At 38.5% G+C, this 57,671-nt stretch carries 50 protein-coding genes and 2 tRNA genes (1 of these 52 cut by a window edge); 20 read left to right on the forward strand and 32 right to left on the reverse strand.

Translation table 11 applies throughout. From position 1 onward, the window contains the following. Position 1: 1 nt before the first annotated feature. The 12 genes from I6F54_RS11825 to I6F54_RS11880 form a co-directional block, all read right to left on the reverse strand. Positions 2-74 (reverse strand) — tRNA-Lys (locus tag I6F54_RS11825). A gap of 226 nt (positions 75-300) precedes the next feature. Next, on the reverse strand, positions 301-1,050 hold the full coding sequence (gene ybgF, locus I6F54_RS11830) for a tol-pal system protein YbgF (RefSeq protein ID WP_024590479.1): 750 nt from the start codon (positions 1,048-1,050) through the stop codon (positions 301-303). 13 nt (positions 1,051-1,063) lie between these two features. Continuing rightward, complete coding sequence (pal, locus tag I6F54_RS11835) at positions 1,064-1,606, reverse strand: peptidoglycan-associated lipoprotein Pal (protein WP_007580392.1); 543 nt, start codon at positions 1,604-1,606, stop codon at positions 1,064-1,066. 34 nt (positions 1,607-1,640) lie between these two features. Then, positions 1,641-2,999, reverse strand: a complete 1,359-nt coding sequence (gene tolB / locus I6F54_RS11840) for a Tol-Pal system beta propeller repeat protein TolB (RefSeq protein WP_101163332.1) — start codon at positions 2,997-2,999, stop codon at positions 1,641-1,643. A gap of 9 nt (positions 3,000-3,008) precedes the next feature. Then, positions 3,009-3,935, reverse strand: coding sequence for a cell envelope integrity protein TolA (gene tolA, locus I6F54_RS11845; RefSeq protein WP_007580388.1), 927 nt, complete (start codon positions 3,933-3,935; stop codon positions 3,009-3,011). Positions 3,936-3,939: 4 nt separating this feature from the next. Next, the gene (tolR, locus tag I6F54_RS11850; protein WP_007580386.1) at positions 3,940-4,368 is read right to left on the reverse strand and encodes a protein TolR; all 429 of its coding nucleotides are present in this window, start codon (positions 4,366-4,368) and stop codon (positions 3,940-3,942) included. Beyond that, a complete protein-coding gene (tolQ, locus tag I6F54_RS11855) occupies positions 4,355-5,059 on the reverse strand; it encodes a protein TolQ (RefSeq protein ID WP_007580384.1) in 705 nt (234 codons plus the stop codon). Before tolQ ends, tolR begins: the two co-directional genes overlap by 14 nt. Before the next feature lie 1,142 nt (positions 5,060-6,201). After that, on the reverse strand, positions 6,202-7,209 hold the full coding sequence (ruvB, locus tag I6F54_RS11860) for a Holliday junction branch migration DNA helicase RuvB (RefSeq protein ID WP_007580382.1): 1,008 nt from the start codon (positions 7,207-7,209) through the stop codon (positions 6,202-6,204). 7 nt (positions 7,210-7,216) lie between these two features. Then, the gene (gene ruvA / locus I6F54_RS11865) at positions 7,217-7,834 is read right to left on the reverse strand and encodes a Holliday junction branch migration protein RuvA (RefSeq protein WP_002960647.1); all 618 of its coding nucleotides are present in this window, start codon (positions 7,832-7,834) and stop codon (positions 7,217-7,219) included. A gap of 2 nt (positions 7,835-7,836) precedes the next feature. Beyond that, positions 7,837-8,361: a crossover junction endodeoxyribonuclease RuvC gene (ruvC, locus tag I6F54_RS11870; protein ID WP_024612128.1), complete on the reverse strand. Its 525-nt coding sequence runs from the start codon at positions 8,359-8,361 to the stop codon at positions 7,837-7,839. Positions 8,362-8,491: 130 nt separating this feature from the next. Further along, on the reverse strand, positions 8,492-10,993 hold the full coding sequence (locus I6F54_RS11875) for an ABC transporter permease (RefSeq protein ID WP_197141498.1): 2,502 nt from the start codon (positions 10,991-10,993) through the stop codon (positions 8,492-8,494). Further along, positions 10,983-11,696 carry an ABC transporter ATP-binding protein gene (locus I6F54_RS11880; RefSeq protein ID WP_165728877.1) on the reverse strand — a complete coding sequence of 238 codons (714 nt, stop codon included), beginning with the start codon at positions 11,694-11,696 and terminating at the stop codon, positions 10,983-10,985. The genes I6F54_RS11875 and I6F54_RS11880 overlap by 11 nt, the downstream gene beginning before the upstream one ends. On the opposite strand from I6F54_RS11880, the gene I6F54_RS11885 reads away from it, so the two are divergent. From I6F54_RS11885 to I6F54_RS11895, 3 genes are all read left to right on the forward strand, one after another. Next, positions 11,697-12,320 (forward strand): arylesterase, encoded by a 624-nt coding sequence (locus tag I6F54_RS11885; RefSeq protein ID WP_197141500.1) that lies wholly within the window; start codon positions 11,697-11,699, stop codon positions 12,318-12,320. A gap of 111 nt (positions 12,321-12,431) precedes the next feature. Further along, a tRNA-Pro gene (locus I6F54_RS11890) sits at positions 12,432-12,508 on the forward strand. A 157-nt stretch (positions 12,509-12,665) separates the two neighbouring features. After that, positions 12,666-14,042 (forward strand): tyrosine-type recombinase/integrase, encoded by a 1,377-nt coding sequence (locus tag I6F54_RS11895; protein ID WP_197141502.1) that lies wholly within the window; start codon positions 12,666-12,668, stop codon positions 14,040-14,042. A gap of 78 nt (positions 14,043-14,120) precedes the next feature. Here the strand turns inward: I6F54_RS11895 and I6F54_RS11900 are convergent, their stop codons facing one another. Next, positions 14,121-14,810: a hypothetical protein gene (locus tag I6F54_RS11900; RefSeq protein ID WP_197141504.1), complete on the reverse strand. Its 690-nt coding sequence runs from the start codon at positions 14,808-14,810 to the stop codon at positions 14,121-14,123. A 409-nt stretch (positions 14,811-15,219) separates the two neighbouring features. Here I6F54_RS11900 and I6F54_RS11905 point away from each other — a divergent pair, with 409 nt between their 5' ends. The 10 genes from I6F54_RS11905 to I6F54_RS11950 all read left to right on the forward strand — a co-directional run bounded on the left by I6F54_RS11905 (position 15,220) and on the right by I6F54_RS11950 (position 25,932). Next, positions 15,220-15,789 carry a recombinase family protein gene (locus I6F54_RS11905; RefSeq protein ID WP_197141506.1) on the forward strand — a complete coding sequence of 190 codons (570 nt, stop codon included), beginning with the start codon at positions 15,220-15,222 and terminating at the stop codon, positions 15,787-15,789. 979 nt (positions 15,790-16,768) lie between these two features. After that, positions 16,769-16,954 carry a hypothetical protein gene (locus tag I6F54_RS11910; RefSeq protein WP_197141508.1) on the forward strand — a complete coding sequence of 62 codons (186 nt, stop codon included), beginning with the start codon at positions 16,769-16,771 and terminating at the stop codon, positions 16,952-16,954. A 4-nt stretch (positions 16,955-16,958) separates the two neighbouring features. Further along, complete coding sequence (locus I6F54_RS11915; RefSeq protein WP_197141510.1) at positions 16,959-17,732, forward strand: hypothetical protein; 774 nt, start codon at positions 16,959-16,961, stop codon at positions 17,730-17,732. 26 nt (positions 17,733-17,758) lie between these two features. Then, positions 17,759-18,520: a hypothetical protein gene (locus I6F54_RS11920; RefSeq protein ID WP_197141512.1), complete on the forward strand. Its 762-nt coding sequence runs from the start codon at positions 17,759-17,761 to the stop codon at positions 18,518-18,520. Between the two features lie 143 nt (positions 18,521-18,663). After that, a complete protein-coding gene (locus I6F54_RS11925; protein ID WP_231617022.1) occupies positions 18,664-19,128 on the forward strand; it encodes an RNase H family protein in 465 nt (154 codons plus the stop codon). A gap of 127 nt (positions 19,129-19,255) precedes the next feature. Next, on the forward strand, positions 19,256-19,780 hold the full coding sequence (locus I6F54_RS11930; protein WP_197141514.1) for a hypothetical protein: 525 nt from the start codon (positions 19,256-19,258) through the stop codon (positions 19,778-19,780). Positions 19,781-20,037: 257 nt separating this feature from the next. Next, the gene (locus I6F54_RS11935) at positions 20,038-20,769 is read left to right on the forward strand and encodes a hypothetical protein (protein WP_197141516.1); all 732 of its coding nucleotides are present in this window, start codon (positions 20,038-20,040) and stop codon (positions 20,767-20,769) included. A 565-nt stretch (positions 20,770-21,334) separates the two neighbouring features. Continuing rightward, a complete protein-coding gene (locus tag I6F54_RS11940; RefSeq protein ID WP_197141518.1) occupies positions 21,335-22,993 on the forward strand; it encodes an Hsp70 family protein in 1,659 nt (552 codons plus the stop codon). Between the two features lie 88 nt (positions 22,994-23,081). Then, positions 23,082-25,184, forward strand: coding sequence for a CDC27 family protein (locus I6F54_RS11945; RefSeq protein WP_197141520.1), 2,103 nt, complete (start codon positions 23,082-23,084; stop codon positions 25,182-25,184). Beyond that, entirely contained in the window at positions 25,177-25,932 is a 756-nt protein-coding gene (locus I6F54_RS11950; protein WP_024593049.1) for a DUF1266 domain-containing protein, read from the forward strand. Before I6F54_RS11945 ends, I6F54_RS11950 begins: the two co-directional genes overlap by 8 nt. A 91-nt stretch (positions 25,933-26,023) precedes the next feature. On the opposite strand, the gene I6F54_RS11955 is transcribed toward I6F54_RS11950, so the two are convergent. Next, positions 26,024-26,272 (reverse strand): hypothetical protein, encoded by a 249-nt coding sequence (locus I6F54_RS11955; protein ID WP_007580368.1) that lies wholly within the window; start codon positions 26,270-26,272, stop codon positions 26,024-26,026. Between the two features lie 103 nt (positions 26,273-26,375). Next, the gene (locus tag I6F54_RS11960; protein WP_197119437.1) at positions 26,376-28,013 is read right to left on the reverse strand and encodes a cyanophycinase; all 1,638 of its coding nucleotides are present in this window, start codon (positions 28,011-28,013) and stop codon (positions 26,376-26,378) included. 260 nt (positions 28,014-28,273) lie between these two features. Here I6F54_RS11960 and I6F54_RS11965 point away from each other — a divergent pair, with 260 nt between their 5' ends. The 4 genes from I6F54_RS11965 to I6F54_RS20335 all read left to right on the forward strand — a co-directional run bounded on the left by I6F54_RS11965 (position 28,274) and on the right by I6F54_RS20335 (position 30,273). Then, entirely contained in the window at positions 28,274-28,861 is a 588-nt protein-coding gene (locus I6F54_RS11965; protein ID WP_165728861.1) for a hypothetical protein, read from the forward strand. A gap of 97 nt (positions 28,862-28,958) precedes the next feature. Then, the gene (locus I6F54_RS11970; RefSeq protein ID WP_165728862.1) at positions 28,959-29,873 is read left to right on the forward strand and encodes a zinc dependent phospholipase C family protein; all 915 of its coding nucleotides are present in this window, start codon (positions 28,959-28,961) and stop codon (positions 29,871-29,873) included. A gap of 1 nt (position 29,874) precedes the next feature. After that, the gene (locus I6F54_RS20330; protein WP_231617023.1) at positions 29,875-30,099 is read left to right on the forward strand and encodes a hypothetical protein; all 225 of its coding nucleotides are present in this window, start codon (positions 29,875-29,877) and stop codon (positions 30,097-30,099) included. Between the two features lie 12 nt (positions 30,100-30,111). Further along, positions 30,112-30,273, forward strand: a complete 162-nt coding sequence (locus tag I6F54_RS20335; RefSeq protein ID WP_231617024.1) for a hypothetical protein — start codon at positions 30,112-30,114, stop codon at positions 30,271-30,273. A 79-nt stretch (positions 30,274-30,352) separates the two neighbouring features. On the opposite strand, the gene I6F54_RS11980 is transcribed toward I6F54_RS20335, so the two are convergent. Beyond that, on the reverse strand, positions 30,353-32,623 hold the full coding sequence (locus I6F54_RS11980; protein ID WP_197141522.1) for a sensor domain-containing protein: 2,271 nt from the start codon (positions 32,621-32,623) through the stop codon (positions 30,353-30,355). Positions 32,624-32,749: 126 nt separating this feature from the next. Beyond that, entirely contained in the window at positions 32,750-35,599 is a 2,850-nt protein-coding gene (locus I6F54_RS11985) for a UvrD-helicase domain-containing protein (protein WP_197141523.1), read from the reverse strand. Between the two features lie 282 nt (positions 35,600-35,881). On the opposite strand from I6F54_RS11985, the gene I6F54_RS11990 reads away from it, so the two are divergent. After that, positions 35,882-36,619, forward strand: coding sequence for a hypothetical protein (locus I6F54_RS11990; RefSeq protein WP_024593058.1), 738 nt, complete (start codon positions 35,882-35,884; stop codon positions 36,617-36,619). Positions 36,620-36,733: 114 nt separating this feature from the next. Continuing rightward, the gene (locus tag I6F54_RS11995) at positions 36,734-37,654 is read left to right on the forward strand and encodes a M14 family metallopeptidase (RefSeq protein WP_197119434.1); all 921 of its coding nucleotides are present in this window, start codon (positions 36,734-36,736) and stop codon (positions 37,652-37,654) included. A 67-nt stretch (positions 37,655-37,721) separates the two neighbouring features. On the opposite strand, the gene ccoG is transcribed toward I6F54_RS11995, so the two are convergent. The 10 genes from ccoG to I6F54_RS12045 form a co-directional block, all read right to left on the reverse strand. Beyond that, on the reverse strand, positions 37,722-39,104 hold the full coding sequence (gene ccoG / locus I6F54_RS12000; protein ID WP_197141526.1) for a cytochrome c oxidase accessory protein CcoG: 1,383 nt from the start codon (positions 39,102-39,104) through the stop codon (positions 37,722-37,724). A 157-nt stretch (positions 39,105-39,261) separates the two neighbouring features. Next, positions 39,262-40,677, reverse strand: coding sequence for a sigma-54 interaction domain-containing protein (locus I6F54_RS12005; RefSeq protein ID WP_197141528.1), 1,416 nt, complete (start codon positions 40,675-40,677; stop codon positions 39,262-39,264). Positions 40,678-40,770: 93 nt separating this feature from the next. Further along, positions 40,771-42,075: an ABC1 kinase family protein gene (locus I6F54_RS12010; protein ID WP_197141530.1), complete on the reverse strand. Its 1,305-nt coding sequence runs from the start codon at positions 42,073-42,075 to the stop codon at positions 40,771-40,773. A 68-nt stretch (positions 42,076-42,143) separates the two neighbouring features. Further along, positions 42,144-42,698, reverse strand: a complete 555-nt coding sequence (locus tag I6F54_RS12015; protein WP_197141532.1) for a DUF1439 domain-containing protein — start codon at positions 42,696-42,698, stop codon at positions 42,144-42,146. Positions 42,699-43,069: 371 nt separating this feature from the next. After that, positions 43,070-45,751 (reverse strand): DUF349 domain-containing protein, encoded by a 2,682-nt coding sequence (locus tag I6F54_RS12020; RefSeq protein WP_197141534.1) that lies wholly within the window; start codon positions 45,749-45,751, stop codon positions 43,070-43,072. Continuing rightward, positions 45,741-46,022: a YeaC family protein gene (locus I6F54_RS12025; protein ID WP_007378333.1), complete on the reverse strand. Its 282-nt coding sequence runs from the start codon at positions 46,020-46,022 to the stop codon at positions 45,741-45,743. The genes I6F54_RS12020 and I6F54_RS12025 overlap by 11 nt, the downstream gene beginning before the upstream one ends. Position 46,023: 1 nt before the next feature. Further along, positions 46,024-46,350, reverse strand: a complete 327-nt coding sequence (locus tag I6F54_RS12030; protein WP_024593065.1) for a hypothetical protein — start codon at positions 46,348-46,350, stop codon at positions 46,024-46,026. A gap of 139 nt (positions 46,351-46,489) precedes the next feature. Then, positions 46,490-47,992 carry an alanine/glycine:cation symporter family protein gene (locus I6F54_RS12035; protein ID WP_197119429.1) on the reverse strand — a complete coding sequence of 501 codons (1,503 nt, stop codon included), beginning with the start codon at positions 47,990-47,992 and terminating at the stop codon, positions 46,490-46,492. Between the two features lie 376 nt (positions 47,993-48,368). Next, a complete protein-coding gene (locus tag I6F54_RS12040) occupies positions 48,369-49,496 on the reverse strand; it encodes a M14 family metallopeptidase (RefSeq protein ID WP_197141536.1) in 1,128 nt (375 codons plus the stop codon). Between the two features lie 183 nt (positions 49,497-49,679). Further along, the gene (locus I6F54_RS12045) at positions 49,680-51,122 is read right to left on the reverse strand and encodes a glyceraldehyde-3-phosphate dehydrogenase (RefSeq protein ID WP_007580346.1); all 1,443 of its coding nucleotides are present in this window, start codon (positions 51,120-51,122) and stop codon (positions 49,680-49,682) included. 174 nt (positions 51,123-51,296) lie between these two features. Here I6F54_RS12045 and I6F54_RS12050 point away from each other — a divergent pair, with 174 nt between their 5' ends. After that, positions 51,297-52,097, forward strand: coding sequence for a DUF2989 domain-containing protein (locus I6F54_RS12050; RefSeq protein WP_024593069.1), 801 nt, complete (start codon positions 51,297-51,299; stop codon positions 52,095-52,097). Between the two features lie 239 nt (positions 52,098-52,336). Here I6F54_RS12050 and ihfA read toward each other — a convergent pair whose 3' ends face one another. From ihfA to I6F54_RS12075, 5 genes are all read right to left on the reverse strand, one after another. Further along, on the reverse strand, positions 52,337-52,636 hold the full coding sequence (gene ihfA / locus I6F54_RS12055) for an integration host factor subunit alpha (RefSeq protein ID WP_002960690.1): 300 nt from the start codon (positions 52,634-52,636) through the stop codon (positions 52,337-52,339). Positions 52,637-52,638: 2 nt separating this feature from the next. Beyond that, positions 52,639-55,026: a phenylalanine--tRNA ligase subunit beta gene (gene pheT / locus I6F54_RS12060; RefSeq protein ID WP_024593070.1), complete on the reverse strand. Its 2,388-nt coding sequence runs from the start codon at positions 55,024-55,026 to the stop codon at positions 52,639-52,641. Positions 55,027-55,041: 15 nt separating this feature from the next. Continuing rightward, entirely contained in the window at positions 55,042-56,022 is a 981-nt protein-coding gene (gene pheS / locus I6F54_RS12065) for a phenylalanine--tRNA ligase subunit alpha (RefSeq protein WP_002960692.1), read from the reverse strand. Positions 56,023-56,367: 345 nt separating this feature from the next. Next, positions 56,368-57,078, reverse strand: coding sequence for a DnaA regulatory inactivator Hda (gene hda, locus I6F54_RS12070; RefSeq protein WP_007580342.1), 711 nt, complete (start codon positions 57,076-57,078; stop codon positions 56,368-56,370). Next, positions 57,078-57,671 carry the 3' portion of a DUF2066 domain-containing protein gene (locus tag I6F54_RS12075; RefSeq protein ID WP_024593071.1) on the reverse strand. Its footprint extends 462 nt past the window's final position, so the window shows 594 of its 1,056 coding nt (coding positions 463-1,056); the start codon falls outside the window, past its right edge; its stop codon occupies positions 57,078-57,080. The genes hda and I6F54_RS12075 overlap by 1 nt, the downstream gene beginning before the upstream one ends.

Below are 57,671 nucleotides of genomic sequence, written 5' to 3' on the forward strand. Positions count from 1 at the left end.
GTGGGTTATGATGGATTTGAACCATCGACCAATTGATTAAAAGTCAACTGCTCTACCAACTGAGCTAATAACCCGCTCTTTTTGTCGCATTTCGAGTGGGGTAACCATTCGTTTGCTGCGGGCGCTTATAATACTTATTTATAAAATGAGTGCAACCGAAATTGTCTCTTTTTTTAAGTTTTTATGTCTAGATGCACAAAATTAAACCGTTTGTGCTCAAACTACATGCAAATCCAAGATTCTTCGAGAGTTTCCATGTAGTTTGCTCGCCCTAACTAGAAATTTAATCGCTAGTGAACTTTAGTTTCCTAAACGATCAGTTGCTAGTTTTGCAGCGGTTGTACTTGGGTATTGATTGATAAGATCGCTCAATATTTTTTGCGCTTGCGCCGCTGAACCTTGATCTTGTAAAAGTGTGCCTAACTTTAGCATCGCATCTGGGCGTTTATTAGAATTTGGAAATTCGTTCACAACGACTTTAAAGTGCTCTACTGCTTTTACACCATCATTTTTAATAGTAAGCAACTGCCCTAACCAATAATGCGCATTAGACGCATATACAGAATTTGGATAAGTAGTTAAAAACGTTTGAAATTCAGGAATCGCTTGGTCATAGCGTTTATCTTTCATTATTAACGCAACAGCGCGCTCATAGGCTTCGTTTTCAGATAAGTCACTGCTATAGGTCTGTGCATTGCTTTGTTGTGTGTAATCAGTTGCGGGAGCTGCTGCTGGCTGTGTATAAGCCTGGCTCACGCGGTTTTCAATTTCTTGATACAACTCACGCTGACGCTGCAGTACTTTTTCAAGCTTGTAGCTTTGCTCTTCGGTTACACCTCGAATTTGGCTTACTTCGTCTTGTAACAAGTTAAGCTGTTGCTGTAACTCAACTTGCAAAAAGTTACGCTGTTGCATCATATTCTCAAGCGACGCTAATCGCTTCTCAATACTTGATTGTGAACTCGCAGCTTCTGAAACAGGAGCGGGAGCAGCCATTAACTGGGTGCTCCCGCTCAATATCATGGCTGCCAAAATAATTTTCGGCTTCATAATATCTCTTATCTTAGTAAACTAGTACCGCACGGCGGTTTTTAGCGAAAGCTGATTCAGTGCGAGACTTAACCATTGGCTTCTCTTCACCGTAGCTTACCACTGACATTTGGCTAGCTGAAACACCTAAGCTTAATAAGTATTTTTCAACTGCTTGGCCACGGTGCTCACCTAATGCAATATTGTACTCTGGAGTACCGCGCTCATCTGCATGGCCTTCAATTAGTACTTTAACTGATGAGTTTTGAACTAAAAACTCAGCATGTGCACGAAGTAAGTCTGCGTACTTGCTTTCAACTGTCGCAGTATCAAAATCAAAGTATATTACTTGCTCTTGACGAAGTGCTTCGTACTTTTGACGAAGTTGTTCTTCTGCTTGTTGCTCAGGAGAAATTGTAGCAACTTCAACCGTATCAGTGTTAGTTGATTGCTCAACAACGCCTTGATTTGATTGGTTTGCAGCACCTTCATCAATATCTGAAGATGAGCTACAAGCTGCTAATGTCATTACTGGCACAGCAATTAGCAGGCCTTTAAGTATTTTGTTAAGTTTCATTGAGTAGATTCCTATTTTGAGTAAACCAGTAATATTACTGTAAGTATGGCGACCAAGCTGGTGCCTTTACTTGTCCGTCTAGCACAGGTAACCGTGCCTTAAAGCGGCCGTCCATCGATACTAGCGCAAGTACCTGTTTATTATTATGAAGCGTGCTATATATAATCATCGAACCATTTGGCGCTATGCTCGGTGATTCATCTAGGCGTGTTCTCGTTAATACTTGGAACGCGCCTGTAGCCAGCTCTTTCTTAGCAAGATGGTACTGCCCGTTGGTACGGTTAACCATCACTAATTCTTTTCCATCTGGTGTTATTGAACCAGCAAGATTCATATCACCATCAAAGGTGAGTCGCTGTGACCTACCAGTTTTTAAATTTAACTTATAAATCTGAGCATTACCACCCCTTTCAGATGTAAACACAATATCTTGACCATTAGGGTGCCAAGATGGCTCAGTATCTATGCTACGGTGATTTGTTAAGCGTGTTTCTTTACGTGTAGCTAGGTCAAGCATGTAAACTTCTGTTGCACCCGTCTTGTCCTTAGAAAGCACTAACAATAGCTTTTTACCATCTGGCGAAAACTGCGGTGCACCATTAATACCACGGTAGCTTGCTATTATTTCGCGTTTACCTGTGTATATATCTTGAATGTAAATTTGGCTTTGACGGTTTTCAAACGTTACATACGCTAACTTAGTACCATCTGGTGACCACGCTGGCGACATTAAAGGCTCTTTTGAGCGAAGTAATACTTGCTCATTAAATCCGTCATAATCTGCAACAACTAACTGATAAGGCTTATCATCATTATCACGTACTATTACATAGGCAATTTTAGTTAAAAATGCGCCTTTTTCACCAGTCAATCTTTCATAGATAACGTCACTGATTCGATGAGAGTAACGGCGAAAACCACTTTCACCAATAACACTTTCACGCGCTTCCAAAATATGATCTTGGCTTTTAACTAGCTTACCATTACTCATCATTTGTGTGTTGCCACCGGTAATTTGGCCGCGGATCACGTCAACTAACTCATAACGCACTAAGTAACGCCCATCAGTTTGCTGCTCAACTTCGCCCACTAATATCGCTTCCACACCTTTATTAACCCAAGATGCGTAATCAATTTCGCTATCTTTGGTTGGCTGTTGTGGCATTTGCGCTACATCTACAGGCTTAAATTTACCACTGCGCATTAAATCGGCAGCAATAACACTGCTTAATTTTTCAGGGATTGGGCCAACACCTTGGTACTTAAAAGGTACTATAGCAATGGGCCTTGCACCGTCTACACCCTCAGTTATTACAATTTCAAGTGCTGCATTAGCAACACCCACAAACCCAAACAGTAAAACTAAACAGGCTATTTTTATTTTGTTGAACATATCATTCCTTTAAAATTCTGGCTTGATTGTTAAATTAATATTCTTAAGTTGTTCGAATACGTCTTTATCTTTAGATACCGGTAATGTGTCGGCCATGCGCACTGCTCTTAATGCAGCTTCACATACCAACTTATCGCCACCTAATGATTTAACTTGCGTTACTAAACCATTAAAACCTAAACGAATATTTACTCGGCACTGTTGGTTTTTCATTTTTTCATCAATCAATAAGTTTTGCTGAATACGCGCCATAATTAATGCACGGTACTTATCAACTTCGCTTACCACTTGTTGTTGACGTATTTTACTACGGGCAGCCTGCTCTTTGGCAAGTTGCTCTTGTAACATTTGCTCTTGCATTGCTTGCTGGCGTTTACGTTCGGCCTCGGCTGCACGCTCTTTTGCTTCTTCTTCACGTTTTTTACGTTCAGCTTCTGCTTTTTTAAGTGCGTCTTCTTCGGTTTTACGCTTATCAGCAGCAGCTTTTGCTGCACTTTCAGCTTCTTGCTTTTGCTTTTCAGCTTGCTTAGCTTTAGCGCGCTCTTTTTGCTCAATGGCACGTGCTTTTTTAGCTTGTGCTTGCGCCTCGGCTGTTTCTTTTTCTTTAGCTTTACGTTCTTGCTCTAGCTTTTTAATATGCCTAGATTCAGATTCGCGTTGCTTACGTGCATTGGCTGCTCTGCGTTCTAAATCGCGGATACGTTTGTCTTCAGCACTTTTTTTATCTTTTTCTTTCTTTTGAAGTTCAGCAATTTTTTGCTCAACTTGTTTTTGATCAACTGTAACGGCTGATACTGCTTTATCTGGCGTAGGTATAGCCGAATTAAGCGTTACTTCCATTACTTTAGGTGCTGGCGGATGAATGTTTGCAGACGCATACAAAAAACCACCAATTCCTAAATGAAGTACTATCGATTTTACTACTGAACTATTCATACAGCTACTTCCCCTCAAAGGATTCAGTCATTAATCCTACTGATGGTACGCCTGCATTTTTCAAAAAATCCATTAGTAATAATACTTCTTGATACGACACCTTACCCGAGCCTTTAATCATAACTGGCACGTCAGGGTTTTTCATTAACTGTAATTTTATAACCGCAGCAACATCAAGTGCTTCCATAGGCTCTTCAGGATCAGTACCTACGCTTACATAATATTTACCCTCTGCATCAATTGAAGCAATAATGGGCGGAGTATCTTTAGTATCAACTAAATCAGACTCTTCCATTTTAGGTAAATCAACTTTTACACCGTGTGTAATAAGCGGTGCTGTTGCCATAAATATAATAAGTAATACCAACATTACATCAATGTAAGGTACTACATTAATTTCTGCGACCGGACGGCGCTTTTTACGCTGATACATTCGCTTGTGCCTCTATTTGTGTAGCTGCTTGACGGTGTAAAATATTAGCAAACTCTTCCATAAAGTTAATATAGTGAGACTCAAGCTTTTCAACACTGTTTGAAAAGCGGTTATAAGCAATAACGGCCGGAATTGCCGCGAATAAACCCATAGCAGTCGCAATAAGTGCCTCTGCTATACCGGGTGCTACCATTTGTAATGTAGCTTGCTTAACTTCACCTAGTGCAATAAAGGCATTCATAATACCCCAAACTGTACCAAACAAACCGATGTACGGACTAATAGAACCTACCGTTGCTAAAAACGATAAGCTAGATTCAATTTTTTCAATTTCACGAGAAAGCGCAACACGCATAGAACGATGCGTCCCTTCCATAACAATACTCGCACTTTGAAATGTATTCTTTTTATGACGAGCAAACTCTTTAAAGCCTGAAGTAAATAAGGCTTCAATACCTTGAGACTGACCGCTGCGTGACGATATTTCGTTATACAATTTACTTAGATCAATACCAGACCAAAATTTTTGCTCAAATTTCTTAGCATTTGATAGTGCATCTGATATTGCTTTTTTACGCTGAAATATAATTGTCCACGACATTACAGACATGGCAACTAGCCCTAACATCACTAACTGAACAAGCAAGCTTGCTTCTAAAATTAGGTCTAAAAAATTAAGCCCTGATCCCACGTTAAACTCCTAAGTAATTTCAAAATACGGCAAATTGGTTAATTTGTGTAAATATGACCGTTTATACGGTCAAAAGTTGCATCTAGTGTATCTAGTCCATTTCAAGCTGACAACGGTATTGCTATGAATAGGCAACAAAAAACGTTAAAAAACAGCTTTAGTTGGCATTTCCCTTTGCCTCAGTATTTTATTTAATCTTTTAAATAAACTCGCTAACTATAAATATGCGTAAATATATAAGTAAAACGTCATAAAATGCGCCGTTTATTCAAAATAAGAGCATAAACACTCAAAACCTATAAGCCTTACCTTCACGTAACAGTAAAACTAATACCGAGCCACATCAAAAGAAATAACTTAAGCCATAAATTTCATTAACTTATAAATTTAACGATTAATTAACGCGCAAGATTCAAACAACAATAAAATTCACCGAATTAGTTTTTCTAATCTGAAAATACAAATTTTCTAGTTTGAATAAAAAGGTGATCTTACGTATTATTCTCCCATACCGAACTAGCGCACTGAATGAGATAGTTTCATTAAGCCAAGTTCTTAGTAATAGGATATTTTATCGTATTACATTGTTTTACTCTTTCTGGATAAAACCAAATTCAGTAAAACGTAGTTCCCTGGATTACTTCCTTCAACTTGTTGTTTGCCCGCATTTTTTGCGGGCTTTTTTTTGCCTGCAATTTGGTGCGCTACATATTTTATACCAACCTGCATAAATCTTTGATCAATTTAACGAATTAAATTGCACTATAACGTCGTTAAAAATTTTTTATTTAGAACAACTAGATACAAAAACTTTTGCCTAGTTCTAGCGTAATTTTCTTAACGTTAAGTAGACCCCATATATAAGCAGATTGGTATTATTTATAAACTAATAATTGCCCTACCTATTTTACAATAAGTAATTCGGTTACTAGTTTGAATGGTACGCAGGATAGCTTCGCGAGTCTTAACGCCCTGTGAATTAACAGTTAACTATGAAGCGTATAAGTATTTTGAAATAACATTTGCAACAGTGTGCTGAGGTTTTGGGTAAAATACCAGCCGTATAAATATTTGAAAGAAAGGTATACTAAGTCAATTACCTGCTGCGCAATAAACCACAGCAAGTAATGTATATGATGAGGCTAGTCTTTTTTAGGAAGTAAACCAAAGTGATGATATGCACTGTCAGACACGATTCGACCACGCGGAGTACGCTGAATAAATCCTTGCTGAATTAAAAACGGCTCTATTACATCTTCTATTGTTTCACGCTCTTCACCAATAGCTGCAGCTACATTGTCGAGTCCTACTGGGCCGCCCATGAATTTTTCAATTATGGCGAGTAAATATTTGCGATCCATATAATCAAAACCACTTTTATCTACGTCAATCATATCAAGCGCTTGCTTAGCTACTTCGGCATTTACTGTACCGTCAGATTTTACCTGTGTGTAATCGCGTACACGGCGTAATAAACGGTTTGCAATACGTGGTGTACCGCGCGAGCGTTGTGCAATTTCGGTTGCGCCGTCGTCACACATTTCTAAACCAAGATAATGTGCAGAGCGCCCTACTATGTGCGACAAATCTTCTACAGAATAAAACTCTAATCGCTGCACAATACCAAAACGGTCACGTAGTGGCGATGTAAGTGAGCCTGCTCGCGTAGTGGCACCAATAAGCGTAAATGCAGGTAAGTCTAATTTAATAGAACGCGCAGCTGGGCCTTCACCAATCATTATATCAAGCTGGTAGTCTTCCATTGCTGGATACAGTATTTCTTCAACTTGCGGGCTTAGCCTGTGTATTTCATCGATAAACAGTACATCGCCTTCTTCTAAATTAGTAAGTAACGCAGCTAAATCGCCTGCTTTTTCAAGTACAGGGCCGGATGTTGTTTTAATACTTACGTGTAATTCGTTAGCAACGATATTTGCAAGCGTGGTTTTACCAAGCCCTGGTGGGCCAAATATTAATAAATGATCGAGCGCTTCACCACGGGTTCGGGCAGCTTCAATAAAAATTTCCATTTGCTGCTTAACATGAGGCTGGCCTCTGTAGTCGGCTAAAAGTTTAGGCCTTATTGCACGATCTATAGAGTCTTCATTTGTTTTTTCAGTCGCATCAATTAAGCGATCCGCTTCAATCATGGGTTACTCACAACATTGATTTTAAAGATTCTCTAATAAGAACCTCAGTAGACATATCGGGTTTGCTTATCGATTTTACTGCTTTTTGGGCTTGTGGCAATTTATAACCTAATGCAAGCAGTGCCGATACGGCATCATCGGCTGCGTTATTAGCTATTGTCGCATCGCTCATTGGCTCTATTACTGCGCTGTCGCTAAATGGCGTAAATAAATCATTACCCCAATCTTTTAATCTGTCTTTCATTTCGAGTACTAAACGCTCTGCTGTTTTTTTACCTACACCCGGTAATTTAACAAGCGACGTTGAGTCTTCGTTATTTACACAGCTTACAAATTGCTTTGCCGACATGCCCGATAAAATAGCTAAGCCAAGTTTTGGCCCAACGCCATTTGCTTTTAATAGCTCTCTAAACAAGGCGCGTTCTACTTTATTATTAAAACCAAATAATAGCTGAGCATCTTCACGCACTACAAAGTGGGTGTAAACAATCGCGTTTTCACCAATTTTTGGTAAATCGTAAAAACAGGTCATTGGCATTTGTACTTCGTAACCGACACCACTTACTTCGAGTAATATTTCTGGTGGCTGTTTTTCGACTAAAATACCATTTAAGCGGCCTATCATAGTTATTTCCTTAAACGTCCTCTAACGATTTTGCTTGCGCTACCCGCTAGTTTAATTAAATTTTGTTCTGAGTGAGCGTGGCAAATCGCAATAGCAAGTGCATCAGCTGCATCGGCCTGTGGCGTACCTGGTAGTTTTAAAATATTTTTTACCATGTGTTGCACTTGAGTTTTATCAGCGCCACCGTTACCTACTACTGCTTGCTTAATTTGCCTAGCTGAATATTCAAATACGGGCAAGTCGGCCATTGCAGCGCCAACAATAGCAGCGCCTCTAGCTTGGCCAAGCTTTAAAGCAGAATCGGGGTTATGCGCCATAAATACTTTTTCAATGGCAAAGGTTTCTGGCGAAAACTGCTCAATAAGCTGTGTAATGCCTTGATAGATCATTTTAAGCCTAACCGGAAAAGGATGATCGGCTAACTTAATACAACCACTGCCTAAGTATGTAAATTTAGAACCTTGGTGGGCAACAACGCCATATCCGGTCAAACGTGAACCAGGATCGATCCCTAAAATAATGGCCAAACAGCACTCCATTGTTATTATTTTTAAATTACGCTAATAATGCCAGAGCACTGTATAAATTACCAGTACAAAGAAAAACAAAAATGCCCACGTGTTAGGTGGGCATTTGAAGGAGCATGTTAGTTTAAGCTTACCCTAGGGCACGCACTAATCCTTGGGTATTTTGTTTAAGTGTTCGGGCAATCATTAAATAGCCTAAACCAGCCACAAATACACCGCCAGCTACCGGACCAATAATCCATATATGCGGATGTAACTTACCTGCTAAATCAAACATTTGTTGCTGCACAATTAAAAGCGCTATATCACTAAAAAATGCAGCAACTAAGCCAGCTAAACCGCCGAGTAATAAAAACTCGTACAAGGTCGCGTTTTTAATTAATCGGCTTTTAGCGCCAAGTGTTCGCAGTATTACAATTTCTTGCATACGCTCACCTAAACTAGCTTGCACTTGCGATATAAGTACAAGCGCACCACACAGCACAACAATTGCAAGTACAAAGCCAATGGCGAGTGATACTTGCGAAATAGTTGTTTGTATTTGCTTAACAAAGTTATCAATATCAATCGCTGTAATAGTAGGGTAAGTACGCAATAACTGGCTAAAATCACGCTTTTGTTCTGGGTTTATACGTACCGACGAAATATACGTTGCCGGAAAATCTGCAAGTACATCTGGGCTTAAAATAATAAAAAAGTTAGGTTTAAGCGTGGCCCAATTAACTTTGCGCACACTGGTGATTTTAGCGTCGAACGACTGCGAACCAATTAAAAATGTAAGCGTATCGCCTATCTCAACATCTAAACGCTCAAGCATCGACTCCTCTACTGAGGCTTCGGCTGTTGCATTTTCACCAAACCACGCGCCTTGTGTTACTTCGTTTTGATCTGGTACATCTTTAAGCCATGTAAGGTTTAGCTCACGGCCAATACCTGCACGTGCTTCTTCGTCTTTTTTCTCGTTGTCTTGCAGCGATACAGAACGCGCAACCAACTCGCCGTTTACCGCATTTACGCGCCCACGAATAGTTGGATAAAACTCCGATACCTGAATATCTTTTTGTGCCAAATATTCATTAATTGGCCCAAGCTCATTTTGCGTTATATTAACTAAAAATGCATTAGGCGCATCGTTTGGTAGTTGCGACTGCCAATCAGATATCATATCGTTTTTAAGTACCACTAAAAACAGCAGTAATTTAATCGCTAACGAAAAGCTAATTAACTGCACTGCATTTACGTTTGCACGTTTTTGAATAGACGCAATTGCAAGCGACCAACTATTACCCGGTTTTAAGCCAAGCTTTCGGCCGCCACCAAATATTAATTTAGATACTAAAAACAACACACCAATTAGCGCAAGTGTTGAGGCAAACAAAATAAGCGTTATTTTTATGTTGTTACTAAATAACCACATTAATAAAAACACGGTTAGCGCACTCATGCCTAAATGCACACGGCTTACTGCTAACTTGTCGCCTAAGTTGCGACGTAGCACTCTAAGCGGTGGAATATCAAATAAATCAAACAACGGTTTAATAGAAAACATAACAGCACAAATTACGCCAGTGCTTATAGCCACCAGCCAAGGTTTAAAGCCACCTAAAGGTAGCTCTGTGCCCATACTTTTTGATAAGTAACTTGTTGCTATTTCTTGCAAGCCATAACCAATTAACAGCCCAATACTTACCGCCATTGCACATACAAGCAATAAATGAAGCATGTATATTTTGCGGATCATTGAGCGGCTACCGCCTAGCGTTTTCATCATCGCTACTGGATCGTATTGGCGTTCACAATAACGTTTTGCTGAAACGGCTATAGCCACTGCGGCTAAAATAATACCTAATAGGCCGGCAAGTAATAAAAAGCTCTCTGCGCGGTTTAAGCTGTTTGAAATAGGTGATTGGCGGTCTTTAACGCCGTACCATTGCTGGTTTTCTTTTATTTGTGGTTTAAGCCACTCATAAAAGCTATTTATGTCAGCCTCACTACCAGCATAAAGTTGGCGGTAATAAACCCGGCTACCCGGTTGCACAACTTCAGTTTTTGCCACATCGTCAATATTAATAAGCACACGACGACTGCTTGAAAATACATTAAATGGCGCATCGGGCTCTTCTACAATAACCTTTGAAACATTAAATAATGCAGCGCCAAGTTCTACTTGCGCACCTATATCAATATTTAAACTGTAAAATACCGACTCACTTAGCCACACATTACCAGGCGCTGGACCGCTACTGGCAACTTTAGTCTCACCCGTTAGGGTATCTTTAACTTTTAACTGCCCTTTGAGCGGATACGCATTAGACGCTGCTTTTACTGAGCTAAACTGCATTTCGTCATTGGCAAATAACATAGTGTCGAAATACACCATTTGTGCCGTTTTTAAATTTTGGCTTTGTGCTTGAGTAATAAAGGCCGTATCAAGCACATGATCACTGGCAAGAACGCGATCTGCAGCAATAAAAGCACTGCTTTTTTGTGCAATACTTTGCCCTATTCGCTCAGTAACCATCGACAGTGTAAGCACGGTTAACACAGCAAGTGCGATAGCCGCGCTTATAACGGTTAACTCACCACGGCGAAATTCTCGCGAAAATAACTTAAGCGCTAACTTAACCCACATCGGCAACGTCCTCTACTTCGCTTTTTACCAGTAAACCCGCTTCTATTTGAATAATATGCTCACATTTTTGTGCAAGCCCTTCATCGTGAGTAACTAAAATAAGCGTAGTGCCATGTTGAGTGTTTAAATCAAATAATAAGGATTCAATCATTTTACCGTTTTTGCTGTCTAAGTTAGCCGAAGGCTCATCAGCAAACAGTATTTTAGGTGTACCAATAAATGCTCGCGCAATAGCAACACGTTGTTGCTCACCGCCAGAGAGTTGCGACGGGTAATGATCAATTCGATGGCTCAAACCTACTTTTTCAAGCAAAGCAATTGCTTGCTCTTTCGCATCACTTTCGCCAGCAAGCTCTGCAGGTAACATAACGTTTTCAAGTGCCGTTAAGCTTTGTACTAACATAAATGACTGGAACACAAATCCAATTTTAGCCGCGCGCAGTGCAGCACGCTCTTCTTCATCTAAATTGTGTAATGGCTCGCCATCTAAAAATATTTCACCGCTGCTTGCTGTATCAAGCCCTGCTAATAAACTGAGTAACGTTGATTTACCAGAGCCCGACGTGCCAACAATAGCAACAGACTCGCCATGCTTGACATTAAAGCTGATGTCGCTGAGGATGGGTAGCTCACCTTCAAAGGTAGAGACTACTTTAGACAAACCATTAACTTGAATTATATTTAATTGAGAAAGCGCTGACATATGACTCATTCAATCCTTCGTTTAGTATTCATTTTATTTTTAGTTATCAATCCGCTGAGTGCAGCAGCCAACAACACGATTTTAATACTCGGTGACAGTTTAAGTGCAGCCTACGGACTTCAACAAGAAGAAGGCTGGGTAAAATTGTTACAAGATAAATACGATGACGAACAAACCGACATAGAACTTATCAACGCCAGTATTAGTGGCGAAACATCTGGAGGCGCCCTACGTCGTTTAGATGCATTGCTTGAGCAATACGAACCCACTCATGTACTTATTGAGCTAGGTGCTAATGACGGTTTACGTGGTTTCCCAGTTAAAAAAATGCAAGCTAACTTAACGTCTCTTATTCAAAAAAGCCAAGCAGCTAATGCGATGACCGCCTTAATGGAGATTTACATTCCCCCTAATTACGGTCCGCGTTATAGCAAAATGTTTACAGACACTTTTACAGACGTTAGCAAAGAAACAAATGCGCATTTAATGAACTTTTTTATGCTAGATATTGCCAGCCAATCTGATCTAATGCAAAACGATAGTTTACACCCTAACAAAAAAGCCCAGCCATTAATACGAGATGAGATGTATGACTCGATCAAAAAGTGGTTAAATAAAGACTAGCCAATTAATACACCGCAAGAGAGCTATTTTATGCCTCTTGCGTAATAAACATCCAAACAAACAATCGCTTATTGATTTTTAAAAAAATACACGTACTATTGCATACAAAGTCGGTATGTGGCGCAGCTTGGTAGCGCACTGTCATGGGGTGGCAGGGGTCGAGAGTTCGAATCTCTCCATACCGACCATTCTTCCACACCCCCTTATAGGCTTGACTTTCAAGCGTTTTCCTCTAAAAATATCCATAAATTAACGAACTAAATAACACCGCTAGGTCACTTTCTGGGTCACCTTCTGGGTCACTTTTAGTTTCAATTGTTCCTGATTTTAACAATGGTTATGGCAATGGATAAGAAGTATCTAAAAAGAGCATCATCTGGCTTATGGATGTATCGTAGAAAGACTCCTGTATTACTCAAAGACAAATATGAGTCTAACTATATCCAGTACACCCTAAGCACTCACAGCTACCACGAAGCAATCCTAAAACGTAACTCTATAAATGCTGACATTGACATGGAGTTAGCTAACACTAAGCGTGGAGATAATAGCGACAAAGCCAAGTTTTACTCTTACTACCCGTCATGGAGAAAAGAACGACTAGAGCGTGAAGGTGAAGTAGTTAAAGATGCTGATTATCATCCAATGGAAGAAGCTGACCTTGAAGTTATCATTGAGAAACCTGAAGACAAAACTAACCCAGCTGTACACGCTGCATGGAGAGCTGCAATGTCTGGCGAGATACCTGAACAGTTCCAACCAACTATTACAGAAATAGCTGAAGAATGGACTGCCTTTGCTGAGGATAAGAAGAACGCTAAGTACGTGTCGGCTATGGCTACATACGTTAAGGCACTCATAGCCTTCTTAGGCCGTGACGAGTTACCATCTAACGTAAGCTCAGGACAAGCTCAGTTATTTATTGATGCGTTATTAGCAGCTGGGAAATCGTCAAACACTGTCACTCACTACAAGTCTAAACTTCAAGAGCTATGGCGCTGGGCTTTAACACGTGAAAAGGCCACAGGAGAAAACCCATGGCTGAACACTAAGGTTGAAGCTAGCAAGAAGAAAAGTAAGCCCCTGCACTACCGTAACTTCACTGACTCTGAGTTAGCTAAAATACTTTCAAGTACAGAGTACGATAAGCTAAATACGCCTACATGGGCTTACCCTTATGCAATGCACATGCTGCCAAGGCTATTGCCATTCTTAGGCACAAGACTTAGTGAGCTTGCGCTGGCTAAGACCGAGCAGTTCGTTGAAGTTGGTGGTCGTTTATTCTTTGAAGTAAGAGAAGGTAAAACAGTTAACGCACAGCGTATTGTACCTGTGTGCCCTACTATTCAGCCCTTGGTTAAGGATGCTATAAGTAAAGCTGCTGGTTCACCTTGGCTGTTTCCTGAGATTGGTAATGCTGCTATTGGCGCTAACGAAGCAGTTAACAGTATCTCTTCTAAGTTTGGCAAGTTAACTAAGGGCTTTGACAAAGTTGAAGGCTACAAGACTGGCTTGCACTCGTTTAGGGGTCACTTTGCTACGGCACTGGAGCAGATAGGCTGTCCTGAAGAAATAGCTACGAAGCTAGCAGGACACAAACAGCTATCCTTAACGTATAATCTTTACAGTAAATACAAGAACAAGGATGAGCTGTGGCAATATGTCGAGAAGATTCACGAAGCTGATTGCCTGAAGGTAATAGCTGTGCAAACTGGTTTATAAGATAGTGGCACCATGTGAATGAGTTATTGGTAAACTAGTGATTAGCATTAAAAATTCATGTGGTATCACTCGCTATCATTAGGTTATTAACGAAGTTTTGCATGAATCGGATGTTAGCTCCAAAAGTAATTCGCCCGTATTTTCGTCATGTATAAAAATTGGCGGACAATCAGAGATGATATCCCTAAAACCCCCTTCATAAATTAGCTTCTGGGGCTGTACTTCCTTAGGGGTACAATTACCTACTAAGAACCTAAACTCTCTTTGATACGCATAAGCAGTGCTTTTACAGGTGCAATCCCAGTCAAACCTATTGTCAGAATAGCTCACTTTTTTATATTCAGCATTGAGTTCTGTTACTGACTTAACCCTATTTAAAAAACGATCAAAATCTTTTTCTAGTATTACAAGATATAGCTTACCGAACTCTTTTCGCATTCGATTAATATCCTGTACTACGTTTATATACTCGCTATCATTTGACGGTGAGGACAATTCAAACCAACTATGCAGCCAACGATCTTTTTGAGAGTCTGAGTACATTGTTGAATCTGTAATTTCAGCTAAGTGAACACCGTTTACTTCTAAAGTCGCCCCTTGCCCATCGCGAGATGACCTATACGAATGAGAGCAGGATTCATTTATGTCACTGACACCAGCGGCTTCTTCTTGGCGGTAAAATTCAGGAGTATTGCACCAGAACATTCCATTTAAAAAACTATCGACAATATTTCGATCTTTAAAAAATTTAATAATAACCTTTTGCATACTCAATCTGTCCTTAAATGGATTTATCACCAATGGATAATAACCCAAAAAGTTTTACCACAAAAATCTAAGAGGCCAAATCGACAATGATAAAGCCTCGCTTCCCCCCCTTAGCCCCCATGAAGGACTAACTCTATCCTAGCATATTCATTTACCAGCATTTTATTTGCTTAGCAATCAGCTTAAGCCTCAAGGCATGAAGGTTGGCAATAGTGGTGTTTATAAATCAAACAGCTTAGCGACCTCATGGTTAACTTTAAGCTGTACTGAATACGGTATAGGCTAAACGATACAGTCACATGAGTACATTTTGTTAGCTTAAAGTGTATCGAAAAGACTTGATTTTTAATTTTAAGTACACAATAATTAAATGGTCTTAGAGTTAAATCGATACGGTTTAGGAGTCAATATGTCTAATCATTCACTTCAAGGTAAGCAAATTGGTTATATTCGAGTAAGCACTGTTGAGCAAAATACAGCTAGGCAATTGGATGGTGTAAAGCTTGATAAGGTATTTATTGATAAATGTTCAGGTAAAGATAGAGAAAGGCCTGAGTTAAAAGCATTAATCAGTTTTATACGTGAGGGTGATACTATTCATGTGCATGATATTAGTCGTATGGCAAGAAATATAGCTGACCTACAGAGTCTAATCGAGACCATAAACAGCCTTGGATGCACTGTTAGATTCCACAAGGAAGGCTTAACGTTCACTGGTAGTAGCTCAGACCCAATGCAAAAGTTAATGCTTCAGATGCTTGGAGCTGTCTACGAGTTTGAAAGAGAAATGTTACTTGAGCGTCAACGTGAAGGTATTGAGAAAGCTAAAGCTGCTGGTAAGTTTAAGGGCAGAAAGAGGTCTGTAGATAGACAGAAAGTTATCGACGCGCTTAACAGTGGTTTAAGCATTCGTAAGGTGGCTAGTGAGCTTTCAATTGCTCCGTCTACTGTACAGTTAATTAAGAAAGAAATGACTTAATTTAGTTACTATCACTTAGTTTCATATTGACTTTTATAGAAGGCTCTCAGCGTTATTTTAAGATCGATTCCTTTGTGGTTGGTACGTTCATATTCCTTAGAAATAAAAAGCTTGTTAGAAGATCGCAGAGAGGCTTCTTAGCGTTATTCTTTGGGAGGTTTGACGTATCTTGTTGATGAGTTGAGGTCTTCAGAATTTAACTTAGCTCCCCTTGAGTGTTAACTGTTATATTAGTTTTTCCTAATGTTCTGTAGGCCTTGTTATATAAGGCTTTGCGACTCCCTGACTTAAGGATAATAGGTAAGCTATACATATTTTCCATAGGACATCACAGAGATAAACACTCGGTCACTAACTCTGTGGTGGTGAGCATTAGCTCAGGGGCAAGTGACCAGTCAACCAAACTCAAGTCCAACGCTAAGACAAAGCTATATAGGTAATTTGAATGGTTCCCTCTTACTTACTCACTTAATTGTGGGGGGTAAGGGGGGCAACTCTAAGTCATCAAATCTAAGTCCAACACCTATATCTCTTAGTCTTCTTTAAGATTGTCTTAACACTCTAATTAAATAAATATAAGAATAATTAGATATAACAACTAATAGGCTAACACCAAGAAAGACTTAAAGTTACATTAAGTTGTACTTAAGGACTATCACTTACATAAAACATATACCTGTATTATTAAATTAATCTATCAATGATTAACTACAGGTGCTTAGGCTCACTCTTCTCTTATCAATTAACTTGTATCAGCCTAAGCCTAAGTGTTGGCTCAGTATTGCCTCTGAGTATCAGTTAATAATTATCATATTCTTCATTCAAAGAAGTTCCTCCAAGCAGAGAATAGGCCTGTGTATTCTATTAGTGACAACTCACAGGCTAACTCTTATAAACCTAATAACCTTAAGCATTGCTAAAAGATTCCTTTGGCTGTGCTTAAATATTTTTCTAAAAAACCACTTTAAAGGAGATACTAATGACCACTAGAACAAAACCATATAAAACCATAGCGAACGCAAGCATTCGTGTTGACCTTACTGAGGCAAACTTAAAGATGCTGAAGAAATATCAAGGTAAACTTCAAGAAACGCGAGGTCATAAAGCTTCAGCAGGAGCAATTATAAATGAATGTTTATACAAATATTTATTAAGCGAGGTATAAGGCTGTGTCATCTACTACATGTAAAGTGTGGGGATGCTCAAGGCCATTACACAACTTAAAGTACTCTTCATACTGTAAGCGTCACAAAGAACTAGCTCACTATAATGGGCATCCTACATTCACTCCACCAGCACTTAATCGTAAATATGCCTGTTACGACCAAGATTTAGCTCTTGGTTTTAACGCTGGTAAACGCTGGTACAAAGAGGCTGACTTATCCAACTACGAAAAAGCCTTTGAATCACTTTTAGATGACGCTGAGAATCTAAAAGAACTATCACAGCATCGTAGGCTTGGTGATTTACCTATTAAGCAGCAATTACTGTATCTACTAAAACAGTCAGTTGAACGCAAAGGTAGGCAAGAAACAATGAGACGTTGGGTATGCATGTATCTATCGGCTATCAATAAAGAAAAGCTCTTCCCTAACAGAAAGACTTTAGCTGTATTTGTATGTCGTAAAAGCTTTATTCGTCGCTCTCGAATGCCTGAACACAAGACACATAAAGGTAACTTTAAGGGCTATAGGTTAAATGCAAACAGAGCCTTGAAGATGCTAGAAATCCTTGAACCCATTCTCAACTTAGCGTTTATCTCAGCCAATAACATGGCGCTTTGGTATCGCTATTATTACAACCATCTTAATTTAGCTAAAGCTAGACAAGAATATTATGACGCTAAGCGGAATGCTAATGAGCCACTTAGCCATATAGGAGCTTATGCGCGTCTACGTACTCTTGAATCAATAACTAACAAATATCTTAATCCAACCACTTGAATAATTAAACTTATAGGAGCAAATCGATGAATGAAGAATTAACTACACAACCAGCAGACCAATTAATCAGTAAGCTAATCGACCGTACAAATGCTCTTGAAGCTATCTGTATCGACCTATTAACTAAAACTGGTTATAGCGCTGCACAATCAAGAATAGTCTTTGATAACTATCAAATAAAATACACTCAAGAAGCAGTAGATAAGCGTGAGGCTGAGACTAAAGCTAAAGAACTAAAGAATAATTATAGCACTGCTGTAGCTGAGTTTAAGGAGGTCGCTAAGTCTAACTACTGGACTCAAGTATTTATGAGCAAAAAAGAGGTAAGCAGCCATTTAGACGTTATATGGTCACAAGCTATTGAAGGCTTAGAGTTACCTGAAGGAGCTAAACGACCTCTCTATGAAGTCCCTGAGCCAAGTATAGATATGCTTATTGAAAGACGTAAAGAGCTTATACGTTCTATCGAGAGCAATAACAAAACGCTATTAGATGAGACTATCAAACACTGTGAACAATCAATTATTGATGTAACTAAAAGCCTTGAGAAGTACCGTGACTCTGAGATAGCAAAACTACGTAAAGATGTTGATAAAAGCCCTTCAGAACGAAGTAAATCAATTAAAGAACTTGAAGATGATGTAGCACAACGCATACGTAAAAACTTAGTTGAACAGAGGCGTCGTATTACATCAAGTAAGGTCTCGTTAGCTCGTCTTGAGTCAGACCAAGACCAACTTAAAGATGTCAATAAGATGCTAGGCAATGTTCTATCAGCAACTAAGTAATTAGATAATTTAATGTACTAAATAGCTTCTGTAAGATCGAATAAGACGACTTTGAAGACCTCATAAGGCTCATCTATTGGTTGTCTTTGATAGGGTTTTACAGAAGCTTACATGAACTTACTTTAATAGAGGAATTAATAGTTATGAATGAAGATAATACACTAAAAATGATATACACAGATGGAGCTGCCCCTAACAATCAGGCTGGCTGTAAGCATGGTGGTATTGGCGTTGCTGTTTATAGTTCTAATGGTGAGCTTATAGACACCTTTAAGTCACGAGTTGAGCCTGAAGATGGAAGCACTACAACCAATGTTCGTTGTGAAATGTTAGCACTAATTAAAGGGTTAGAGCTTAGCAATGGCTGTGATGTTATCCATACAGATAACCAAATGATTAGCAAAGGCTACAACGAATGGCTTGACGGTTGGAAAGCTAAAGGCTGGAAGAATGCCAGTAAGAAGCCAGTAGCTAATAAGGACTTATGGTTGCTTATTGATGACCTCAAGCAGTCTAAGCCGAGTGTTATCGTTACATGGGTAAAAGGCCATAGTGGTATCGAAGGCAATGAGCTTGCTGATAGCTTAGCGAGTGAAGCTGCTGCTTAACCACAAATTAAACTGACTCCCTGACTTAAGCAGAATACTTTTTATTTGGAGGAAATTAATTATGAACAAACAACTAACTGTAACATTCAACAACAAGACTATTGAACTACCTTTGACACCTTACGGCATGTATGACCTTAATGATTTATGGAGAGCATTTATAGCGCCACATGACCTTAAAGGAAACAAACGGCCTAGTGAGTGGCGTAACAAGCAGAGAGATGAACTAAACATTACTGATGATGTGATGGTGACTAAATACGTAGTCAGTAAAGAACGAGTTAACTGGACTACTCTAGGCACGAAGAAAGGTCTTCTGTGTTATGCGGCTTGGCTTAACAGTGATTTATTAATGGCTGTAGTTGAGGCATTCGATAAGATGAACATTGAGTCTGTACCTAGTCAATCGGCTGGACAACTAGTTGATGCCGCAAGAGCTAACCTAGAAGAACTCGATGAACTAATTACCAGTAAGACACACTACACATTTAAAGCACCTCATACACCTGATATTACAATAGAGGATAAACAAATCTATGAAGACTCTATTCATTTCAGTGCTGTAATTAGGGCTGCACTTGCAATACTAGATGGGCAAGTGTGTAGTTATTCGTTTGATGAGTTCCACGGCTTACTAGAGCAGGCGGCTTGACCACCTTTTTGAAAGCGGAAACTTTCTAGCTATTGAAAAATCCAGAGCATAAATGGCCGTGGGGCAATTCACTTGGGCAACACTTAAAGCACTCTAAACCTCACCAAACAAACACGCATTAAGCGATCTGTACGATCTTCTGAGAAGACTTTAAGCCTAACTCTAAGTTATCCCATCACCAAACAATAACACGATCTTATATCACCTCTCAGGAGGTCACTAATTAAATTATATTAATCAATGATAAGGAGGACTTTATGTCAATTCATTACGATGAACTATGCCCTATAACACAACAACAAGTAGCTCAACTATTAGAGCATGAAGAACACCTTGAAGAAGCTAACAATGAATACGCAGTGACAGACATTAAGACAGCTCAAGGTAAGCCTGTACAGTTTGAAGACATACAACCAGACACCTTGATTACTGTAAATGGTATCACTGGACAAGTAGACCACATGATTGAAGCAGGCTTAGTAAGCAAGTCTATTTATGCTGGTAACTTTGAAGACTACCTTGAAGACGCTGACGCAATGTTTGAACCTGAAGAAGCTGATGAAGCCTACGATAGCCCTGACGCTTATCTTATAGACGATGCTGAGACAATGAATACAGCAGCACAGATTGAAGACGTATTAGGTTCATCAGTTACGAGTAGCGTTGTATCAGATGTTTTAGCAGGGAATACTTTATCTGTTGAAGCTCTCAATGATTTAAGTGAAAGCTATGGAGTATCACCTGAACGTGCTCAAAAAGAGATAGAGCAGCTGACCGATAACCTCATGGATAGCTTTGAGGATTATCTTCAAGAGCAGCATCGAGGCATTGATGTAAACCACTTGTCTGATTGGGTAGCTTACGCTGTAAATAAAGACGCTAAGGTTAAGCAACTATACCAGCAAGCCGTAACAGGAGCGCTTAATGGTGACTTAGGGTATTCATCTGAACTTGTAGATGCCTATAAGCAGTTCTATAGATTATTTTAGCCTCTTAGTTTTGGTTGATTATTGAGCTGGGTAATTAGTTTAATAAAATATTTTTAAAATAATTCCAGCTTAAAATCTGGGTCACCTTTAAGGTCACTTTTAGGGTCACAAATTCAAACTAAGCTTATGATTAAAGACCTACAGAGGGTCATTTACTGCACTGTCATGGGGTGGCAGGGGTCGAGAGTTCGAATCTCTCCATACCGACCAATTAACTCCTTTTTAAACAACAACCCTCGTTAATCAAAACCTAACCATCAGTAAACTTTACTTCCAGCAATTCGATAATACTGTATATCTACTTCATATTTTTTTATTATTAATCTTAATACCAACCTGTTTACACTGCACCACTGTGTCTTGTTTTAAAGACCTCTTACTCTCACCAAAAACGTTATCTATTTTAATAAAATAAAGTTAAGCGTATAATTTTCAATCAAATATTAATAATAGGTTTTTAATTAAACTGTACAATGATATCGGTGCGAAACTAAGTTGAATTTAAGGTTCTGTATTAAGTAACTTAGCATAGCGATGATTTAAGTCATTCTGTAAGGGAAATAAAATGAAGATAGGGATAGATCTCGGTACAACTCATAGCGTAGTTGGAATTTGGCAAGATAACGCCGTTAAGCTAATTCCAGATATGGAGGGCAATGTGCTCGTCCCTTCAATTGTTGGCTTGTCGGAAGACAATTATATTCTTGTAGGCCAAGCCGCTAGGGATCGATTAGCAACACACCCTGCACATACCATTTCAGAATTTAAACGTTTTATGGGCACTGATAAAACCTTTTCATTGGGCGAACAAAATTATAGCGCAACGGAATTATCGGCCATTTTATTAAAAAGCCTAAAAGAGCAAGCTGAACATTATTTGCAAGAGCCAATAACTGAAGCCGTTATTTCGGTACCTGCCTATTTTAACAATAAACAACGCCAAGCAACGCAACAAGCTGCTTTGCTTGCAGGTTTAAAAGTTGAGCGATTACTTAATGAACCTACAGCCGCTGCACTCGCTTATGGGCTCGATAATAAAGACTGTGAGCAAACTTACTTAGTACTGGACCTTGGTGGCGGTACATTTGATGTGTCGGTTATTGAGGTGTTTAACGATATTTTTGAAATACACGCCTCAGCAGGTGATAACTACTTAGGCGGTAACGACTTTACTAACGTAATTGAAGAAGACCTTTATAAGAAGAACGATTTATACAGAGGTTTTTTCTCAGATAGTGAAAACCGTAATATTTGGTCTTTGTGTGAGCGCTTAAAGTGCCAATTAACTAACGAGCCAGTAGCGAGTTTTAACTTTGAATATAAAGAAAAAACATACCCATATACTCTCACGCTCGAAGATTACCGTGCATTGTGTAGCGAGTTAATAGAACGTATTAAGTTTCCTATTAACCGTGCTATGTCTGACGCCGATTTAACACTTGAAGACGTTGATGGGCTTATTCTTGTTGGTGGCGCTACACGTATGCCTATTTTTCAGCAGCAAATTAGTCGTGTATTTTCACGTATACCACAAACTCAATATAACCCTGACCATGCTATTGCTACCGGTGCTGCAATACAGGCAGGTATGAGTGCACGTGATAAAGAATTAAAAGATGTAATAATGACTGATGTTTGCCCATTCACTTTAGGAGTTGAGGTAAATAATAAACATGGTCAGTCTGAGTTTTTACCTATTATAGAGCGTAACGCAACTATTCCCGTAAGTGAAACTTGTTCTGTTTATTCAGCTCACCCTGAACAAGAAAAAGTACTTATTAAAATTTATCAAGGTGAACATTACCTCCCTAAAGATAATGTATTTTTAGGTGATTTAGAAATAGAGCTTGAGCCGTTAAATATAGTACAAGAGTTATATTTAACTTATACCTACGATCTGAATGGTGTACTTGAGGTTGAAGTGACTAATGTTGCAAGTGGCAAAAAATACCGTACTTATGTAGGTGAAAATGAAGAAAGCCTGAGTGAAAGTGAATTGCGTGAACGTTTTGCACGACTTAACGCACTTAAGGTTTTGCCTAAAGATAAACTGGTAAATACTGCATTTAAAGCAAAATTAGAGCGCTTGTTTCAAGAAAACCTAGGCGATAAAAGGCGTGAAATTGGTGAGGCGATTGGTCAATTTATGGAAGTATTGGAAACACACGATAACCACAAAATAGAACGTATGATCGAAAATATAAAGCGCTATCTTAGTTATTAAAATTAGCTATTAAAGTTAGTTATTAAAGTTAACTAATAAAAAATAGTTTCAGTTAAAAAATTACATGCATTAAATAAAGAGTGAAGTAATGAACCATTGGAAAATATTAGGCATTGAAGCCACAACAGATAAACGCCTTATTAAACTCGCTTATACAGAGCTGCTAAAAAAAACATCGCCAGCTGAGTTCCCTCAAGAATTTAAAGATTTACGCAAAGCATATGAGTTAGCCATTAAAGAGGCTAAACAACCTGCTCAAAATGAAGACAAAACACCCAATCAAGCATTTGAAGACGAGCACGAAAAACAAGGGGTTATTAACGAGTCATTTTTTGATGAAGAAGCGCCCTCCTCTGCATCTACAGAAGTTGAAATAGTTAAGCCTCAACCAATTGAACTCAATTGTGTTCGCTCTATTGCAGAGCTGCAAATAGCGCTCAATGAATTATATTGTAATGTGTCATCTCGTAGCGATGTAGAACAATGGAAGTTATTATTTTCAGCCCCATTATTTTGGGATGTTGATCAAAGTCAGCAAGTCTTATTTACTTTAATTGATTTCTTGTCAGAGCATTACTTTTTATCTGCCACGGTATTTGAGTTTTTAGATGAGGGTATGAAAATCTCTAGCGAACTCGTCACTAGTAAAAATAATCACTACCGTGAACTTGCTATTGCACTGCACCATTATATTCAGAGCCTACCACTGCGCATAAATTCACCATCAAATATTGATGTGAATATTAGCTTTGAACAACTGCATCAGCATCTTCAGTTACGTAACTTAATAGAAGAACAATGTATATATTCTAAGCTGACAGCAAAGCAGCTAATGATATTAATGCAGCGAGTCAATTTGGTATTTTATAATGACGAGTCGCTGTATCTTTATGTGGCTAACTATTTATGGACATTGGGTGCATACACAGAAATCAGTAAGTTAGTTGGCTCATTACCACCACCTACCGATGCAAGCATAGAACACCTGCGAGATTTACAAGCACACGCAGAATTTAAGCTTGAAAACTATGATATTGCACTCACTATTTATCTTGCGCAGCGAGAACTTATAAAAAGTTTTTATGCGATGAAGATGACTAAAGAGATTGGTCTGTGTTATTTGCACCTTAAAGATTATGAAAAAGCTTATATATTTTTAAACTCTTATTTTTATATTCGTCCTGAGGAAATAGATCTTCGCTCTGCTTTGATTATCGCTCGTCGACACTACATAAAAGATCTTAAAAAAAATGAGGAAAGTAACGCGCTTAAAATAGCGACGTTGCAATTTGAAAATGGTCGCTATCAAGATGCGTTAATAACGACTCAAACATACTCTTTGGTTTTTGACGCTAATTGTAATTATTTGCAAGCTTTATGCCTTGCTAAGCTAGAACGCTTAGATGAAGCATTTGACGTTTTTATCGCCTTTATGAATCTTCATTTACAAAAGCTGGTAGATCCTTGGCCACTACTCGTTGATTTATTTATCTACTGCCCAGACTCAATTGATTTTAATTTGATAATGGAAACTATAGCTAAAAAAATACAGCCATCTCCTAATAAGTTTTACAAAACCCCTCGTGTACTAGGTTCTGTACAAGAGAATATATACTCACAATTAGAACTCAAAACATTAGATCTCCCAGCGACTGACCATGATGGAAAACCCACTAAACCAATGGGTTATGCCCTATATCCAGATTTAGAGTATAAACAGCAATATGCTTGGGCAATGCTACATGCGTTAATGGCTAAATTAGTAAATATCGAAAACGAAGCTGTTAAGAAGCAAGTAAAACAAGCCGCTATTTATGCGATTAAACAAGCTATGCCAAAAATCACACACCAACCAAGTTGGAGCTTAAAGTTTATTCACTTAGCTTTTGATATAGATGATTTTGATACCTGTATTAAGCTTGTAAACATTGCAATTAGCGAGTTTTCTAATTTACCACAAGCTTACTATTACAAAGGCCGATCGCTAGCGGCGTTAGAGCAATATAATGAAGCAATACCCGTATTACTATTAGCTGCAGATAAATATGGTGATCAGAGGCTTGGGATATACTCACTTGAATTTGCAGTGGAGTGTTGTGAAAAGCTCGTTGAACTTGGGCAACCAATGCATGCTAATTACAACGATATATGCTTAAAACTACAAACAACAAAGGAGATTGTAGATGCATAATCAAAGTGAAGTACCTTGTGTAATTAAGGATGATACGGACTTAAGCTCAGAGCAAAAATTATGGCTTATTAGCCTCTCAGGGCACCTTTCAATGCAAAATGGCTATTCATTGGATGTCCTAAAACATCATAATAAAAACTATACTGACGAGGCTATTGCTAAAGGAAATTTAAGTATTTTAGATAATGGTTATGGCGTTACAACAAAAGAAGAATTGATTGAAACTTTAAATGTTTTTTATAACACGTCAAATAGCCAAGTTTTTATGAGCTGCATGGCTGAACTCACCAGAAATGATTTATTAGCAACATACAACATTGAAGATAAATTTACCGCCTATCAAAATACGCCTATAGGTATTATGTCTGACTGGGCAGGAATACATAAAATCTCACTGGCTCGTTGTGGTATTAGAGCTTTTGATATTGGTCGCTATGCTTTTTTGTGTCGTTGTGGTGTTACCATTAATTTTTTAACTGAAGAAGAAGCATGGTGTTACCTCAAGCATATTGGAAAACTGGCACAGACCTTATTTGTTAGCTGGCAAGAATATGCAACTAGTTATGTGGTTGGTCGATGTATATGGCAGAAAATTAAAACTCAAGAAATGTACAGCGAGCCAAACCCTGATTTTAATTTTAGTCATGATTTATTTGAAAAAATAAATGATACGGCTGCTACATTGCAAAGTATATTAGCTGATGACGAGCACCCATGGTGCCAATTAGATTGGAAAATAGACTTTTGATCCCAATTGAAACTACAATATTTTGATTTTATAAATACAGATTGAATAACTCCTTTTGCAGCAGAGTTATTCAGTCTAGTTAGTATCAGTATTAGTGCTTGCGTCCTACACCATTACGTACCATGTCTTGGCCTGTTTGGAATACGTCTTCTGTAATCATGCGTGCTAAAAGTAGCTTTTGATTATCGTCAAACACAGCAACAAAACGGCTGCCATCTTTGTTATTAGTAGCCATACCAACACCGGCAACACCTTTAAGTCCAAAACCACCGTTTTCGACATCTATTAAAAAGCTTTCTAGTTCGGCTAAAGTATCAATTACGTCATTTTCATTATTCATTTTAAAACTCTTTTAGTAAGGCCTTGGCTAGGCTTTTAAATCATTATGGTGGCTATTTTATAGAGAAGAGCCAAAAACTTAAACCCTTGGCTCAGGTTAGTAACTAAATCGACTTTATAGCTAACTCTAAATTGCTTAGCGCACAACCAAACTCTTTTGCATTAACGCGATGATACTGCGTGTCACTCGTTGCAGTAAGGCTAATTATAAACTCATCTTGTTGGGCTACCGCACTTTGCTCTTGGCTTAGGCACATCGCTTGAGTAAGTGATCGCAGTTTTGAATTTGTTAAAATTGAGCCAAAACGCTGCACTGGCAGTGGAGGTATTTTTATAGCGGGTAACGCCTCATCTATTGTGCGCTTGCTTAGAGTAAACGTGTTATTGGTAATTTCAATTACACTGCTTGTAGGCCAATACGAGTAGCTATAGCTCTTACTCTCAGGTGGTGCTTTACCTTGGTTAGCTAAATGCACTACACCACTTTTGCCTATTACGGTTATTAAACTACCTTCTGGCGATTTAATAACAACCAAAGCTGTATTTTCATCAATACCAAAGCCATGCTGCATTTGTGTTTTAGTATTACTCGCTTCGCTATTATTTAGCGCAGCTGCGAGTCTAAACGTGCGGTTTTGTTCGCTAAATTGAGTATCTATAACACCAAAATTAAAGCTGCCAAGTCCACCAGCATTAGTGTTATTTTCACCTTTACGAAGTGCCTCAAGGCTTGTCGTATTTGTAAGCATACCCGTCACTTTACTTTGGATTGCTGCGCCCGCGCCTTCACCTACAATTACTGGGCGAGTTTGCAATGCTTGCGTCCACGGGTATGGATTATTGTTTTGATCAAATAATACCTTGTGAGTTAATGCTGCATTACCGCTATTAAACATCACACCGGTACTATTTTTAATAAGTGATACAAGTGCATTAGTGCCACTTTTGCATAAAGCGTATTCGGCCTTTGTGTACTCTGGATAAATTGCTTCCCGGTTATACACATTCATTAATGTATTTCTGAGAGCGGGTAATTCATCGCACGAGTTACTCGTAATCGCTTTAGCAAGTGCTGGCGTTAGTGCTAACCATTGAGTGCTTATATTTGATTGTGCTAAAAGACTCTGCGCTACATCTGCCGACTCATAAGGGTCGCGGCTCGATGCCGTAATAGCAAGCATGGTGGGTTTTGCGTTATTAACTTTTAAACTGCCCGACACAAATTGTAAAATACTATTAGTCGCGACCTCAATATTAAAATCGGTATTTACTTGCTCTTTTAAGCGCTCACCGTTTTTATCAAGTAGCGGCACTTCTAGCATATCAAATACAAAGTTGTATTCTTGCTGAGTCAGGCTTTCTAATTGCTGGTTATTTATATCGCGCCATAGCCATAATAAATCTGTTTTAGATACGCTATTTGACGATTTACCTAGCAAGGTTTTAAGTGTTTTTAATACAGCCGTTTTTGCCTCAACGTTATTATTAGGCCAGTGCTGTGTGATGTTTTTTATTTGAGAGTTATTAACCCTATATAGATTATGTAATTTACCTTCAACAACAGTCTCTTTTTCGCAGTTATTAAGCTTTGCGCTAGTACAAGTTGCAAGCTCTGAGCCCACTAAAATTAAAGTTTGGTTTTGCTCTTGAGCCACTGCATTTATTGAAAAACCAGCACCCAGTAACGCCACTAACATAACTCGTAATTTAGGCTGTTGATTACGTAAAAACGCACATATCATAATGTAAACTCTAATATAAATTATAAAACTAATGTGTTGCAGTTTAACAGCTAGCCACTTGAGCCTAAATATATTTTTATAAATGTTAAATAATTCAAGTCTCTGAAAAGCGATAGGGTTAAGCACTGCATTTAAATACATTGTTTAGTTTGCCAGCTACTCTCGCAAATATTGACTAAACAAATTTAAACCGAGCATTTATTGATCAAATCCATTGTTTAAATTACGGTGGTGCATTGTTTTAGTAACTGAGGTGGAATATGGACTTTTCTAATGAAGAGGTAAATTTTTTAGCTGAGTTATTCAAACCAAATACAAAGCAGCGCTCTCCCCGTAATCATATGCTTACAATGAAAAGCTCTGTACCCGCGAGTATTGCTCACCTTTTTACCCATGCAAATTTAACTTTGCTTGCTGAAGTTGCTAATTACCAACTTTGGTTTCCCCTGCAATTAAAAATTGATGAGTTAGGTGTAATTAACCCCACTTTGAGCGCACCAGAGGTAATTGATACAAAGGGCACTCAGCGAAGTTGGCGTTGGAGTGAGCTAAATATTAAAAGCCAAGGTTTTAATATTGAATCAATTTCCAGTACGGGCATATTTTTAAAACCATTGAAAAATGGAAAAAGCTTAAACAAATTACAGCACATGAGCTTTAACTTGCCTAACAAAGAAAGTATATCAATGGATATAGTACCCGTTAGGCAAAGTAGCTTAGGGATTGCAGCAAAAATAACTCAAATTCATAGCGGGCAAGAGCAACTAAGAGCTTATCTTTTTGAAGAGCACAAACGTCAATTTGCTAAATTATACGAAAACGGCCAATTAGTTGAACAATTAATTTAATAGCCTTAACCACCCTATACTTGCATTTAGTTAACTTTATTTAACGCTGTCTCAATGTTAATCTGTACCCCTATTTATAAATCATAGGGATATGACAATGCCAGGTGCTTTTGCGCACATTACTGCGGTTAATATTGCAACGCAAACCAAGTCACTCACTAAAATGGATATGCCTAAAAAGGCAAAACTTATTTTAAGCAAACGTCAAGCATACCTTGAACTAGGTTGTGTAGCCCCCGATTACCCTTATTTAGCTGTAGCGCAGCCTAGCCAAAATGCATGGGCCGATTTAATGCATTACGAGCGCACGGGTGATTTACTTAAAGCCATGATTGAATACTGTAAAACACTTGAAGATGAAGCATTTGAAAAGTGCTTTGCTTGGTTATGCGGTTATATGGCCCATGTTGCTGCAGATATAACGGTGCATCCAGTTGTTGAATTAAAAGTTGGCCCATATGAGCAAAACCAAACTGCGCACCGTACCTGTGAAATGAACCAAGATGCGTTTATTTGGCAACGTTTAAATTTAGGTGAGTTAGGCTACGCTGATCGCGTACAACAAAATATTGGGTCTTGTACTAACAAAGACGATAATTTTGATACCGATATTGCACAAATTTGGCAACATGCTTTATTAACAGTTCACCCACACTACGCCGCACAACACACGCCTAACTTTAATACATGGCATAACGGTTTTCAGTTTGTAGTAAATAATGCTGAAGAAAGCTATCGGTTATTTGCCTGTGCACGCCATGTTGCTGCTGATTTAGGTTTGTTTTATCCTCGCCCAAACGAAGTAGACTCCACTTTTATTGAACAGCTAAAAACACCGCACGAGCCAATGCATTACAACGATATTTTTGACTTTGCCGTTAGTAACATTCAGCACTATATAACCATTATTGCCAATGCCGTATTTTTAGATACTGATTACAGTGAAATTAAAAACTGGAACCTAGACACAGGCTACGATGAGCACAACACAATGACGGTATGGAGCAAATAGCATGAAACACTTACTCTGCATAAGCTTAATTGTATTACTTAGCGGTTGTTACACTTCAAAAAATAACAATCCAGAAATAATGGCCGATTTAGCCTCGCAATTAAAAGATATTGCTACCGCTGTAGACGGCACTTTAAAGTTTAGTGAAACACCCTATTCATCCACTGATGAGTTATTAAAAGCTGCCGTTAATAACGATTTAAGCAAACTTACGCCCTTTAACTAGTACACGTTTATTGTGGATGTACAAGATGATAACGCCGTATTACTTTTATGTGATGCTGACACTGCTTTAATTGAAGATGCAGGCTGTACTGCGCAATCAGACATACAGCATTGGAAATCGGGAGCTGTGCAACAGTGCAAAATAACTATAAACGCCCAACAACTCTGTAATTAGGTAATAAAACCAAGCTAGCTTTATAGAGCATGCATAGCTCTTAGGTGAGCATGTTCTATATAGTGGCCACTAAATACATTTAAAGTTGAGCTGTCACTTCTTCAGGGTTAAACACTAAGCCATGGCGGCTAACATGTTCTGCAAATCTTTCGGCTGGCATTGGTTTAGCAAAGTAATAGCCCTGAAATTCTTTACACCCCATTTGCGCCATTATTGCTACTTGTTCTTGGGTTTCTACCCCCTCAGCTACACACTTAATATCAAGCTCTTTACACATAGCATGTACTGCCTTAACTAAACTTTTTTGACGCTTTGAGCTCGTTACTTGGCTTATTAATGAGCGATCTAACTTGAGTTTGTTAATTGGGTAGTCGGCAAGGCGTGCAATATTAGAATATCCCACCCCAAAATCATCGACCGAAATAGTAAAACCCCACGATTGCAGTGTTTGCATAAGCTTTAACGAATGGGCTTGGTTAGCCTCAAGGGAAGTTTCAGTCAGTTCTAACTCTATTTGAGGCGGCTTTACGTTAAAGTCGGCAAGGTATTTAACTAGTTTTGACATAAAATCGGTTTGGCTAAAATCAATTAGAGATATATTTATTGCCACCGGCACACTCGGTAACCCCGCTTTAGTCCAATCGGCAATTTGAGCGCACACCTTTTGAATAATCAGGTCGGTTAGCCGACTAACCATTCTGTATTCTTCGGCAATAGGAATAAATACCACTGGCGACACATTACCCAGTATTGGACTGTTCCAACGCGCTAAGGCTTCAAGCCCTATACATTGACCCGTTGCATCTACTTTAGGTTGATAGTGCACCGACAAATCGCCCTGCTGAAGCGCTTCATCTAATAACATTGAAATTTCGTATTTTTCGATAAAAGCTTGTGATTGTTTTTTGTTATAACCACTAAGGGCCATATTACAATTTGCTAGTTTAAGTGCTTCGCATGCATTGCTAAGTACTGTTGCGCTGTTTTTTCCATGATCAGGATACTTTGCAAAACCAAATAAAAATGATTGCTGACACTTAGTACCAAACACATTATATTTTTTATCTAATGTATTTTTTATTTGTATTAATAGCTTATCTTCAAGCTCGTTTTGCGAGTTTGCCACAATTATAAAAGCGAGCTTTCCGACTCCTATATGAGCACACAACAGCGGCTCATCTGGCATCGCTTTTAAACGCTTGTATGCGTTAATCAGTAAGGCTTGAGAGTCGGCTTTAGTGAGCTTTAAATTTAAGTATTCACTATTTGCACTTTGCGCAACAACAATATAAAAACCTTTTTGGTACTTACTTGTTAGCCTATCGCATTGCAGTTCAAACCATTCTCTATTAGGTAGCCTTGTTCGCGAGTCTCTAAAGCGTAATCGTTTGTTTTCTTGTTCCATCATCGATAAATTTTGTTTAATGAGCTGCTCTTGCGTGCAATCGTAAAAGTCGTATACACGGTAGTTTGTGCTCATTGTTATTTGCTGATAACTGGCTTTAAAATAGCTTTTTTTGTACTTCACAATTTTATTTTGCGCATTTGGATCGTCAAAAGATAAAGTAGGAAATAAATGAGAGAGGTTAACGCATTCTTCTTTTAATTCTTTTTTTATACCAAACATATCAATAGCATGTTGATTAAAATCAGTAATGACAAGGTTTTCGTCAACAATAATTTTGGCTTTATTTGATTCGGTGAATAAGCTTCGATAAAGCTCATTTTTGTCTTTAAGGTGTGTATTAGCGCTTATCATTGTTTTGTTTAAACGCTTAGCAGCCACAATTGTGCGTGCTACAGCAAGGGGAATACATATGTTAAAAAATAAAAATATAAGCCCTGTAATGTATAAGTCCGCGTCGGGAAGTTGTTGAGCTATGCCGGTTAAACCCGAGACATCAACGTTATTGATGATCATATAAAACGGCGCAATATTTAATACGCCATAAGCAAGGGCTGTTCTATAACCAAGTAGCATAAGTGCGATTATCGGGCAAGAATACATATACATAGAGCCCACTTTAGCAAGCTCTAGGTCTGTTAAAAATAAGTTCATTGACACGCTAGCAGCTACAATGGCTATTAAAAGTGCATGAGCGCTAAAGTGATAGAAACGCTTACTTGCTATAAGTAAACCACATGCAGTAGCAAGAAAGCTGCTTGTTAATACAACAATATAAATTAAGTTAAATTCAATAGCGCTTGTGTACGTGTGGTACGCCACAGCAAAACATAACACCATTACTAATGATAGAATAATGCGCAGTGCACTTATTCGCCAATTAGCAACCTGACCAGGGGCTGAATAATGGTCATTTAATAAAAAGAATCTATTGAAAAAATGCATAATAAACAACAGTTAAAGCTCATTCTTCTATTAGACATTGATAGCTTGTTAAAATCAATCTAATGAATGTAATTTCTATTTACATAGTTCTATAAAATAGACAAGTGTAAACCTACTTGTTAGCCGTTAAACATTCATTTTTCGAGTGTTTTTACAGTTATCTTCTTTAAGAGCGAAACCGCTGCACCCTAAAAATTCACCGTGCTTAGATTTGCGTTTACGCATTTCGCGACCACACTTTTCACAAATTGGGTGCTGCGTTTTACACTCTGTATTCACACATTGTGAGTACGTGTTTTTATCAATCGATGGGCCACTACAGCTTTTACACACTCGTAATTTAGTTTCGCAAATTTGCGTATTAGTACAACTATAATAATCACCATATTGACCCGTTTTTGGCACAATTAAACCGTCGCTGCACGTACTACACTCTCTTTGCTTTAGTTGCGACTTATTAAACAACGTTGAAGCGATTTGAATGGGATAATTGTCATCTACTAGTTCTTTTACAAACGCTGAGCATGCATAAGGGTCTGCAATTAAATACGCTTTATGTTTAGCGCGCGTAATACCTACATAAAGCAAACGCCTTTCCTCTGAGTGAGTGAATTCATCTTGCTCTGGTAATAACGCCTCCACCAGCACATTATTTTGATTATCGCTAGGAAACCCTAATTTACCTTGTTCAAAACCAATAATAATACAGTAATCGGCTTCAAGCCCTTTGGCACTATGCAATGTCCAAAAATAAAGAGAGTTTGTATGCTTTTTATCTTTTAAATGCTGCTGCACGCTATTTAACATGTATCTATATCGACTAAGTATGGCAATGCTCGCTGATGCATCATTTTTTTGAATAGTGCTTATGCTCTGCTGCACTTTTATTTCTATCGATTTAGTACCTTGGTATAAATCGTCTAATAAAATAACTTGTGGTGTGGTTACTTGTGTATGTGTGCTGATCTGCTTTTTATATTGCTCAGGGTTTTGCATTACAAAACGCCCTGCTACATCACTAATACTATTGTTATATCTAAATGTTTTTTGCAACATAGTAAGTGAGTGGCTGCCCACTAATTCATTAAAGCGTGTAGTAAGCGCTAAATTACCACCCGAGAACCGATAAATTGCTTGCCAGTCATCACCAACAGCAGTAAAGCGTATTCCGTTACCATGTTTTAATATGGCATTTATGAAAGCCATACGCGCGCTTGATATGTCTTGAAACTCATCAACTAAAATGTGGCTCCACACAATATTAAAATCTCCGCTTACTATCGCCTTTGTTGCTTGAATAATCATGTCGTCAAAATCAATGGCACTTTGCGCGTTTAGTTCATTTATATAAGCATCATGAATTTGCACTAACAAGTTTGCATATTGCTGGTAATTTTTAATACCACTTTGCTTAATGCGCTGTGCTATTTGCTTATTATTTAGTTGCTCCACTCGAATAGCTTGTAAACATTTTATGTACTTATCAATGCCTTGCTGTAACTGCCCTGAGTTATTTAAAGTATGAAATATTTCGTCGTTACTTAAAGGTGTTAATTCAACATTATGCTGCTTTAATTGCTTTGCGAGGGTTTGCTCTAGCTTTCCTTCTACCCAGTTGTAATGAAAGGTCTCGAGTAAGGTGGTGCCATTTTGTTTATGCAGTTTTCGCTTAAATGCAACTTGCTCATTATAGTGTTTTTTATCTATATCAGCACGTGTATTCCCTTGCCTATCAATGCCAAAGTGCTCTAGGTAAATATCATATTGAGGTATATAAAAGTCTGGTTGGTATTGCCCACTTAGCTCTGCGCCTTGGCTAAAGTGATAATTCACCTCATAACTGTGCGGTACGCAATTCAAATGTAGCCAGTTTGAAATAAGCACTTCCTGATAACTTTTTACTTTATGACCCGCAAGGCTACGGTATTCGTTATCGCGTACGTACCGCTCGTACTGTGCATTATCTTTAAAGCTAAATATATCAATCGGCTCATGGAGTAAATCTACAAATGCTTTTAAAAACTGTGGCTCGGTTTGTATTTTTTTACTTACCCACCCAGTTAACCAACTATTTAATTGAACTGGGTCAGTTGCAAATTTTGACAACTCGATTGGCTTTTTAGCACTTTGTAGTAATTTAAGCCCAAGCGCATGAAACGTTAAAATAGTGGGTGCTTTGGTATGCAATTTTGCATGCGTGGCGCGTTTAATAAAGCGCTCTTTAAGCTCATTTGCTGCTGTTTTATTATAGGCCAGCACTAAAATTTGCTCAGGCTTGGCAATATTGCATGCTATTAAATCTAAAGACTTTGCTACCATCACAGATGTTTTACCTGTGCCTGCTGCCGCTAATACTAAATTTTTATCGTTATCGCGTATTACCGCTAAGCGCTGCTCTGTTGTTAATGGATTTGACTCTACTTGATTAAAAAAGTCATTTTTAAGAGTTAGTTGTTTTTTTTCATATTTATGGCGCAACTGTGCAATTGCATCGTGAGTATTGGGTGTAGTGCTCAGTATATTTAAAAATTTAATACTACTTTGCGATAAGTGTTGTTGCCACACACTTGTACTTTTAGCGTACTGCTTGGTAAGCAAAAACACATCATTATTAAGTGTTTTTATGGAACTATCACGTAAAAACTCATCTAAAGCATAACGCTTGAGCGAAATCTTTGCGTTATTTACCTTTTGCTCAAGCAGGACTGAAAACCGCGTGTTAAGGGCAGTATTTAAGGTGTTCGCTTGTGCTTTGTTTAAAAAGCTAATTGATGTATTGCTACTGTCGCACAAATTAATTTTGGCGCTAAATAAACGGTTTTTAAGTATTGAGTAATTATAAAAGTCTTTAATTAAAAATGTCCGCGCGGGAGCACGTCTAAAATGCACAACAAGGCGCTCTTGTTCAATAGTTACGTGTTTAATACGGGTAAAAAAACGGCCTAGCCAACTTGGAGTAGCAATATACTGCGCCATAATACTCAATATGAAGATATGCTTTACCTTAATTGTAACATACTCTTTTATAATACATTTAGCGCTAAATCGATGCTTACTTAGTAAACAATTTAATTGGTAAGTTAGTTTTTAAACCTGGTGATTAATGTTTTATTTACACCCGTTAACAAATTTAAACATTTATAGATAGCTTGTTGTGTAACAATGCACATATACAAACTTACACTTCATATAATTGTTAGGTATATCCCCAATTAAACAATTATTTACAGCCTAATTAAGTGGTTTAAAGGAGCTAACATGCTTAAAAAATGCATTACCACAACGGCTTTAATTTTAGCATTATGCGCTTGCACGTCAGAAACAGAGTCGGATTTAGTAAAAACACAAGGTATTTGGGCAGGTTTTGAACTAGTTTCTGACGGTAACCGCACGCGTGTTAACGCAGAACTAAATGCAGGCGATGCTAATGGCTCTAACATTGTTTTAAGCGATAGCGACTCATTACAAGCTGTTGTTAATAGCACTGCTATTGTACTTACAAAAGATACCGACTTTTTAGACGTTGATTACCAAGCGTATATAAATGCCACTGACGATAACCAACAGTTTGATATAAAATTTAAACGGGATGATGGCATAAATGCTAATTCGAGCGTGGAGTTGCCTTTAAATTTTATTATTTTAACCCCGAGTAACAGTCAAAATTTTGGTATTAATAGTACTCTTACAGTTCAATTAGATGGCACTGATCCTAACAGTACAAGCCAAGTAGAACTTAGCAGTAGTTGCACTACCAATAATAATGAAACGCTTTTGCAGTCAACATTTTTTGCGCTTAATTCATCTCGCCTTGAAATAAATTTACAAAGTTTAGATATGTTTAGCAGCTCGCAAGTAGATCAAAGTAAAACGTGTGATTTAACAATTAGTGTAAAACGCGATCGATTCGGTAGTATTTCGGGTGAATACGCTAACCAAAGCTATATTAAATCCCAGCAATCGCGCGCTATAAAAAATATGACTTTAACGTTTTAATTTGCACGCTAATTTACTCAGCGTTAAGCTACGCCTTTATTAAGTAACTCTACCAATTGTAGTTGACCTCCTTATTTACAGGAGAGCTAATAACAATTGATATAAAGGTTTATTATGACTAACAGCACATACCCTATTGGCACACCTGGCAAAAAATGGAATAACAACGATAAAGCCCAGTGGTTAGCGCGCCAAAACATTAAACGCAGTTACCAAAACGAAGTCGTAACGCTAATTAATGATCTTAAAAACACCTTAGATATAGAGCAATACGGCGAGCTTAATTACGCCGCTGGCACTTACCCATTATACATATTAAAAACGCCTAACTTTAATGCTAATAAACCAACTGTTTTAATCACCGGTGGTGTACATGGCTATGAAACCAGTGGCGTACATGGCGCACTTAGGTTTGCTAAAACATCGGCTATGCAATATTGCGAACAGTTTAATATTATAATTGCACCCTGCATTAGCCCTTGGGGATATGAAACTATAAACCGCTGGAACCCAGACGCCATTGATCCTAACCGCTCATTTTACGAGGGCAGCCCAGCTCAAGAGTCAGCCGCTATTATGGCGTTTGTAAAATCACTCGATGTAGACTTAGTCGCTCATATTGATTTACACGAAACAACTGACAGCGATAACAGTGAATTTAGACCCGCACTTGCTGCGCGTGAAGGCACTACTAACAATAACTGGAACATACCTGATGGGTTTTATTTAGTTGCAGATACCAAAAAGCCTGAGCCGGAGTTTCAAAAAGTCATTATAGAAAGCGTTGCAAAAGTCACTCATATTGCACCGAGCGATGAAAACAACCAGCTAATAGGCGTACCTCAAGAGCAATTTGGTGTGATTAACTATGCAGCTCGAGAGTTAGGTTTATGTATGGGCTTTACTGATGCACCCTATGTAACTACTACAGAAGTGTACCCAGATAGCCCAACTGCAACAGATGAAGAATGTATTTTGGCACAAGTCGCCGTTATAACAAGCGCACTGAAATATATAAGTACAAACACGCAATAAAAACTGCATATAAAAAATGCCCAAGGAGAATATCTACTTGGGCATTTTTTATGAAACTTTACCAATCTTAGTTTTTATAAAACTGGCTGTCTTTGGTTATAGTGATGCTGGCATCTTCTTGCGCTGTTACTATAAATTTAAGTTTAGTTACTTTTCGTTCAATGTCGTAGCCATCGGCTGTTACGGTCACTGGTACGCTTTTCATAACACCCGGTTGAACAAGTGTAGAGCGTGGGCTTGAGAGTATTGCACCAGGTAAACCCTCTATAGCGATGCTGTAATGCAGTGCTTGTTGGGTTTTATTAATAATAGTAAGTGTGTAAGGGTTTTCTACTAAGCCTTCGTAGTTCACTCTGTAGAGCGCATTCCTATCTCGTAGTACTGAGGCTTCTATTGGTGTACGTTGCAGCATCCATGCAAACATAGAAATGATTAACAAAGCTGTTAATGCGCCGTACCCTACTAGCTTTAATCTAAATGGATTGGTTTTGCCTCCCTCCATTTGTTTTTCACTCGCGTATTTAATTAAGCCTTTTTCGTAACCAAATTTTTCCATGGTATCGTCGCAGGCATCAATACATAAGCCACAGTTTATACATTCATATTGCAATCCATTTCGAATGTCTATTCCTGCAGGGCATACCTCTACACACAAGTTACAGTCTACACAGTCACCTAAGTTAAGCTCTTTTGGATCAGCTTTGCGTTTACGTGGTCCTCGGCTTTCACCTCGCTCGTTATCATATGTAACAAGCAACGTATCTTTATCAAACATAACAGCCTGAAAACGAGAATATGGGCATGCAATAGTGCACATTTTTTCACGTAAAAACCCTGCATTTCCGTAAGTACAAAAAGCGAATAAAAACACCCAAAAGCTCGTAATACCTGACCATTCAAACGTGATCATCTCCATATACAAACTTTTAGTCGGAATAAAATACGCCATAAACGAGGTGGCAGTTAAAATAGAAATAACAATCCATGCGCTGTGTTTAGTTATTTTTTTGCGCCAAGTGCTTAGCGTCCACTGTGATTTATCTAATTTAATTCGCTGATTTCGAGTGCCTTCTATGCGTTGCTCTACCCACGAAAACATGAGCATCCATATCGTTTGCGGGCACGTATAACCACACCAAACCCGACCAAGCCAGTTAGTTACAAAAAATAATGCAAAAGCCCCCACCATAAATAGCAGGGCTAAAATCATAAAATCTTGAGGAAGGAGTGTTAGACCAAAAATAGTAAAAGTTTGCGTTGCCACATCAAGCAGCACAGCTTGTTGACCGTTGTATTGGATCCACGGTATTGCAACAAAAGTTAGCATTAGCAACCAGCCTAAATTACGGCGTATGCGCTGAAAAAAACCTTTTTGCTCGCGGATATAAATTGGCCCTTCGGTGTTATAGGGCTTAATGATCATGTCTTCTTCTTTAATATCAAACTTCATAGTACTTGCTTTATTATGACGGTGTTAAGCAAACTATTGCAACTTTCAGACCAAACTGAAAGTTAAGTTACCTTATTGATATTTATATACTTATTAAAAGATAGAAAAATCATACTCGCGATATAAAGCGAATTACGCGATATAGCACGAGTTCACGCTAATCTTTATTTATACCCAGTTTTCGCATTTTTGAACGCAGTGTACTCTCAGGCAAACCCAGTTTAACGGCCGCTCCTTTATCACCCGATATTTGCCAGTGCGATAACACTAATACACTCGTTATATGCTGTTTTTGTGCTTCATCGAGGGTCAGTGAAGGGTTAATAACGACTTCACCACCCGCTTGTAAAGGTTGGCTTAGCTGTAAAACAGACTGACTAGATAAAATAGCTTCACGCTCAAGCACATTTTGCAGCTCTCTAATGTTGCCCGGCCAATCATAGGCTTGCAGTTGTGTAATTGCTTTTTTACTTAGCCCTTTTAAGTGTTTCCCGAGTCGTTTATTTAGCTGCGTAATTAAATTAGTGCATAAATAAGGTATATCTTCTTTTCGATCTTTTAAAGCGGGCACTTTTATAGGAAATACATTAAGCCGATAGTACAAATCAATTCTAAACGTCCCCTGTTGTACCATTTCCCATAAGTCGCGATTAGTCGCTGCAATCACTCTAATATTTACTTTTAGCGTATTACTGCCACCCACACGTTCAAATTCTTGCTCTTGCAGCACTCTAAGTAGTTTACTTTGCGCCTCAAGCGGAAGCTCTGCTATTTCATCTAAAAACAAAGTACCTTTATCGGCAAGTTCAAAGCGCCCTTTACGGCGTTCATTTGCGCCTGTAAACGCGCCTTTTTCATGCCCAAACAATTCCGACTCTAGTAAACTCGGTGTAAATGCTGCGCAATTTACTTTAATAAAAGCTTGCTCGCTACGTTTACTTAACCGATACAAGTTACGGGCTACTAGCTCTTTACCTGTGCCATTTTCGCCCAATATAAGCACGGTACTGTCGGTTTCACTTACCAGTTTTATTTGATCTAACATGGTTTGAAAGATATGGCTTTGCCCAACAAGCCCTGAGTCTTGCCAATCTTCGTTAAGCTCTGCAATTAAGTAGTTATTTTCATCTTTTAATTGCTCACTTAAATGCTTTACTTGCTCAAGTGCCTCTTGTAATGCATTTTGTGTATGCTGCTGCTGTGATATATCGCGAAATACCGCTACAGCTCCAATTAATTGATCATTTCGATAAACCGGTGTAGAAGTATATTCTACTGCGAATGAGCTACCGTCTTTGCGCCAAAAAACTTCATTTTTAACTTCACGACGTTTTCCGTCAAACATGGTGCAATATATTTGGCATTCATCAGCGGGATAAGGCGTGCCATCAGCATGAGTATGATGATGATATTGATGTATTTTTTTACCTAATAGTTCGTCAGCGCACCAACCTGTCATGCGCTCAGCGGCAGGGTTAATAAACACCGCATTACCCGACAGGTCAAAACCGTATATGCCCTCACCTACTGCGTTTAGCAATAATTTAGGATCGTTTAAAAATTGTTTTATCATAAATACACCTCGCGAAATATCGCGAGCATTATGACAATTTTTTAAACTAAGCGCACCCATTACTTAAAATGCACTCAGGTGCTCATTAAAACGCTATAAATAATGCTTAAACAGTGTTTTTACATCTATTTTTGCACCTAATCGCGCAGCTATTAAATAAAGCCCAGCCAGCTTTCGATGAATAAATAGTGCGTCAACCGGTGGCGTATGCCATTGCTGTGATTGTGCGCTAAGAGCAAGCCCTGCATTTTTAATTTTTAGCGCCAATTCACTATTTTTAAAATCAAATTCACCATTTACTCTTAGTGGTTCGCATGCCATTAAAAATAAATCAATAACGTTGTTTTTATACTCATCAACTAAGTCATTTTTAAAATAACCAATGTGTGAAGCCGCTCTAAGTACATCTTCTCTGTTGTTTTCACTACCCGCTTTAAATAAGGCTAAATAAGCATGGCTAAGCTCAGATGATATTTCTCGCGTTGCACCAAAATCAAACAAAACAATTTTTTGTGTATCAAGCTGATAATGAAAGTTGGCAAAGTTAGGGTCTGTTTGAATGAGTTTAAATTCAAACATCTCTTTAAAAAACAAATCAATTAGCTGTGCTGCAACAAAGCTTTTCTGGCTATTAGGTAGCTCTGTAATACTCTCAATTGGCTCAGCCTTTACATATTCCATGGTAAGTACTTGCTGCGTGCTGTGCTCTGGATATACGTTAGGTACTTTAAAATGAGGATTAGTTGCTAATGCATTTTTATAACGTGTTAAATAATCAGCCTCCAGCTTATAATCAGCTTCGGCCAATAACTGAGCTTTGGCTTCACTAATAAGCGGTTTAATATTAAGATCTTTTGGCAATAATCGAGAAAGCGTTAATAACGAAATAACATTGTCGACATCGCTCACGACACTTTTTGCTATGCCAGGATATTGAATTTTAACAGCCAGTTGTTCACCATTTTCTTTATAAGCTAAATGTACTTGCCCAATAGAAGCCGCAGCAAAAGGTCTTAATTCAATATGAGAAAAACGCGCTAGCCAGTCATCTCCCCATTGTACTTTTAATACTTCAACAAGTTGTTTGTGTGGCATTGGGTTCGCGTCTGAGCGCAGCAAAGCAAGTAATTGAGCTAATTCAGGACTGAGTAAGTCACCGGCATCCATTGAAAGTAATTGCCCTAGCTTCATTGCAGCACCACGTAAATGTGAGAGCTGTATGGCTAGTTTTTCAATATTTTTAGGTTGTAGTAATAAACTTTTGTTATCCCAACCTTTGCCCGTTAGTGCGCTCTTAGCACCATCAACTAGCATGTTGGTTGCAACACCTGTTGCTAGTGAGCCTAATTTTGCAAAGCGAGAAAGTCGAGAGGTGGGAACAGTACGAGGAGCCGCCATAATATTAAAACCTTATTAGCCTGAGAGTCAGGCTAATAAGTACGTATATTTTAAGTAGGTCGATCTACTTATAGACTAGGTACTAGCTTAATTGCGCCTTCAACAATTTGTATATCAAGCGGTAGCTTGCTCAATAAAACCATTTTAGGATCGTCCATATTTAATGTATAAACAGGATTTACTGCTAAAAAGGCATTAATTACTTCCATTGCTTGGCTATCAAGTGCGCCTAAATTACCGCTAAAACCACCGGCATCTACACTCGAATCAAGTAACTTAATATTACGTAAAAACACCGCATTTTTCTCACTGTCGTAAAATGGGCTGCCTTCAATTTGAAGCTGTAAACGTACTGGGTATTTTAACGCAAAAGCGTTAATTTCTGCGCTTGTGTCCGCACCAAGTACAACCACATCACGATTTTCTGGACCAATGTTTACGCTCAAATCATTTACATCAAACTGAACTGGTAAGCCCATTAAGCTCACTTCTTCACTTAGTTTTGGTAATTGCTTACTAAGTACAGACTCAACCTCTGAGTTAGTAAATGAATATACTGATATGCCTTGCGTGGTATTACAGGCAGTTAAAAATAACGCTGCAATAATAACTAAAATTCTCATGAGAACCCTTTTATTTATAATGAAGTAATGATGCTTATAAAAAAGCCGCTATTAAAGCGGCTTATTAAAATACTAACCAGCATATATTACGCTGGTTCTAGGGCGTGTTGACCTTTGTGGATTGAAATTTGTTCAATCTAGGGTCGATTTAATCGCGGCGTGAGATTTGTAACCTAGCGGGCTAAGTCAAAACCGAGCAACAAAGAGTTAATCGTCCCTAGAGAGAACCCAAAGGGCAGCGCATGTTTGGCATTTATGCTGCGTTATCGCCTATTTATGGGGAATAACCACACTACATAGACTCTGCCTTACCTAAATACCAAACAGTCTGCTGCAAATTCAACCACGAAAGATCAACACGCCCTAGTGTATTAAGCTGCAAGTATCGCTTTAAGTCGCATTAGTGTGTCAGGTTCAACTGAACCGCCACTGAGCGCTAGTAACTGTTTTAAATAATAATTTAAATCAGCATGTTCACCACGATGCTTGTCATCTAGCATGGCTACTTGTTCTGCCATTCTAAGTGACTTATCAGTTGAGCTTACGTTCGCTAGTATTTCCATGCGCGTAATAAGCTGTTCAGTATTTAATGTTGTTTTAAGCGGTGCTTGGTACTGACTTGGTAACGCTTCATTGTTCTCAAGTGCTGTAATTAGTGCATCTAAATTAGCTTGCTCTGATTTGCTTGTAAGCAATGCAAGTTTATCTTCAATGGCCGCTAGTAGCTTAGTCACTTTTGGTGCTAACGATCTAAACTGTGCATACCCTTTCACTTTTGTTTCTAGGTCGTGCAACTGTGCTCTTTGATTTACATCGCTAAGTGCTGCTTCAAGCTCAGCAAGTTCTGCAACGGCTTGCTTATCTGACTCGTTTTGCTCAAGTTTTTGCTGTTCAAACTCACTACTACGCTTAGTAAATGTTTCATCGTTAAATTGACGAAATTTTTGCCATAACGCATTTTCAGCTTTCAAACCTGCAAAACCAATGGTTTGCCATTGTTGCTGCATTTGCTTCAACTCTTGGCATGCAGCGGCTAAATCATCACTTTGTGACAACTGCTCTGCTTTTTCTACTAACTCATTTTTAAGTGCAGCATTACTTTTATGAAATGCGTTTAATAAAGCCAGTACTTGCTGTTGCTCATTTTTATAACGATCATTTAATGTACGGTATGTTTTAGGATCAACTTTACCTACACTGCGCCAAGCTTTGTTCAAACGATTGTATTGGCTTTCATATTGCTTCCAATCAAAATCATCCTCAGCAGTAGGCTGTAAATGAAGTGCATGCATATCGCTAATAATACTTTCGCGTTGTGCTTTTGAGGCTTCGCGTTGTACTTCTTGCTCTGCGAAGTAACTACGACAAGGTGCAAATAACAGCTCGATTTTTTCATCAAACTGAATGCCTTGTTGCTTCTCTTCGTCTGTATCTAAACGACCTAACTCATTCCAACGTTTACGTAACGCTTTTACCTGCTCAGCACGTTGTTGTGGGTCTGTACACTCTTCGCTTACTAATGCGCTTACTTCTTCTAATAAGGCTTCACGCTTTGGTGCAGCAGCGTATTTTTGCCAATCTTTAGCATCTGCAAGTTGCGCTTCAAGCTCTGCTTTTATGTTTACAAGCGGCTGTTGGTATTGTTCAGTAAGGGTATTAAATAATTCTTCAAACCCTTTAAATACGCCAAAAGCAACGTTAAAACGGCCTTCTTCAATTAGGCGTTTAACATCACGTGCTTTGCGTTTTGCTTGGCTTTGGTTTTTTTCAAGCGGCTTAACTAGCTCATTCATTGGTGCTAAAAATTGCTTTTTATGGGCGTTTAACTGTGTTTTAAACGTACTTTGCAGTGCACCATCTAAAATATTTAAATGATTACGCGCTGCTTTAAAGCCATTGTTAAACTCAGTTAAAGTAGCATCGTACTGCGTTAAGTCTTCTGCTGGTTTAATTTCACACAATGCTGTAAAAGCGAGCTTGTACTCTTTAATAGCAGCTGTTAGCTCAGGTAGCTTAGCAACTTGAGTAAATAACTTTTCTAACTTACTTACAGCAAGTTTTGATTGCGTGTTATTAGCAAGCTCTGTTTCGCTAATAGCGTGCTTAGCTTGCGCTACTTTTGCATCAAGCCAATCTTGTTGAATTTGCTCTGGTGTTTCAAGACCAAGTTGTAAGGCATTTTCAATTTCTTCGCTTAACGCTTCAAGCGTTGCAAGTGCTAATAATTGGCGCTGTTGTTGCGCTAATTGTTGCTGCTCTTTATCGTGTACCGCTTGTAGCTGTTCAATGTGTGCATTTAACTTAGTGGTAATCGAAGTATATTTTTCATCAAGCAACTTAACACGGTCATCACTTAACCATTTAAGCTCAAGTGCTTGCCATTGAGCCATTAGCTCGCCTGCTTGTGGATTAACAACACCAAAGTCTGTTTTTTCACGCAAGGCATTTAACTTCGCTAAAATAATACGTGTTGCACCCTCTACTTCAAGTGGCTTTTCTATTGCTAGACGTTCATTTTCAATATGCGTTTCAAGTGCTGCTTTTGCTCCACCCTTCGCATGTTTTACTAATGGCTTAATTAATTGATGAGTAATAACAAGTTCAACTAATTGAGTTTGTAGCTCTTCGCTACCTTCTTTAAATGCTTTTTCTACTAGTTTTGGATTTGCTAAACGTTTTAATAATTTAACGCGTACTTGCAGCTCTTTTTCTGCAAACGCTAACTTTTCTAGTGTTTTTACTGGCGCAAAGCGCTCAATATATTCATTTTTAATTTGCGGTGTTAGTGCACTTTCGCTATTTAAAACAGCATTTGATATTTGCAGCTCTGCTATATCTTTTAATGCCTGATCTTGTTTATACGCTTTCCACCAAAGTGGTAAATCGTTTACTTTTTGTAGTGCTTTGCGGCGTATTTCAGCTGAGCTATCTTCAAGTGCTAACGTGTTTAATATGGTTGCATCACGTTCAATGTCTAATTTTTCGATAGCATCAAGACGTACTTGTTGCTTAGGGTGTTTCCACTTCGGTGTAAAAAGGTGCTTAAAGATCATGTTCACTAAACCTAGCTATTTCGTTGTCTGATTTGAATTCTTTTTGTAGTTGAGCTTTTGTCTTTTGGATCATTTCACCATTAGCACCAATCGTAAATTGCTCATTAGATTGAGCCACCTTTGCTTGATACAACATAACCAACTGCACTGTTTGTTGCTTTTGCTCATCTGATAAAACGGTGCCGTCTGGCCATTTGCCAGTAGAAGCACCGTATTGCAAGCGTTCGAATAATTCGGGAGTAATATTTTGTACAAGATTGTCGATATTCATGTCATTTTTTCTTTTTTAGAGTCACTAAAATAATACGGTTTATAATATACCAAATACAACCTACGCCAATTGCGGCAGTATAAGCATACCACTGAAGCGTTTCTTCTTGCGGTTGTAAAAAGTACAAACAGAAAAAACCACCTAAAAATAAGATAAGCGCCAAAAAGGAGTGATTTAGAAACATCTGCTTTTTTTTAATTCGCTGTTCGCGTTGGAGCTGTAAAACTTGCTCGTCGTTTAGCTCTGCAATGTTACTTTCGCAATGCGGACATTGTTTATGTTTATCTGAAATTGATTTTGCACATTTTGGGCAACGAATAATCGCCATACTTCTCTCCATACTACGCATAAAAAAAGCGCCTTTCGGCGCCTTTATTGTACTTGTTTTATTTCTCGTTGTCTTTTTTGAATTTAAACCAATAAGTGATTTAGAAACGATAAACATCCAAGTTACTCACTAAGTTTAATTACTCAGCGTCTTTTGACTGTTTTGCTAGGCGTTTTTCCCAAAAAGTGGCATTTTTAATACCCAATTTAACTGGGTCAAATATGATTTTTCCGCCCTTTTTCTTCTGTTCTTCATAATCACTTAAACATAATAAAGCAGGCTTAGCTACGAAGAAAATAGCTAAAATACCTAATATGTTAATCCAAGCCATTAAGCCAACGCCAATATCACCAATAGTCCAAATATAACCTGAATTGTTGACCATGCCGTATGCAACCATAAACATAATCACAAATTTCACGATAACAAGCGGGATACTGCCTTTAAAGTAACGATTTAAGTAAGCAATATTAGTTTCTGCAATAAAGTAATAAGCAAGTATTGTAGTAAAGGCAAAGAAGAACAATGCAATACCCACAAATGCTTGTCCAAAACTGCCAAATACACTAAATAAAGCCATTTGAGTAAAGGCTGCTGAGCCTACTTCAGTGGCTGCATCGACATTTTGTACAATAAACTGCCCTGCTGGTAACTCACCCACAACATTGTATTGCTGCGTTATTAAAATCATCAACGCTGTTGCTGTACACACAAAGATGGTATCAACATAAACAGAGAAAGCTTGTACTAACCCCTGTTGAGCAGGATGGTCTACTTCTGCAGCAGCTGCTGCATGAGGCCCAGTACCTTGGCCTGCTTCATTAGAATATATACCACGTTTGACGCCCCAACCAATAGCAGCACCAAAACCGGCCTGCGCAGTAAATGCATCACTAATAATTAGATAAAATATATCGCCCACTTTATCTAAGTTTAAAAATACAACGATTAGTGCCAATACTATGTAACCAAGCGCCATAAATGGCACTACTATTTGCGTAAAATTCGCAATACGCTTTATACCGCCAAAAATAATAAATGCTAAAACAATAAGTATAATTGCCAGTGCAACTAACTTAAAGCTACCTACGTCACCAAAGCTAGTAGTGACCATATTGCCATCGCCAAACACTTGGGTAAACGCATTACCTACCGCATTTGCTTGTACGCCTGGCAGAAAAACACCACAGGCAATAATTGCCGAAACAGCAAATAAAACAGCTAACCATTTTTGCCCTAAACAACGGTCAAAATAATATGCTGGCCCGCCACGATATTGCCCGTTTTCTTCTGTTTTATAAATTTGGCCTAAAGTAGATTCTGCGTATGCGGTACTTGCTCCTAGAAAAGCAACAACCCACATCCAAAAAATAGCACCTGGACCACCAAAACCGATAGCTGCTGCAACACCTGCGATATTACCTACACCTACTCGTCCAGATAACGATACTGCAAGGGCTTGAAAAGATGAGATACCTTTATCTGACGTGTTAGGACTAAATAATAGTTTACACATTTCTTTAAAATGTCTAACTTGAGCAAATCGAGTTAACACTGAATAAAACAAGCCTGCGCCTAGGCATAAATAGATGAGTGCATTACTCCAAACAACATCATTAACAGCGCTTACAAAAGCTTCCATGGATATCCTCTATAGTTATATTTATTATTTTTAATTACGAGACTCAGCTTTAGCTACTACGCAACATAAGTTTCACGAAATAAGGTTTTACCTTTCCCGTCCCGACTCATTATTTAATTAATCTTAACTTAAGTACCCCAACCTTGTTAACACTTAATTTTCAAAATATCTAATTACGTAGCTATTGTAATGCACCACGTCAGTTGTATTTAAATGAAAGTAGATTGATTTGTACCGATACGGTGATGATACGCCGCGAAGAAACGTTAAAAACGTTTTGAAATGAAGTTGCTATATGATTATTATTTTTTGTAAAAGGGGGTTTACTAAAAGTAAAAAGGGCATCAAAACTATTGATACCCTTCAAATAAACGTTTTATCTTAAATTATCAACAACATTAACAATAGCCGCTAATGTATCTTGACCAAACTGATATGAACGACGGTCAGACCAGCCGTAATCTGGATCTGGTAAATCGTTGTTATCTTTAAATGGCATTTCAATTGTGTACGTTAATGCTTTAAATTCTTCAGCTGTAGCTGATGAGCCTACTGTAAGGTTAGCTTGGCCGGGCTCATCTTTTGGATAGCCATGTTCATCTTGAAACTCTGGAGTAATAGTTAAAAGCGCTGCTTTAAAGCTATCTTCTAGGCCTTTAAGGCGTGCATCGTAACTTGGAATACCTTCACTGCCTGCAATAAAGTTATACGGGATAGCTTCATCACCGTGTATATCAAGGTGCATATCTAGGCCAGCTTCACGCATTTTATTAAGTACTAAGTAAACTTCAGGGCTATTTTCCATGCTTGGTGTTTGCCATTCACGATTTAAGTTAACACCTTTAGCATTAGTACGCAGATGTCCGCGTGCGCTGCCGTCAGGGTTCATATTTGGTACAACGTAAAATACTGCTTTAGATAATAGTGCAGCTGCATGTGGGTCTTCGTCATCAAGTAATTTGTGCAATAGCCCTTCTACATACCACTGCGCCATTGTTTCACCTGGATGTTGACGTGCTGTGATCCAGATGTTTTTCTTATCTTCACTTGGCTCACCAATTTTAAGCACACTCATATCGCGGCCATCTAGTGTTTCACCGAGCGTTATTAGTTGGCAAGCGCCTTGGCTTTGTGCCCAAGACAATAAATCTAAATGACGGTCGTAACTGTATGGTGCAAAGTAAGCAAAATATACGCTGCCGCACTCTGGTTCAATTTCAAAGCTTAATGTGCCATTTTCATAGTTTGATGGTACACGAAACCATGTTTGACGGTCATATGATGCAACGGCTTGATACCCTTCCCAACCATCTGGGTAAGCTGATTTATCAAGCTCATTAATATTTAACTTATGCAATTGGTAAGGTGTTGTTTCAAGACGAAAGTGAAACCACTGATAAAATTCAGACTGGTGATCTTTATTAATTTCTAATTGAATATTTAAAGGATCGGTGGCTTCAATAACTTTGATATTACCACTGTCGAAATTGCTGCTGATTTTCATGAAAAAACCTTTAGGTTGAATAAGTTTATCTGCTTATTAATTCACAGAACTGACATTATTTTGTAAATAGTAAAACGAATGTGCATTTTCTTAATTAAAGCCTATCACAAGGCATACGCTTTAAAAATAATACACGACCAAAAAAGCCAGCAACATGCTGGCTTTTAAGTCACTGCAAATAAATTAGCGAGGTAAGCTTGGGAATGACACTTCGGCCATATCGCGCATACAACGAACTACTTGGCAGCTGTAACCAAACTCATTGTCGTACCATACATATAAAACAATACGGTTATCTTCAACAATCGTTGCTTGTGAATCAACAACACCTGCGTAACGGCTACCGACTAAATCGGTAGAAACAATTTCCGTTGATGCTGTGTAATCAATTTGGTCACGTAAGTCTGAATGAAGTGCAGTATCGCGTAAAAATGCGTTTAGCTCTTCAACTGATGTGCTTGTTGCTAAGTTAAGGTTCAAAATAGCTAGCGACACATTAGGTGTAGGTACGCGGATTGCGTTACCTGTTAATTTGCCTTCAAGCTCTGGTAATGCTTTTGAAACCGCTTTTGCAGCCCCTGTCTCAGTAATTACCATGTTAAGTGCTGCGGCACGGCCACGGCGCTCTGCTTTGTGGTAGTTATCAATAAGGTTTTGATCGTTCGTGTACGAGTGTACAGTTTCAACATGGCCATTATTAATACCAAACTTATCGTTTAGTGCTTTAAGCGTTGGTGTAATTGCATTGGTTGTACAGCTTGCTGCACAAACAATTTTATCTTCGGGTAAAATATCTTTGTTATTAACACCATATACGATGTTTTTGATATTACCTTTTGCAGGAGCTGTTAATAATACTTTTGCAGCGCCCTTACACTCTAGATGCTGGCCAAGGCCCGCTTCGTCTTTCCAAATACCGGTGTTATCAACAATTAATGCATTGTCGATACCGTATTGAGTGTAATCAATTTCGCTAGGAGAGTTGGCGTAAATAACCTGAATGTAGCTACCGTTGGCTTTAATTGCGTTACGTTCTTTATCAATAGTGATTGAGCCATTGAATGGACCGTGAATTGAATCACGACGCAGTAAGCTTGCACGCTTTTCAAGATCACCATCTTTACCGCCACGCACAACAATAGCGCGCAAACGTAAATCTGAATATGGACCTGATTTTTCAATTAATAAACGCGCTAGTAAACGACCAATACGACCAAAACCATACAATACAACATCGCGTGGTTCTTTCGCTGGTAAGTCAGCTATTTCTGCAAGTTCATCTTTTACAAATTCTTCTACTGAGCGGCCTTTTGCAGCTTCAGTGAACAAATAACTATATGCAAGCTTACCAATATCAATACGTGCAGAGTTTAATTCCATTTTGCTGATAGCTTCTAAAAATGGGAAGCTTTCACGCAAACGTAATTTAGTGCCTTCAAACTGAGCAACGGTTTTGTGAGATTTGATAATATCTATAGTACTGGCATTTACGAGAGGACGGCCATATACAGCGATTTCAATACCACGATTACGGTAAAGTTTACCAATGATTGGTTGCATGCTTTCTGCGTAATCTTGGCGCTCTTGCCAACTATTTGTGTATTCTAACTCGTGAGATGAGGTCATTTTATTTACCTAAGTTTATCATTTTGAACGGATAGCCTTTAAAAATGCACTATATTTTGAGAGTAATGCACTTCAGGCTGGGCTATTCTAATTTAATCTGAAGTTATTCTCTACTGTTAGGCGTTAAATGATTGCGTTAGAATAACAAGGTAGATATTCATTTGGGGTTAAGGGATGCTTAAAAAAGCAAGTGTACTATTGGGTTTGCTAACGTTGACAGGGTGTGAAGAGCCCTTGACACTCGCACAAGTGTGCAAAGAAACACCTGGCTTTTGTAGCGACTTAAACAAAGACAGTCACTGCAAGGATGAGCGTTCTGATGTAATTATCAAACGTTACATAGAATACAAAGACCCTACTGATGAAAATAAATACCAATTACTCAAAGACTTTGAATCCTATAACCAATGTATAACTGTGGCTGCCAAAATTGAACATATTAAGTTAAAAGCTAAAAAAACGTCACGTATTGACGGTCAATTAACGAGCATTAAAGAAATGACTCGGTTATATCAAGATACCCAGAATACGAACCATCCAGGTTTGCTCTACTACCAATGGTCACGAAATAATAACCAAAACGCACTGACTAAATTATTGGCGATAGAAAATGACAAAAGTGTAACGCAAAGTGCCGAAATGCAATTTTTTTTAGCATCGTACTATATTAAGTTCGACGATGAAAAAACCATCGATTTGCTTTATAAAACTTTAGAACTCAATAAAAAAGACAACGTACCGAATCCTGAAGTGTATACATCACTTATTAGTCTTTTTTATAAACATGATAAATTTAAGCATGCATATATATTTTCTAAAGTAGCGCAAATGTCGGGGATTGAAAATATTGACGTGTTTGAAATTGAGCAGCAATTAATAACGAATGGTAAAAGCTTAGACAGCCTAGATGTACTTGCAGAGCAAACATTTCAGCAAATAATGGCAGGTGATTTTGTATCTCCTCGAGAGTTTTAATTTATAATCGCAAAAATAACCTAATACCAATCTGTTTATATATGGGGTCTATTTAACGTTAAGGAAATTACGCTAGAACTAGGCAAAAATTTTTGTATCTAGTTGTTCTAAATAAAACGTTTTTAACGACGTTGTAGTGCAATTTAATTCGTTAAATTGATCAAAGATTTATGCAGGTTGGTATAATTTAATAACTAGGTTATTCAGGCAAATAAAAAGGCAGCTTACGCTGCCTTTTTTTATTTTGCTTTGCTTGTGCCCACTTCTACGCGGGTTTTAAGCTTTTGACCTGGTCGAAAAGTCACCACGCGACGTGCCGAAATAGGAATATCTTCGCCTGTTTTCGGGTTGCGGCCTGGTCTTTCTTTTTTGTCTCGAAGATCAAAGTTACCAAATCCAGAGAGCTTAACCTGCTCGCCTTTTTCTAGCGCTGAGCGGATTTCTTCAAAAAACGCTTCAACTAAATCTTTGGCATCTTTTTTATTGATCCCGAGCTTTTCAAATAGGTGTTCAGCTATGTCGGCTTTAGTAAGCGCCATATCTAGTCCCTCAACGATGCATTAAACTGTTCGGCCAATTCGGCCACCACGTTATCAACTACTAGATTGATATCTTTCTCTTCGAGTGTTCTATCAACCGCTTGCAGTGTTAGAGCAATCGCCAAACTCTTATAATTTGGCTCAATACCTTTGCCCTTATACACATCGAATAAGTTTAGGTCAACCAATTGATTTCCGCCAACTTTTTCGATCACGCTTAAAATGTCGCCAGATTTAACGCTGTCTGCCACTAAAATCGCGATGTCGCGGCGATTTGAAGGGAATTTAGACACCCCTTCTGCTTGCGGTAAATTTCTTTTTTCTATTGCTGACATTTCAATTTCAAAAACAAAAGTTGCGTTGTTGATATCTAACGACTTTTGAGCTTGAGGATGTAAAGCACCAAAAAAACCAACCTTTTTGCCATCAACATATATTACAGCTGATTGACCAGGGTGAAGTCCATCTGACTGCTCGGCTTTAATTTCAAAGCGAGTAACGTCATTAGTAATTGCAAGTAAGGCTTCAACATCACCTTTTAGGTCGTAAAAATCAACGTTACGTTTTTCTTCAACCCAATGTTCACCATTTACAAGACCCGTAATAACGCCGCCAATAACCGGTACTTGGTAAACACCATTTTCTGCACTTTCGTCGCTTATAAATTTAAGACCATGTTCGAATAAACGAATACGAGGCTGTTGGCGATTTTGGTTATACGCTACAGACGCTAATAAACCCGGCATTAAACTTACACGCATCGCTGACATTTCAATTGAAATAGGGTGCGGTAATACCATTGCTTTACACTCTGGGTGTAAAATAGCTTGTGCTTTAGGGTCTACAAAGCTATATGTAATTGCTTCTTGGTAACCACGAGTCACTAACGTATTGCGGAACTTGCTAAGCGCAATAGTTGCTTCGTTATGTGTCGTCATTTTAAGTTTTGCAGTTGGTGCAACATTAGGAATGCTGTTGTAGCCGTAAACACGTGCTACTTCTTCAATTAAATCTTCTTCGATGCGAATATCAAAACGGTAGCTTGGTACGTCCGCACTCCAGCTTTCATTTTCTACTTTAACATCAAGACCTAAACGCATAAGAATATCTGTTACTTTAGCATCATCAATATGATGACCAATAACACGGTCTAAACGTGCACGACGAAGACGTACTTCAGTCACTTTTGGTAGTTTGTCAGCCGCAACAGCTTCAACTACTGGGCCTGCTTGACCACCTACAATCTCAAGTAGAAGTGCTGTTGCACGTTCCATTGCATCATGTTGTAGAGCAAAATCAACACCGCGTTCATAACGGTGTGAAGCATCAGTGTGTAAACCGTAGCTACGTGCTTGCCCTGCAATTGCTACAGGATTAAAAAATGCGCTTTCAAGTAATATATCAGATGTTTTATCTGTAACACCTGATTGCTCACCACCAAAAATACCTGCAATTGCAAGTGCTTTGTTATGATCGGCTATCACAAGTGTTGTGTCGTTTAATTTAGCGGTGTTACCGTCTAATAAAACAAGTTCTTCACCTGCGTTTGCACTACGTACTTTAATACCACCTTCAATCGCATTTAAATCAAACGCGTGCATTGGGTGACCAAGTTCAAGTAATACATAGTTAGTAACATCAACTACTGGGTCGATTGAACGTACGCCACTGCGACGTAATTTTTCAACCATCCAAAGTGGTGTTTCTGCATCAAGGTTAATGCCCTTTATCACACGACCAAGGTAACGAGGACATGCATCTTCATTAACTAGCTCAATTGATACTTTGTCATCAATTGTTGGAGTAACAGCTGGAATATCTAATACGTTTACGTCAATACTATTTAAAACGCCTACTTCGCGTGCTAGACCTTTTATACCTAAGCAGTCACCACGGTTTGGTGTTAAATCAACATCTATAATATTATCATCAAGACCTAGGTAGTCACGTAAATCAGTGCCTACTGGTGCATCGCTTGGCAATTCCATAATGCCGTCGCCTTCTTCGCTAATACCTAGCTCAACAAAAGCACATAGCATTCCGTTTGAAGGTTGGCCGCGTAGTTTGGCTTTTTTAATTTTAAAGTCACCAGGCAGTACAGCGCCCACAGTTGCAACAGCAACTTTAATACCTAAACGACAATTTGGTGCACCACACACGATATCAAGTAGCTCATCGCCACCTACGTTAATTTTGGTAACACGCAGTTTATCTGCATCTGGGTGTTGTCCACATTCAACAACTTCACCTACAACTACGCCATTAAATTTGGCAGCAGCAGGCTCAACGCCATCAACTTCTAGACCAGCCATTGAAAGCTGTTCCGAAAGAGCTTGCGTATCAATAGCAGGATTAACCCACTCTCTTAACCACTTTTCACTAAATTTCATTTTATTGTTTCACTCTTAACGGAACTGGTTCAGGAATTTTAAGTCATTTTCGAAAAATGCACGCAAATCGTTTACGCCATAGCGCAACATAGTTAAACGCTCTACACCCATACCAAAAGCAAAGCCGGTGTATTTTTCTGGGTCAATGCCCACAGACTTAAGTACATTTGGATGTACCATGCCGCAGCCTAGTACTTCTAACCACTTACCGTCTTTACCCATAACATCTACTTCAGCCGAAGGTTCTGTAAACGGGAAGAATGAAGGACGGAAACGAATTTCCATATCTTCTTCAAAAAAGTTACGTAAAAAATCATGCAAAATACCTTTTAGCTCAGTAAAGCTAACATCGGTATCAACCATTAAACCTTCAACCTGATGGAACATAGGTGTATGTGTCTGGTCGTAATCGTTACGGTATACACGTCCAGGTGAAATAATGCGCAGTGGTGGCTGCTCAGTTTCCATAGTACGAATTTGCACGCCACTTGTTTGAGTACGTAGTACTAACTTAGGATTGAAATAAAAGGTATCATGATCAGCACGTGCTGGATGGTGCTCTGGAATATTTAGCGCATCAAAGTTATGAAAATCGTCTTCGATTTCTGGACCAGATTTAACTTCAAAACCTAACTCACCGAAAAAGCTTTCTATGCGCTCAATAGTGCGCGTAACTGGGTGTAAACCGCCAGTAGGCATAACACGCCCTGGTAGAGTTACATCTATAGTTTCAGCAGCTAGTTTTTCTTCAAGTGCTTTACTTGCTAGCAACTCACGCTTTTCGTTGATAGCAGCTTGTACATCTTGTTTAGCTTGGTTTATAACTTGGCCTGCTTCTTTACGTTCTTCAGGTGCTATTTTACCTAACGTTTTAAGTAAGCTAGTGATTTCGCCTTTTTTACCAAGGTAATTAACCCTGATATCTTCTAACTGCGCTATTTCACTGGCACTGGCTACCGCCTCAAGTGCTTGCGCTAATATGTTTTCTAAGTTCATTCGATACCTGACCTTTCACAGAAGGTGATTGCTTAAGAGCGTGTTGGCCTTTCAAGATTGCTTTACAACAGTGTGGTTGGTTATTAAATAAGGTTAAGCATTGGACTGTAGTTTCCTACATAAGTGATGCAATAACGCTAAATAAAGACCAAACACATGCAGTTTGAAGTGTTTATCTCGGAGGCTACTTTCTTTGTTGTTCGGGTTTCGCATATAAATACTACGCTAAAGTCCTCACGACGCGATTAAAGCACTCTTAAGTTAAACAAATTCCAATCAGGAAAGGTAAACACGCTCTGATAATAGCTTATGATAACTGAAAGAAGGGTCTAGATTCTAGACCTACTACAGCTTTAACGTTGATTTTATAAAAGGAATAGTTAATTTTCGCTGTGCTGCCATAGATGCATGATCTAATTTGTCGAGTACATCTAATAAAGCACGCATATCACGGCTTAAACGGGTTAGTAAAAAGCGTGCACACTCATCACTTAATTCAAGGCCGCGCATATGAGCGCGCTTAACAAGTGCTTGTGCTTTATCATCATCACTCATAGAACGAATTTGAAAGGTTGTTCCCCACGTTAAGCGAGACTCTAAGTCAGGCAGCGAGATATTAAGCATGCTAGGAAGTAAATCGGCAGTTACTACTAACATTTTTCCGGGTTCGTTAAACCGGTTAAAAAAGTTGAATAGTGCTTTTTCCCATGCATCATTGCCTGCAACTAAATGCACGTCATCAATACATAGAACATCAAGCGCTTCTAAACCGTCTAATACCATAGGTCCAAAGTCAATTACTTCGCGCATAGACAGCAGCATATTAGATAAGCCACGCTCTTGTGCTTTAATGCAGGTTGCATACAAAAGGTGAGACTTACCCGAATCACCTAACCCACATAAATAAGTATACTGAAACTTTTTAGCTAACTTCGAAAAGCTATCTTTTAAATGGTTAACCTCTAACGAATCTTCCCCACCAAAGTACGATGCAAATGTTTCGTCATCCGGCAAGGTAACCGGTAATGCCATTTGCATCGGCTCAGAAGTTAGCATTATGGTGTTATCCATTGATACTCTAAGCTATTTTTATCAACAACATGATAAAAAGCGCGTGGATCCTCATAATCTTTAAATGAGGAGTCTAACCCTAACCCTTTTTTAAGATCGCTTAGGTTACCAGTGTGGTTTAGTTTAAATTCTACAAATTCTGGTGTTTTACGAACAATTTTAACTTGCGTAACAACGCTTAAGTTCAATAATCTTTGTTTTGCTAATTCAACATCAACAAAACTTTGCGTGCCTTTTAATGTTAGCGTGGCCGCGGCTTGTTCATAATAAGCATTTGGATCAATAGCGTACTCGCTTGCAAGGCCTCGAGCTAAGGTATCAATCATTTGACTCACTATTTGCTGCTTATCGCCCGTTAATCTATTTGAATCAAATTGATCATCATTAGTAAAACGCCAATCTAAAATCCAATTTTCGCTATCCGCTTCTTTATACATTCTTGCTGTAATACTTCGCTCAGCACTGTATCGTCTAGAGGCCTCTTCTACTGGTTCTGAAAAGTTACCCCATACCTCAGGAATACCTACTAAACGTCTATCTTGTAAATCAAGTAATGGCACAACGACAGGCAGACCACG

This window comes from Pseudoalteromonas sp. SWXJZ10B, assembly GCF_015864475.1.
In the GTDB taxonomy this organism is placed as follows: Bacteria; Pseudomonadota; Gammaproteobacteria; order Enterobacterales; family Alteromonadaceae; genus Pseudoalteromonas; species Pseudoalteromonas arctica.

Coding starts and splice junctions, on each gene's coding strand:
- ybgF (WP_024590479.1), bottom strand. CDS start 1,050: ATGAAGCCGAAAATTATTTTGGCAGCCATGATATTGAGCGGGAGCACC.
- pal (WP_007580392.1), bottom strand. CDS start 1,606: ATGAAACTTAACAAAATACTTAAAGGCCTGCTAATTGCTGTGCCAGTA.
- tolB (WP_101163332.1), bottom strand. CDS start 2,999: ATGTTCAACAAAATAAAAATAGCCTGTTTAGTTTTACTGTTTGGGTTT.
- tolA (WP_007580388.1), bottom strand. CDS start 3,935: ATGAATAGTTCAGTAGTAAAATCGATAGTACTTCATTTAGGAATTGGT.
- tolR (WP_007580386.1), bottom strand. CDS start 4,368: ATGTATCAGCGTAAAAAGCGCCGTCCGGTCGCAGAAATTAATGTAGTA.
- ruvB (WP_007580382.1), bottom strand. CDS start 7,209: ATGATTGAAGCGGATCGCTTAATTGATGCGACTGAAAAAACAAATGAA.
- ruvA (WP_002960647.1), bottom strand. CDS start 7,834: ATGATAGGCCGCTTAAATGGTATTTTAGTCGAAAAACAGCCACCAGAA.
- I6F54_RS11875 (WP_197141498.1), bottom strand. CDS start 10,993: ATGTGGGTTAAGTTAGCGCTTAAGTTATTTTCGCGAGAATTTCGCCGT.
- I6F54_RS11880 (WP_165728877.1), bottom strand. CDS start 11,696: ATGTCAGCGCTTTCTCAATTAAATATAATTCAAGTTAATGGTTTGTCT.
- I6F54_RS11885 (WP_197141500.1), top strand. CDS start 11,697: ATGACTCATTCAATCCTTCGTTTAGTATTCATTTTATTTTTAGTTATC.
- I6F54_RS11895 (WP_197141502.1), top strand. CDS start 12,666: ATGGATAAGAAGTATCTAAAAAGAGCATCATCTGGCTTATGGATGTAT.
- I6F54_RS11900 (WP_197141504.1), bottom strand. CDS start 14,810: ATGCAAAAGGTTATTATTAAATTTTTTAAAGATCGAAATATTGTCGAT.
- I6F54_RS11905 (WP_197141506.1), top strand. CDS start 15,220: ATGTCTAATCATTCACTTCAAGGTAAGCAAATTGGTTATATTCGAGTA.
- I6F54_RS11910 (WP_197141508.1), top strand. CDS start 16,769: ATGACCACTAGAACAAAACCATATAAAACCATAGCGAACGCAAGCATT.
- I6F54_RS11920 (WP_197141512.1), top strand. CDS start 17,759: ATGAATGAAGAATTAACTACACAACCAGCAGACCAATTAATCAGTAAG.
- I6F54_RS11925 (WP_231617022.1), top strand. CDS start 18,664: ATGAATGAAGATAATACACTAAAAATGATATACACAGATGGAGCTGCC.
- I6F54_RS11930 (WP_197141514.1), top strand. CDS start 19,256: ATGTATGACCTTAATGATTTATGGAGAGCATTTATAGCGCCACATGAC.
- I6F54_RS11935 (WP_197141516.1), top strand. CDS start 20,038: ATGTCAATTCATTACGATGAACTATGCCCTATAACACAACAACAAGTA.
- I6F54_RS11940 (WP_197141518.1), top strand. CDS start 21,335: ATGAAGATAGGGATAGATCTCGGTACAACTCATAGCGTAGTTGGAATT.
- I6F54_RS11945 (WP_197141520.1), top strand. CDS start 23,082: ATGAACCATTGGAAAATATTAGGCATTGAAGCCACAACAGATAAACGC.
- I6F54_RS11950 (WP_024593049.1), top strand. CDS start 25,177: ATGCATAATCAAAGTGAAGTACCTTGTGTAATTAAGGATGATACGGAC.
- I6F54_RS11955 (WP_007580368.1), bottom strand. CDS start 26,272: ATGAATAATGAAAATGACGTAATTGATACTTTAGCCGAACTAGAAAGC.
- I6F54_RS11960 (WP_197119437.1), bottom strand. CDS start 28,013: ATGATATGTGCGTTTTTACGTAATCAACAGCCTAAATTACGAGTTATG.
- I6F54_RS11965 (WP_165728861.1), top strand. CDS start 28,274: ATGGACTTTTCTAATGAAGAGGTAAATTTTTTAGCTGAGTTATTCAAA.
- I6F54_RS11970 (WP_165728862.1), top strand. CDS start 28,959: ATGCCAGGTGCTTTTGCGCACATTACTGCGGTTAATATTGCAACGCAA.
- I6F54_RS20330 (WP_231617023.1), top strand. CDS start 29,875: ATGAAACACTTACTCTGCATAAGCTTAATTGTATTACTTAGCGGTTGT.
- I6F54_RS11980 (WP_197141522.1), bottom strand. CDS start 32,623: ATGCATTTTTTCAATAGATTCTTTTTATTAAATGACCATTATTCAGCC.
- I6F54_RS11985 (WP_197141523.1), bottom strand. CDS start 35,599: ATGGCGCAGTATATTGCTACTCCAAGTTGGCTAGGCCGTTTTTTTACC.
- I6F54_RS11990 (WP_024593058.1), top strand. CDS start 35,882: ATGCTTAAAAAATGCATTACCACAACGGCTTTAATTTTAGCATTATGC.
- I6F54_RS11995 (WP_197119434.1), top strand. CDS start 36,734: ATGACTAACAGCACATACCCTATTGGCACACCTGGCAAAAAATGGAAT.
- ccoG (WP_197141526.1), bottom strand. CDS start 39,104: ATGAAGTTTGATATTAAAGAAGAAGACATGATCATTAAGCCCTATAAC.
- I6F54_RS12005 (WP_197141528.1), bottom strand. CDS start 40,677: ATGATAAAACAATTTTTAAACGATCCTAAATTATTGCTAAACGCAGTA.
- I6F54_RS12010 (WP_197141530.1), bottom strand. CDS start 42,075: ATGGCGGCTCCTCGTACTGTTCCCACCTCTCGACTTTCTCGCTTTGCA.
- I6F54_RS12015 (WP_197141532.1), bottom strand. CDS start 42,698: ATGAGAATTTTAGTTATTATTGCAGCGTTATTTTTAACTGCCTGTAAT.
- I6F54_RS12020 (WP_197141534.1), bottom strand. CDS start 45,751: ATGATCTTTAAGCACCTTTTTACACCGAAGTGGAAACACCCTAAGCAA.
- I6F54_RS12025 (WP_007378333.1), bottom strand. CDS start 46,022: ATGAATATCGACAATCTTGTACAAAATATTACTCCCGAATTATTCGAA.
- I6F54_RS12030 (WP_024593065.1), bottom strand. CDS start 46,350: ATGGCGATTATTCGTTGCCCAAAATGTGCAAAATCAATTTCAGATAAA.
- I6F54_RS12035 (WP_197119429.1), bottom strand. CDS start 47,992: ATGGAAGCTTTTGTAAGCGCTGTTAATGATGTTGTTTGGAGTAATGCA.
- I6F54_RS12040 (WP_197141536.1), bottom strand. CDS start 49,496: ATGAAAATCAGCAGCAATTTCGACAGTGGTAATATCAAAGTTATTGAA.
- I6F54_RS12045 (WP_007580346.1), bottom strand. CDS start 51,122: ATGACCTCATCTCACGAGTTAGAATACACAAATAGTTGGCAAGAGCGC.
- I6F54_RS12050 (WP_024593069.1), top strand. CDS start 51,297: ATGCTTAAAAAAGCAAGTGTACTATTGGGTTTGCTAACGTTGACAGGG.
- ihfA (WP_002960690.1), bottom strand. CDS start 52,636: ATGGCGCTTACTAAAGCCGACATAGCTGAACACCTATTTGAAAAGCTC.
- pheT (WP_024593070.1), bottom strand. CDS start 55,026: ATGAAATTTAGTGAAAAGTGGTTAAGAGAGTGGGTTAATCCTGCTATT.
- pheS (WP_002960692.1), bottom strand. CDS start 56,022: ATGAACTTAGAAAACATATTAGCGCAAGCACTTGAGGCGGTAGCCAGT.
- hda (WP_007580342.1), bottom strand. CDS start 57,078: ATGCTAACTTCTGAGCCGATGCAAATGGCATTACCGGTTACCTTGCCG.